General features: G+C 63.3%; 48 protein-coding genes. 26 read left to right on the top strand and 22 right to left on the bottom strand.

Going from position 1 to position 41,354, the window contains the following annotated elements:
* Positions 1–71 precede the first annotated feature (71 nt).
* Together NUV89_RS09000 and NUV89_RS08995 are read right to left on the bottom strand one after the other, a co-directional pair.
* Positions 72–818 (bottom strand): creatininase family protein, encoded by a 747-nt coding sequence (locus tag NUV89_RS09000; RefSeq protein WP_257781023.1) that lies wholly within the window; start codon positions 816–818, stop codon positions 72–74.
* Positions 819–848: 30 nt separating this feature from the next.
* The gene (locus NUV89_RS08995; RefSeq protein ID WP_257781022.1) at positions 849–1,562 is read right to left on the bottom strand and encodes a murein L,D-transpeptidase catalytic domain family protein; all 714 of its coding nucleotides are present in this window, start codon (positions 1,560–1,562) and stop codon (positions 849–851) included.
* 39 nt (positions 1,563–1,601) lie between these two features.
* Between NUV89_RS08995 and NUV89_RS08990 the strand changes: the two genes are divergently transcribed.
* Both NUV89_RS08990 and dapF read left to right on the top strand, forming a co-directional pair.
* Complete coding sequence (locus tag NUV89_RS08990; protein ID WP_257781021.1) at positions 1,602–3,179, top strand: murein L,D-transpeptidase; 1,578 nt, start codon at positions 1,602–1,604, stop codon at positions 3,177–3,179.
* Between the two features lie 38 nt (positions 3,180–3,217).
* Positions 3,218–4,024 (top strand): diaminopimelate epimerase, encoded by an 807-nt coding sequence (gene dapF / locus NUV89_RS08985; RefSeq protein WP_257781020.1) that lies wholly within the window; start codon positions 3,218–3,220, stop codon positions 4,022–4,024.
* Positions 4,025–4,348: 324 nt separating this feature from the next.
* Here dapF and NUV89_RS08980 read toward each other — a convergent pair whose 3' ends face one another.
* Both NUV89_RS08980 and NUV89_RS08975 read right to left on the bottom strand, forming a co-directional pair.
* A complete protein-coding gene (locus tag NUV89_RS08980) occupies positions 4,349–5,497 on the bottom strand; it encodes a PAS domain-containing sensor histidine kinase (RefSeq protein WP_257781019.1) in 1,149 nt (382 codons plus the stop codon).
* Positions 5,487–6,302: an alpha/beta fold hydrolase gene (locus NUV89_RS08975; protein WP_257781018.1), complete on the bottom strand. Its 816-nt coding sequence runs from the start codon at positions 6,300–6,302 to the stop codon at positions 5,487–5,489. Before NUV89_RS08975 ends, NUV89_RS08980 begins: the two co-directional genes overlap by 11 nt.
* Before the next feature lie 127 nt (positions 6,303–6,429).
* On the opposite strand from NUV89_RS08975, the gene NUV89_RS08970 reads away from it, so the two are divergent.
* The 3 genes from NUV89_RS08970 (at position 6,430) to NUV89_RS08960 (ending at position 9,229) form a co-directional block, all read left to right on the top strand.
* A complete protein-coding gene (locus tag NUV89_RS08970) occupies positions 6,430–7,626 on the top strand; it encodes a YgcG family protein (RefSeq protein ID WP_257781017.1) in 1,197 nt (398 codons plus the stop codon).
* A gap of 4 nt (positions 7,627–7,630) precedes the next feature.
* Positions 7,631–8,167, top strand: coding sequence for a GNAT family N-acetyltransferase (locus NUV89_RS08965; protein ID WP_257781016.1), 537 nt, complete (start codon positions 7,631–7,633; stop codon positions 8,165–8,167).
* Between the two features lie 81 nt (positions 8,168–8,248).
* Positions 8,249–9,229, top strand: coding sequence for an NAD-dependent epimerase/dehydratase family protein (locus NUV89_RS08960; protein ID WP_257781015.1), 981 nt, complete (start codon positions 8,249–8,251; stop codon positions 9,227–9,229).
* Here NUV89_RS08960 and NUV89_RS08955 read toward each other — a convergent pair.
* From NUV89_RS08955 to NUV89_RS08945, 3 genes are all read right to left on the bottom strand, one after another.
* Positions 9,147–9,575 carry a MerR family transcriptional regulator gene (locus NUV89_RS08955; protein ID WP_257781014.1) on the bottom strand — a complete coding sequence of 143 codons (429 nt, stop codon included), beginning with the start codon at positions 9,573–9,575 and terminating at the stop codon, positions 9,147–9,149. The two genes, NUV89_RS08960 and NUV89_RS08955, sit on opposite strands and share 83 nt — an antisense overlap.
* A 27-nt stretch (positions 9,576–9,602) precedes the next feature.
* Positions 9,603–10,094, bottom strand: a complete 492-nt coding sequence (locus NUV89_RS08950; RefSeq protein ID WP_257781013.1) for a GNAT family N-acetyltransferase — start codon at positions 10,092–10,094, stop codon at positions 9,603–9,605.
* An 84-nt stretch (positions 10,095–10,178) separates the two neighbouring features.
* Complete coding sequence (locus NUV89_RS08945) at positions 10,179–10,568, bottom strand: hypothetical protein (RefSeq protein WP_257781012.1); 390 nt, start codon at positions 10,566–10,568, stop codon at positions 10,179–10,181.
* A gap of 119 nt (positions 10,569–10,687) precedes the next feature.
* Here NUV89_RS08945 and NUV89_RS08940 point away from each other — a divergent pair, with 119 nt between their 5' ends.
* The 3 genes from NUV89_RS08940 to NUV89_RS08930 all read left to right on the top strand — a co-directional run bounded on the left by NUV89_RS08940 (position 10,688) and on the right by NUV89_RS08930 (position 12,132).
* A complete protein-coding gene (locus NUV89_RS08940) occupies positions 10,688–11,158 on the top strand; it encodes a GNAT family N-acetyltransferase (protein ID WP_257781011.1) in 471 nt (156 codons plus the stop codon).
* A 121-nt stretch (positions 11,159–11,279) separates the two neighbouring features.
* Entirely contained in the window at positions 11,280–11,657 is a 378-nt protein-coding gene (locus NUV89_RS08935) for a hypothetical protein (RefSeq protein WP_257781010.1), read from the top strand.
* A gap of 82 nt (positions 11,658–11,739) precedes the next feature.
* Positions 11,740–12,132 carry a hypothetical protein gene (locus tag NUV89_RS08930; protein WP_257781009.1) on the top strand — a complete coding sequence of 131 codons (393 nt, stop codon included), beginning with the start codon at positions 11,740–11,742 and terminating at the stop codon, positions 12,130–12,132.
* 103 nt (positions 12,133–12,235) lie between these two features.
* Here the strand turns inward: NUV89_RS08930 and NUV89_RS08925 are convergent, their stop codons facing one another.
* A complete protein-coding gene (locus NUV89_RS08925) occupies positions 12,236–12,703 on the bottom strand; it encodes a copper chaperone PCu(A)C (RefSeq protein ID WP_257781008.1) in 468 nt (155 codons plus the stop codon).
* A complete protein-coding gene (locus NUV89_RS08920; protein ID WP_016976099.1) occupies positions 12,703–13,311 on the bottom strand; it encodes an SCO family protein in 609 nt (202 codons plus the stop codon). Before NUV89_RS08920 ends, NUV89_RS08925 begins: the two co-directional genes overlap by 1 nt.
* 181 nt (positions 13,312–13,492) lie before the next feature.
* Here NUV89_RS08920 and NUV89_RS08915 point away from each other — a divergent pair, with 181 nt between their 5' ends.
* The 5 genes from NUV89_RS08915 to NUV89_RS08895 all read left to right on the top strand — a co-directional run bounded on the left by NUV89_RS08915 (position 13,493) and on the right by NUV89_RS08895 (position 17,378).
* Entirely contained in the window at positions 13,493–13,873 is a 381-nt protein-coding gene (locus tag NUV89_RS08915; protein WP_257781007.1) for a DUF2946 domain-containing protein, read from the top strand.
* A gap of 62 nt (positions 13,874–13,935) precedes the next feature.
* Entirely contained in the window at positions 13,936–14,481 is a 546-nt protein-coding gene (locus NUV89_RS08910) for a putative natural product biosynthesis protein (protein WP_257781006.1), read from the top strand.
* A 162-nt stretch (positions 14,482–14,643) separates the two neighbouring features.
* Positions 14,644–15,960, top strand: coding sequence for an OprD family porin (locus NUV89_RS08905; RefSeq protein ID WP_257781005.1), 1,317 nt, complete (start codon positions 14,644–14,646; stop codon positions 15,958–15,960).
* A gap of 75 nt (positions 15,961–16,035) precedes the next feature.
* A complete protein-coding gene (locus NUV89_RS08900; protein ID WP_257781004.1) occupies positions 16,036–16,479 on the top strand; it encodes a hypothetical protein in 444 nt (147 codons plus the stop codon).
* A gap of 74 nt (positions 16,480–16,553) precedes the next feature.
* Entirely contained in the window at positions 16,554–17,378 is an 825-nt protein-coding gene (locus tag NUV89_RS08895; RefSeq protein WP_257781003.1) for a hypothetical protein, read from the top strand.
* A gap of 13 nt (positions 17,379–17,391) precedes the next feature.
* Here NUV89_RS08895 and NUV89_RS08890 read toward each other — a convergent pair whose 3' ends face one another.
* From NUV89_RS08890 to NUV89_RS08840, 11 genes are read right to left on the bottom strand one after another with little or no spacing between them, the layout of a single operon-like run.
* Positions 17,392–18,846, bottom strand: coding sequence for a cytochrome D1 domain-containing protein (locus NUV89_RS08890; protein WP_257781002.1), 1,455 nt, complete (start codon positions 18,844–18,846; stop codon positions 17,392–17,394).
* On the bottom strand, positions 18,843–19,667 hold the full coding sequence (gene cobA / locus NUV89_RS08885; protein ID WP_257781001.1) for a uroporphyrinogen-III C-methyltransferase: 825 nt from the start codon (positions 19,665–19,667) through the stop codon (positions 18,843–18,845). The genes NUV89_RS08890 and cobA overlap by 4 nt, the downstream gene beginning before the upstream one ends.
* Before the next feature lie 43 nt (positions 19,668–19,710).
* Complete coding sequence (nirJ, locus tag NUV89_RS08880) at positions 19,711–20,889, bottom strand: heme d1 biosynthesis radical SAM protein NirJ (protein ID WP_257781000.1); 1,179 nt, start codon at positions 20,887–20,889, stop codon at positions 19,711–19,713.
* Between the two features lie 9 nt (positions 20,890–20,898).
* Positions 20,899–21,399: a nitrite reductase gene (locus tag NUV89_RS08875; RefSeq protein WP_257780999.1), complete on the bottom strand. Its 501-nt coding sequence runs from the start codon at positions 21,397–21,399 to the stop codon at positions 20,899–20,901.
* Complete coding sequence (locus NUV89_RS08870) at positions 21,374–21,817, bottom strand: Lrp/AsnC family transcriptional regulator (protein ID WP_257780998.1); 444 nt, start codon at positions 21,815–21,817, stop codon at positions 21,374–21,376. The genes NUV89_RS08875 and NUV89_RS08870 overlap by 26 nt, the downstream gene beginning before the upstream one ends.
* Positions 21,810–22,325, bottom strand: a complete 516-nt coding sequence (locus tag NUV89_RS08865; RefSeq protein ID WP_257780997.1) for an AsnC family protein — start codon at positions 22,323–22,325, stop codon at positions 21,810–21,812. Before NUV89_RS08865 ends, NUV89_RS08870 begins: the two co-directional genes overlap by 8 nt.
* The gene (locus NUV89_RS08860; RefSeq protein ID WP_257780996.1) at positions 22,322–22,780 is read right to left on the bottom strand and encodes an Lrp/AsnC family transcriptional regulator; all 459 of its coding nucleotides are present in this window, start codon (positions 22,778–22,780) and stop codon (positions 22,322–22,324) included. Before NUV89_RS08860 ends, NUV89_RS08865 begins: the two co-directional genes overlap by 4 nt.
* A gap of 1 nt (position 22,781) precedes the next feature.
* Positions 22,782–23,951, bottom strand: a complete 1,170-nt coding sequence (locus NUV89_RS08855; protein WP_257780995.1) for a cytochrome D1 domain-containing protein — start codon at positions 23,949–23,951, stop codon at positions 22,782–22,784.
* Positions 23,948–24,265 carry a cytochrome c gene (locus tag NUV89_RS08850; protein ID WP_308220190.1) on the bottom strand — a complete coding sequence of 106 codons (318 nt, stop codon included), beginning with the start codon at positions 24,263–24,265 and terminating at the stop codon, positions 23,948–23,950. The genes NUV89_RS08855 and NUV89_RS08850 overlap by 4 nt, the downstream gene beginning before the upstream one ends.
* Positions 24,266–24,281: 16 nt before the next feature.
* Positions 24,282–24,596: a c-type cytochrome gene (locus tag NUV89_RS08845; RefSeq protein WP_257780994.1), complete on the bottom strand. Its 315-nt coding sequence runs from the start codon at positions 24,594–24,596 to the stop codon at positions 24,282–24,284.
* Between the two features lie 24 nt (positions 24,597–24,620).
* On the bottom strand, positions 24,621–26,294 hold the full coding sequence (locus tag NUV89_RS08840; RefSeq protein WP_257780993.1) for a nitrite reductase: 1,674 nt from the start codon (positions 26,292–26,294) through the stop codon (positions 24,621–24,623).
* A gap of 193 nt (positions 26,295–26,487) precedes the next feature.
* On the opposite strand from NUV89_RS08840, the gene NUV89_RS08835 reads away from it, so the two are divergent.
* From NUV89_RS08835 to NUV89_RS08800, 8 genes are all read left to right on the top strand, one after another.
* Positions 26,488–27,264, top strand: coding sequence for a CbbQ/NirQ/NorQ/GpvN family protein (locus NUV89_RS08835; RefSeq protein WP_257780992.1), 777 nt, complete (start codon positions 26,488–26,490; stop codon positions 27,262–27,264).
* Positions 27,248–27,811: a cytochrome c oxidase subunit 3 gene (locus tag NUV89_RS08830; RefSeq protein ID WP_257780991.1), complete on the top strand. Its 564-nt coding sequence runs from the start codon at positions 27,248–27,250 to the stop codon at positions 27,809–27,811. The genes NUV89_RS08835 and NUV89_RS08830 overlap by 17 nt, the downstream gene beginning before the upstream one ends.
* Positions 27,812–27,818: 7 nt before the next feature.
* The gene (locus tag NUV89_RS08825; protein ID WP_257780990.1) at positions 27,819–28,052 is read left to right on the top strand and encodes a cytochrome C oxidase subunit IV family protein; all 234 of its coding nucleotides are present in this window, start codon (positions 27,819–27,821) and stop codon (positions 28,050–28,052) included.
* Between the two features lie 155 nt (positions 28,053–28,207).
* A complete protein-coding gene (locus NUV89_RS08820) occupies positions 28,208–29,188 on the top strand; it encodes a hypothetical protein (protein WP_257780989.1) in 981 nt (326 codons plus the stop codon).
* The gene (locus NUV89_RS08815) at positions 29,185–29,541 is read left to right on the top strand and encodes a hypothetical protein (RefSeq protein ID WP_257780988.1); all 357 of its coding nucleotides are present in this window, start codon (positions 29,185–29,187) and stop codon (positions 29,539–29,541) included. Before NUV89_RS08820 ends, NUV89_RS08815 begins: the two co-directional genes overlap by 4 nt.
* A 108-nt stretch (positions 29,542–29,649) precedes the next feature.
* A complete protein-coding gene (locus NUV89_RS08810; protein WP_257780987.1) occupies positions 29,650–30,090 on the top strand; it encodes a cytochrome c in 441 nt (146 codons plus the stop codon).
* A gap of 3 nt (positions 30,091–30,093) precedes the next feature.
* The gene (locus NUV89_RS08805; RefSeq protein WP_257780986.1) at positions 30,094–31,515 is read left to right on the top strand and encodes a cbb3-type cytochrome c oxidase subunit I; all 1,422 of its coding nucleotides are present in this window, start codon (positions 30,094–30,096) and stop codon (positions 31,513–31,515) included.
* Positions 31,516–31,580: 65 nt separating this feature from the next.
* A complete protein-coding gene (locus NUV89_RS08800; RefSeq protein WP_257780985.1) occupies positions 31,581–33,422 on the top strand; it encodes a nitric oxide reductase activation protein NorD in 1,842 nt (613 codons plus the stop codon).
* Here the strand turns inward: NUV89_RS08800 and NUV89_RS08795 are convergent.
* Positions 33,416–33,607, bottom strand: coding sequence for a protein DnrP (locus tag NUV89_RS08795; protein WP_257780984.1), 192 nt, complete (start codon positions 33,605–33,607; stop codon positions 33,416–33,418). The two genes, NUV89_RS08800 and NUV89_RS08795, sit on opposite strands and share 7 nt — an antisense overlap.
* Positions 33,604–34,287: a Crp/Fnr family transcriptional regulator gene (locus NUV89_RS08790; protein WP_257780983.1), complete on the bottom strand. Its 684-nt coding sequence runs from the start codon at positions 34,285–34,287 to the stop codon at positions 33,604–33,606. The genes NUV89_RS08795 and NUV89_RS08790 overlap by 4 nt, the downstream gene beginning before the upstream one ends.
* A gap of 134 nt (positions 34,288–34,421) precedes the next feature.
* Here NUV89_RS08790 and NUV89_RS08785 point away from each other — a divergent pair, with 134 nt between their 5' ends.
* From NUV89_RS08785 to NUV89_RS08765, 5 genes are all read left to right on the top strand, one after another.
* Positions 34,422–35,597: an NnrS family protein gene (locus NUV89_RS08785; protein ID WP_257780982.1), complete on the top strand. Its 1,176-nt coding sequence runs from the start codon at positions 34,422–34,424 to the stop codon at positions 35,595–35,597.
* 893 nt (positions 35,598–36,490) lie between these two features.
* A protein-coding gene (gene prfB / locus NUV89_RS08780) for a peptide chain release factor 2 (RefSeq protein ID WP_100215725.1) occupies positions 36,491–37,586 on the top strand; the annotation gives its coding sequence in 2 pieces (ribosomal slippage) (positions 36,491–36,562 and positions 36,564–37,586; 1,095 coding nt in all).
* A 32-nt stretch (positions 37,587–37,618) separates the two neighbouring features.
* Positions 37,619–39,121: a lysine--tRNA ligase gene (gene lysS, locus NUV89_RS08775; RefSeq protein WP_017738328.1), complete on the top strand. Its 1,503-nt coding sequence runs from the start codon at positions 37,619–37,621 to the stop codon at positions 39,119–39,121.
* A 106-nt stretch (positions 39,122–39,227) separates the two neighbouring features.
* Complete coding sequence (locus tag NUV89_RS08770) at positions 39,228–39,944, top strand: TetR/AcrR family transcriptional regulator (protein ID WP_026136994.1); 717 nt, start codon at positions 39,228–39,230, stop codon at positions 39,942–39,944.
* A gap of 43 nt (positions 39,945–39,987) precedes the next feature.
* Positions 39,988–41,265, top strand: a complete 1,278-nt coding sequence (locus NUV89_RS08765; protein WP_017738326.1) for a flavohemoglobin expression-modulating QEGLA motif protein — start codon at positions 39,988–39,990, stop codon at positions 41,263–41,265.
* Positions 41,266–41,354: the final 89 nt, after the last annotated feature.

Genomic DNA, 41,354 nt, shown 5'->3' with positions numbered 1-41,354 from the left:
TGACCCACCGCTTTCGCGAGCAAGCCCGCTCCCACACAAGCCCGCTCCCACATTTTTGATTTGTGTGTGGCCTAGGGCTTGGCTTCGTTGCTGAAGTTGCTGACCGTCGCGATCAACCCCTTCGCCGCCAACGCCACCAACTCACCCCCTTTTTCCACCGTCGCCAGCGCCGGGTCCGAGCCCATGCGCCCATCAGGGAAGCGTGCGCGGAAGTCCAGCGCTTCGCGGATCGGCCCGGTGTTGGCGATCTGCGGCGAGTACTCGGCCGATTTGATCGACGCCGGGTAGGCCCACTGCGTCACCGCAATCTCCGACGGCGTGGCGTGGCTGCCGTGGCCCACCGGGAATTGTTTGTGGGCCAGGTCGTTGACGCCTTCCAGGTCCCACCAGTTCACCAGCTTCAAGGCAAACCCGGCCGGGCGGCGGGCGAAGCTGGCTTCGGCGTACAGCTCGGAAAACGCGGCCTCAATGGTGGCGATGTTGCCGCCGTGGCCGTTCAGGAACAGGATCTTGTCGAAACCATGCCCGGCCAGCGAGCGCACCCAGTCGCCAATCGCGGCAATAAAGGTGGAAGGGCGCAGCGAAATGGTGCCGGGAAAACCCAGGTGATGCTGGGCCATGCCGATATTGAAGGTCGGGCCGATCAGGATGTCGGCGTTCTTCTGCGCCTCATGGGCGATGATCTCCGGGCACATCCAGTCGGTGCCCAGCAGGCCGGTCGGGCCGTGTTGTTCGTTGGAGCCGATGGGGATCACCACCGTACGGCTGCGCTCCAGGAACTGCCCGATTTCGATCCAGGTGGATTGGTGTAGAAGCATGGGTTGCTCTCTTTTATCTATGGGGACAGGCTATCCGCCACGGATTGTACGACTACTCGCCACCTGTTGGGGTTTGCAGTTGAGGTACGTCGAGGACTTCAACCAATGCTGGTCCGGGTACCAGGAAAACATGAACTGCCCATCCTTGAGCTTGTCCACCACCTGGCGCGCCACCTGCGGGCGCACGGCCGGGCAACCCTGGCTGCGGCCGATACGGCCTTCGCGCTTGCTCCACAGCGGGCTTACATAGTCGGCGGCGTGGATCACGATGGCGCGGTCGCGGGCCTGGTCGTTGAAGCCCGGTTCCAGGCCGTCCATGCGCAACGAATAACCGTGGGTGCCCAGGTAACTCTCCTGGGTGCGGAACAACCCCAGGCTGGACTGGTGGCTGCCCTCGCGATTGGAGAACTGGGTGGCGAAGTTTTCCCCGGACTTGGCACCGTGGGCCACCAGGTCGCGCAGCACCAGGGTCTTTTTGCGCAGGTCGAAGATCCACAGCCGACGGGCGGTCGAAGGCTGGGAGTAGTCAATCACGGCCAGGCGCTCGGAGCGTTCCTCGCCATTGTTGACCGCGCACTGCACCGCATTCAGGGCGCTTTTCAGTACAGTGGGATTGAGTTCTGGAGCCGAGCGCGCCAGGCTGCTATACAAGGTAGGAGGGTTGCCATTGGCGGCGAGGGCATTGGCGCCCAACGCGGCCAGGCTCACGGTAATCAAGCCGAGGCGGCACAAAAAAGTCAGCATCTACAGTACATCCCCCCGCTGTGGATTGGAGCAAAGCCATTGTTCAAAAAACACGCATGTTACTTGAGCATTTGCCTGCTCGTTGCACCATTGGTCGCGACAGCCGACGAGCTGCCGGTGGAACCTGTGCCAATTGTGTCCGCCAGTCCGCTGCAACAAGCGCTGGCGGCACTGCCTGCGGTGTGCCCCCATCTGGCACCGCATATCGATGCCGCCAGCCAATCGCGCCTGCAAGCGTTCTACCAGCAGCAGGGCGATGTCGCGCTGTGGTCCGCCGAGCGCCGGCAGGCATTGCAGGCCCAACTGCTGCTGCTCGCCGACGACGGCCTGGACCCCACCCACTATAGCCTGCCTGCGCCGGACGCCACGGCCAACGTGCTGTGCAGCGATATCGACAGCAGCCGCCAGTACCTGCAAGCCCTGCAGGATTTGCACTATGGTCGCCTGCAACAATCGCGCTTCGAACCGCTGTGGCACGCCCAGCCGCCGACCCGTGACCCGAATACCGAGGTGCTGGCCTTCGCCGCCACCGGCCTGCACGACATGCCCCAAGGGTTTGACCAGGCCCGCCCCAGCGCCGATTTATACCGTAGCCTGCGCAATACCTATGCCACCTTGCGCCTGCAACCGCTGCCGCACTGGGACCCGATCGCCAGCGGCGCGCTGCTGCGCCCCGGCACGGAGGACGCGCGCGTGCCGGACCTGGCGCGGCGCCTGGTCAGCGGCGGCTATCTGGCCAAGGCGCCGAGCGGCAAGCTCTATCGCGATGAGCTGGTCAAGGCGGTCAAGGCCTTCCAGCTCAGCCACTCCCTGCAAGCCGATGGCGTGATCGGCGCCGGCACGGTGACCGAGTTGAATATCAGCCCGGCGATCCGCCGCGAGCAGCTGCGCATCAACCTCGAACGCTTCCGCTGGCTGGCCCAGGACCTGGAGCCCGAGGGCGTGTTGGTCAACGTCGCCGCCGCGCAACTGAGCGTGTACCAGAGCGGCATCCCGGTGTGGCAAACCCGCCTGCAAGTCGGCCGCGCCGAACGCCAGACGCCGCTGCTCAAGTCGCGCATCACCCGGTTGACCCTCAACCCCACCTGGACCATCCCGCCCACGATCATGCGCGAGGACAAACTCCCGGCCATCCGCCTCAACCCCGAATACCTGCGCCAGCAAAACCTGCAAGTGCTCGACCCCGAAGGCCGCCCGCTGGCGCCCGAACAGATCGACTGGGCACGCCCCGGCAACATCCTGCTGCGCCAGCAAGCCGGCCCGCGCAACCCGTTGGGCAAGATCGTGATGCGCTTCCCCAACCCCTACTCGGTGTACCTGCACGACACCCCCAGCCAACCCCTGTTCAGCAAGGGCCCGCGGGCATTCAGCTCGGGCTGTGTGCGGGTCGAACAGCCCTTGATGTTGCGCGACCTGCTGGTGACCCCGGCCGAGCGCGCACGCACCGATGAGCTGTTGGCCACGGGCGTGACCCATGAATTCAGGTTGGCCAAGCCGGTGCCGGTGTTGCTGGGGTATTGGACGGTGGAAGTCGATCGTCAGGGTGGCTTGGTGTATGCGCCGGATATCTACTCGCGGGATCTGGTGCTGATGAAGGCGATGGGTGCGACGCTCTAGCTTTTTACTTTCCTTACCGGTCGATCACAGGACAAACCATGCCCTTGCCGTTCGTAAAAATGCACGCCCACGGCGACGACTTCATCATCATCGACCGCCGTGGCCAGGCCGACCCGATTACCGCGCAAATCGCGCGCCGCCTGGGTAACCGCCATACCGGTATCGGCTTCAACCAACTCGCCGTGGTGCTCGATTGCGACGATGCAGCGGCGCGGATCAAATTCTGGAACCCCAACGGCACGCCACTGCAAACTTGCGGCAGTGCCACCCGTGGCGTGGCGGATCGCTTGATGCAGGAAACCGGCAGCGACTCGATTGTGCTGCGCACCGACCGCGGCTTGCTGACCTGCGTGCGGGCGTCGGGGCGCCAGGTGTCAGTCAACATGGGCGAGCCGTCGCTGGACTGGGCCGCCGTGCCGCTGGCCGAGGCCATGGATACCCGCACCTTGCCGCTTGAAGGTGAGCCTGCGGCGTGCAGCATGGGCAATCCGCATTGCACGTTTTTTGTCGATGACATCACGGCTATCGACGTGGCGGCGGTGGGGCCGGCGCTGGAACAGCATCCATTGTTTCCGGCCAAGACCAATGTGCATTTCGTGCAGGTGCTGGACCGTGGGCACATCCGCCTGCGCATCTGGGAGCGCGGCGGGGGTGTGCCGCTGGGGTCGGGGTCGTGTTGTTGTGGGGCGGTGGTCAATGGCATCCGCCGTGGCTTGCTGGATGCCAGGGTTCAGGTGGAGTGCGATGGCGGCACGGTGACGGTGGAGTGGGCGGGCGAGGGTGGCGTGGTGTTGACGGGGAGTGTGGAGCCGGTGATGCAGGGCAATGTGTTTGGCATTGGCTGAAGGTCGGCCGTTGAAACTGTGGTGACTGGGCGGCCGTCTTCGCGGGCAAGCCCGCTCCCACAGGGGATCGGGTTTGCAGGTTTGGGCAGGTGTACACAGTTCAGGGATTGGGTTTGCAGTCCTGGGCAGGTGTACACAGCTCAAAATGTGGGAGCGGGCTTGCTCGCGAAGGCGGTCTGTCAGTTAACACAGATGCAGCTGACCCACCGCTATCGCAGGCAAGCCAGCTCCCACAGGGGATTGGGTTTGCAGATTGGGGCAGGTGTACACCGTTCAAAAATGTGGGAGCTGGCTTGCTTGCGATAGCGGTGGCACAGGCGACCGCTAAACCACGACAGGCACAAATCGCACGCTGAACAGCGTGCCATCCTCCACGGTTGAGCTCACGGCCACATCGCCGCCATGCACCCTGGCCAACTCCCGCACGATATACAACCCCAGGCCCACGCTACGCACGTCGCTGCCTTGGTCGGTGCCGCGGGTCATGGGTTCGAACAGCCCGTCCAGCAGCGTTTCGGGAATCACCGCGCCGTGGTTGTGCACGCAGACGGTGCAACCACCCTCGCCCAACTGCGACGTCACGGTGATGGGCTGTTGCAAGTCGCCATACGCCACGCTGTTGGCCACCAGGTTGCCGATGATCTGCTGTACGCGGTCGGCGTCCAGGCTGGCGTCGCCGCTGCCCACGGTGTGATGTTCCAGGATGGCCTTGGGGAAGGCCACGCGCAACTCATCCACGGCTTGGCGGGTTACGGCGTGCAGGTCCAGCGGCGCCACCTTGATGCTGATGCCGTGGCCGACACGGGCCTGGGTGAAGTCCAGCAGGTCGGCGATCATGCGCTGGGCGCGTTCGGACGACTGGCCGATATGCCCGAGCAACTGGCGCTCCTTGGCGTTGCGTTCGCCACGGCTGAGGAAGTCCGAGGCCATGCGGATGGCCGTGAGCGGGTTCTTCAAGTCATGGCTGACAATCGCCACCATCTGCTCGGCAAACTGTGCACGGCGCTGGGCGATGGCATAGGCCGCGCTCAGTTCGGCCTGGGCCTGTTTGAGGGCGAGTTCGGTGGCGGTTTTTTCCTGCAATAGCGCTTCGGCCAGGTTGCGGGCGTTGAGCAATTCGCGCTCGTACTTGTCGCGGTCGGTGGTGCCGAACAGGGCCAGGTCGTAGACCGTGCCATCTGCCTGCTCGCGCTTGAGGCCATTGAGCAGCACGGTCACCTTGTGCCCGTCGCGGTGCAGCAATTCCAGTTTGACTTCGGTCACGCTGCCGCGCATGCGCAACATCGGTGCCAGGTGGGTTTGGTGGAAAATCCGCCCGCCCATGGTCAGCAGGTCCTGGAAGCGGCGGCCGCACAGTTCGATGGCGCTGAGCCCCAGCCACTCACTGAATCGCGCGTTGGCTTGCAGGATCGTGCCATCTTCCGAGGTGACGGCCAGGGCACAGGCGGCGTTGTCGAACAGCTTAACCGGCATGGGGAGCGGCCCACGGCGCAAGGAAGGTGTGCATCGCGGCGGCACACGCCTGTGGTGCACTCATGTGCGGGCAATGGCCGACGTTGTCGATCAGGCAATAGGTGCTGTTGGGCAGCACGCTGTGCAGGTATTCACCGACGGCCACCGGTGCGATCAGGTCGTCGCTCGATTGCAGGATCAGTACCGGGGTGTCCAGGCCGGCGACGTCCTGGCGGTTGTCCGACATAAACGTTACCCGTGCAAATTGCTTGGCGATCTCCGGTTCCGTGCGGCAGAAACTGTCGGCCAGTTCGTCGCTCAACGCCGGTTGCCCAGGCGCGCCCATGATGACCGGCGCCATGGCGCTGGACCAGCCGAGGTAGTTGCTGTCGAGGGTGTCGAGCAGGTCGTCGATATCGCTGCGCTTGAAGCCGCCGACATAGCCGTCGGCATCGATATAGCGCGGCGATGGGCCGATCATCACATGGGCGGCGATACGCCCGGGGGCCTGGCGGTCGGCGAGGGTGGCAATCATCGCGCTGACGGAGTGGCTGACCAGAATCACCGGGCCCACCGCAAAGGCTTGGATGATCTCGTTCAAGTCGCGGGCATAGCCGTCCAACGTACTGTACTTGGTCGTTTCGTAGGCATCGAGGTCCGACAGGCCGGCGCCGACCAGGTCGTACATGACCACGCGAAAGCGTGCGCAAAACTGCGGTGCCAGGTAGTTCCACATGGCCTGGTTGCACCCGAACCCGTGGGAGAACACCAAGGTCGAGGTGCCACTGCCCATCACACTGACGTTGTTGCGGTGTCGTAGGTCCATGGGCTTCTCGGTTATGGCGCTTTGCTATACGTGGGCGGAGTTTAGATAGTCAACGGCGCGGGGTCACGCGTTATAGCGCTGATAGGGTAAAGTCGGCGCCTTCAGGAAGAAACTTCAGGTAACAAGTATGTGGGTGACTGTGCGGCAATCCGTTTTCAGCCTGCTGGCGCTGGTCTGTATTGGCCTGTCGAGCGCCGCCCAGGCTGACCCGTCGCCGATTGGCGTGGCCCTCGACCAGCGTGTGATCGACCTCACCAACACCCTGGACGCCGGCACCACCACCCGTCTGAAAGACCAGCTAGCCGCCCTCGAACAGCGCAAGGGCGCGCAGGTGGCCGTGCTGCTGGTGCCCAGCATCGGCGGTGCCAGCCTCGAAGACTATGCCAACCAACTGTTCCGTGCCTGGAAGCTGGGGCGCAAGGACATCAACGACGGCATCCTGCTGTTGGTGGCCAAGGATGATCGCAAGGTGCGCATTGAAGTGGGCTACGGCCTTGAAGGCACCGTTACCGACTTGCTGAGCCACCGCATCATCGAAGAACACCTCACCCCGGCGTTTCGCCAGGGCGACTACGTGGGTGGTGTGAGCCTGGCTGTCAACGACTTGATCGTGTTGGTGGACGGCGGTGACTTGCCAGAGGTGGCGGGGCCAGCGACCGGACCCCGGGCGATGGCGGTGTTGCTGGCGTTTGTATTGGGCGCCCTCGGTGGTGTGCTGCTCGCCGCTGGCAAGCTGCATTGGCGTCGTGCGTTGCTTGCCGTGGTAGCGGTCACGGCGTTGCTGACGATTTTTAGCGGTGGCCAGGACTGGCCGTTGTCCCTGCTGCTGATGCCGCTGACGATGCTGATCGGCGGCGCCACCTTTGGTGCGTTGTGGCTGGCGCGCACGGTGTTCTACTGCGTGCTGGGCTTGCTGGCCTACATCCTCGGGCTGGTGGTGGTTGACCAGCATTATGCCGACGTCAACTTCATCCACTGGCTGGCGTTTCCGTTGGCGGCGCTGGTGGTGCTGGGGCTGTACCTGATCCTGTTGGTGATTATGAAAGACGCCTGGAAGCAGAGCCGGGCAGGCTTTGTCGCGCGGTTGCTGGCGGCCGTGGCGGTGTATGGCGCGGCGGTGTATCTGCTGGACATGGGCCGTAACGGCTGGTTGTTCGCGTTCCCCATCGCCTCGTTTGCCGCGCTGTGTATCTTTGGCAAGGTCGGTACCGGGTCGGGGTCGAGCTCCGGCGGCGGATCGAGTTCGGGTTCCAGCAGCTCCAGCGGCAGTTCGTCGGGCGGTGGTGGTTCGAGTGGTGGTGGTGGCGCTTCGGGGAGTTGGTAAATCCATGACCAGAGAGATCATGATTCGCGCTGCAACGGCTGAGGACGCGCTGTGTATCGGCGTACTGGGCATGCAAGTGTTCCTCGACACCTACGCCACCGAAGGCATCCGCAATTCGATCGCCAATGAGGCCCTGCAAGCGTTTGCGCCGCAGGCCATCGCCCGGCTGTTGGCCGAGCCTGGCGTCGCGCTGCTGGTTGCCGAGTGCAACCAGCATCTCGTTGGATTTGCCCAGATCCAACTCAATGCCCGCCACTCGATGATCGATGCAGTGAACGTCGCAGAGTTGCAACGCCTGTATATCCAGGAGCGCTTCACCGGCTCGGGCCTTGGCTATCGACTGCTGCAAGCGGCAGAACACCGTGCCGCTCGGGATGGCGCCGCGTTGTTGTGGGCGACCGTGTGGGACGGCAATGCGCGCGCGTTGGCGTTCTACCCTCGGCGCGGGTATGCGCTGTTGGGCGCACCGACCTATACCTTCCAGGGCGAGACCCACGGCAATCGGCTGTTTGGCAAAACCTTGAGCCTTACGCCCGCTTGACTCTGCCCCACGGGACAGACTTTATGCTTTTTTTCGCTGCGCATACCGCAGGGTTTTCTACGCGAAAAAAGGACGATAGACATGCTGTGTCTGGTGACAGGTGCCAATGGGCATCTGGGCAATACGCTGGTCAGGGCGTTGCTCAAGCAAGGCCACACGGTTCGCGCCGGGGTGCGTGATATACACCAGCGGGCAGCGTTCGCGGGGCTCGAATGTGAGGTGGTCTACGCCGAGCTGCTGGATGAGGCCGCGCTGCTCAAGGCCCTCGACGGCGTGGAGGTGTTGTTTCAGGTGGCGGCGGTGTTCAAGCACTGGGCGAAGAACCCCGAGGCTGAGATCGTCGAGCCCAATGTGCAGGGCACGCGGTGTGTGTTGCAGGCCGCCAGCCGTGCGGGGGTCAAGCGCGTGGTGTATGTCAGCTCCGTGGCGGCGGTGGGGCATGACGGCAGCGCGCTGGATGAAACCCAGTGGTGCGAGGAAGCTGAAAATGCCTACTACCGTTCGAAAATCCTCAGTGAACGGCTGGCTTGGCAAACCGCGAATGCCTTGGGGTTGTGGATGGTCTCGGTATTGCCTTCGGCGATGATCGGCCCCAATGCCACGCGCTTGACCGACACCCTGGGTTTTTTGCAGGCGGTGAAAGACCGCAAGGTGCCATTGGACCCGGGGTTCCATTTCAATTTTGTCGATGTGCGCGATGTGGCCGACGGCATGCTGCGCGCCGCGCAGAAGGGCCGCCCAGGCCAGCGGTACATCCTCGCCAATGAGCACTCGTCGTCGCTGGCCGACCTGGCCGGCGTACTGTGTGTGCGTGCGCCACCGCCTGCGCCGCGCCGGTTGCTACTGGCCATCGCCTGGCTGCAAGAACGTTGGGCCCGTGTCACCGGTCAGCCGGCCCGGCTTATGCGCAGTCAGGTGCGTTTGTTCCATGGCGTGCGCCAGGAATACAACATCGACAAAGCCAAGGCCGAGTTGGGATTCAATCCGCGCCCGCCGCAGCAGGCGTTGCGCGAGGCGTTTGCGTATCTGGACAGGCGAGGGGGGCAGCCGTATGAGGGGTGAACATCTGATTCATCTGGCGCTTGAGCCCGGCGAGGTGAACGTCCAACGCCTGCAATTCGCTGATTCTGGCTTGCACATCCAGGCGCTTGGCATCGACCGCTGCGTTGGCCAAGTCCAACGGAAAGGCCTGTAGCGCATTTTTTGCGGCGATCAACGGGCCCATTTCTGCGAGTTTGAAACCCGCCACCTGGGCCTTGCGGATCAGTTGCACCATCTGCACATGGTGCGCGTTGTACACGCGATAGCGGCCACTGCGCTGGGGTTCGTTGATTAGCCCCAGCTGTTCGTACAGGCGGATGGCTTTTGGCGTGCAGTGGGTGAGTTGGGCGAGGCGTCCGATGAACATCGTGGTAGTCCTTTACCGGGTGGCAGATCAGAGATCCATGACCATCTCATGCCACGCCATCCCGCCGTGATCCGACGCTGACGGTTGTACATAGCGGTAGCCCATGCGCTGGTACAACGGCACATGGCGGTCTTTGCACATCAGGTGGATAGTCTTTTTTTCCAGCGCTTGCATGCGCTGCACAAACGCGTTCATCAGCGTCGTGGAATAGCCCTTGCCCTGGTGCGCCGGGTCAACCACCACCGACATGATTACCACATTCGGCGCCTCGGCCGAATGCCCGACCAGTTCCTTGAACGCCTCGTCCGACATCACCACGTCGTGGGCGCAGCCGCCGTTGATAAACCCCACCACCTCGGCATCGGCCTCCAGGATCAGAAAACCTTCCGGGTACAGCCTGATGCGCGTGGCGATCTTTTCCAGGGTCGCGGCTTCGTCGCCTTCGTAGGCGCCTGTTTCGATTGCAAAGCAGCGGGCGGCGTCGGTGGGGCGGGCGTTGCGCAGGGTGAGGATGGGCATGGACGTTCCAGGGGACAAAGCGAGAAGCGACATCATAGAGAAACATCGCCCCCACCTCCATTGCAGTGCCGACAAAGAGAGCGCTTACTCTTCAGGCGCGTAGTTCGTGATGCCTGCCTCGCGGAGTTTCTCCTGGAATTCGCGGTGGAAATCGCTGATCCTCATCTGCAAGGCTGGGCTGTAGGTGCCATCGGGGTTGTTGGGTTTAAAATTGAACTTGATCGTGTTGTACAGTCCTTCCCCCCCGCCGAAGTCGCTGACATCGTAGACATCGGACTCTTGCTTGACCTCGATGTCCTTTGACCTGGCGAGGTCATTGAAGATCTGCATCGTTTTGCGGTAGTCCTCAGTCTTGATCGTGAATTGGATACCTGTGACGTGACGGTTGGCCCCTGGGGCCGAAGTCGACGCTTCAGGTGCGGCGCTCAACGATTGAGGTGTGTAGGCGGACAGCGACGATTGAAGAGCTTGCATAGTAAATACCCACGGTTCTGTTGATGTATTGAACGTTTCACATTGTGGGGCGTGCCAAACACTTGGTTCCCCACGCAAGAGGGGCGAGTGAGTCCATTTGTTACGCCATGGAGGCTGAAATGCTCGAGATCAAACCCGCAACCCAGGAAGACGCCCAGGCGGCGTTCGACATCCGCCTGTTGGCGATCCGTAGCCACTGCATTGGCGCGTACACCCATGAGCAGATGATGGCGTGGACCCGAGGCAGCGCCGCAGACGGCTACAACGTGCTGATGGACAAGCCGTTTTACCTGGGCTGGGTGCAGGGCGAGCCGGTCGTCACCGGGATGCTTGACCTGGACAACAATGAAGTGGGGGCGCTCTTCGTACTCCCCGAATTTGCTGGGCGCGGGTATGGCAAGGCAATGCTCGATCACCTGGAACACCTGGCACGGCAACGGGCGATCGAAACGGTGGTGCTGGATGCGACGTTGAATGCTGCGAGTTTCTATCGGGCGTGTGGATACGTGGGGGATGAACAGGCGGTCTATCATTCGCCGTCTGGGTTGGTGTTGGCGTGTATACCGATGACCAAGCGATTGGCGGGTTGAGCGAGTGCTGGCGAGGCGGCGATGGAGGTAGGCCGGGGGGCAGAGGGTTGCCGGGAACCAAAAGAGTCTCTGTCACCACAGACGGATTGGTCAGTCCCGACCGTTGAAAATGGGTGTTTCCATGCAGAATCTTCAACTCAATGCGTCTGTGTTCAACCCGCTGACGCTTCAAGCGGCCACTCAAGAAGGCTCCAACAGGCGCGACGGGGTAAACCCTGACCTCGAATTCACGGTGAAACGCGACGACCATCCCAAGGCCCGGCAGTTGCTCAATGACCTCGCCCAGGCAAATGGCCTCAACCTCCAGTACAACTTCGGCGTACGCGGGCTTAAAGACTTCGGCGATGGCAATGCTCAGTACATCACCAGCAATTTCAGCGTTCTACCTGATCGACGCAACGGCAGCTACAGCCCTGAATTGCAGAAAAAGATCGGCGAGTTGCGTCAGGCGTTCCAAGCGAAGCTGCACGAGGCGGGCATTACCAACCACGCCCGATGAGGCTGATCGTGCGGCGTTTGTGCGCACACCATCAGGAAGGCCGCTGGCCTGTCACCGCACCCTCCCATCATGAGAACCGAGCATGTCCAGTATTAACTCTCTGTCGTTATCTGCGCAGCATTCGATCCATCAAACCCAGGCGCTCCATCCAACGTCGAGCTCAGGCTCGCCACCTGGAGAAAAAGCCCAGGTACTGGTAGCCGCGAGCAAGGTGGATAAGACCCTGGATATCGCCTTCAACATCGCCGAGACCCTCGGTTTACAGCCTCTGCAATCGGAAGTGGAGGGGCCGATGAAAGCCCCTTACCTTTCCTCGGAGAATGTATATCCAATCAAGTTCAGTTTTCCCCCCGACAACCCGGACGGCACCTACAGCGCGGAGCTTCAGCAGAAGATAAGCCGCTTCAGGGAGCAGCTCCCGCAGACGCTGCGTCACGAAGGCATCGAGGACTTCGGGCCGGACATGTTCACTTGATTGCGGCCATTTGAGTGCGCGGCCGGCGAGCCCGTGGCGCAAGGGCGATGTCTGTCTATCAGGTCGCCCTCGTTCCCCTCCAGGCGCCACTCAGCTCCCGCCCTTAGTGCATCTTGCTGTGGTCCATGCCGTCCATGCCGCGCGCCGGGGCCTTGACTTCAATCGTCTGTTTCTCGCCCTTGGCGTTCTCGACGGTCAGCGTCAGCGGCACCTGGTCGCCTTCCTTGATCTGCCCGGTCAGGCCCATCAGCATCACGTGGTAACCGTTGGGGTCGAGGGTGACGGCCTTGCCGGCCGGCAGCGCCACCGAGTCCACCGGGCCCATGTGCATCACGTCGTCCTTCATGCTCATCTCATGGATCTGCACGTCCTTGGCCGCAGGCGTCGCCACGCTCAGCAGCTTGCTGTCGCTGTCGGCGGTGACGGTCATGAACGCGCCGCTCGACGGCTGGCCCGGTACGGTGGCGCGCACCCAGGCGTCGGTGACTTGCACCTGGGCACTGGCGTGGGCCGCGAGGGTCAGCAGGGTGAGGCCGAATGTCAGGCGCTTGAGGTGTTGAACGGCAGTCATTAGCAGACCTCCATGACGGTGAGCAGGTCTTCTGCGCACTCTTTAGCGGTAAGGGATGCCTGCAGCCCCAGGCGCAGGTTGCCACGGGTGTCGAAGACAAAACTGGTGGCGGTGTGGGACAGGGTGTAGGTGTCGCCGGCGGGGATCTTTTCATAAAAGATCCCGAATTCCTTGGCGGCCACGGCGATTTCTTCCGGGGTGCCGTACAGCGCTTCGAAGCTGGGGTCGAAGGCCTTGACGTACTTGTCGAGGATCTCCGGTGTGTCGCGCTCGGGGTCGAGGGTGATGAACACCACTTGCATGATCTCGCCGTCGCGGCCCATCAGTTTCTTGGCCTGGGCCGCGCGGGCCAGGGTGGTCGGGCACACGGCCGGGCACTGGGTGAAACCGAAGAACACCACCGGCATCAGGCCACGGAACGAGCTCAGGGTAACGGTCTCGCCGTCGGTGTTCTTGAGCTTGAAGGTGCGGCCCATGATCTTGTCACTGAGGTCCTTGCCGTACTTGAAGTTCAGCTTGGGGCTGTAGTCACAGCCGCCCAGCAGGCTGCCCAGGCCCAACAGGCCCATGCCGGTCAGCACTTTGCGGCGGGTGAATAACGTACTCATCAACTGCGCATCCTGTGAAACGCCTGCATTGCTCTGGATCTACACATCAGGCTTTGAAAAGGAGTAAAGGAGGAGGGCGCCAAGTCTACCAACCCCAGCCGGCCCGCGTAATGTGCGACGTTCTGCCACAGGGGCGCGCCGTGCTTCATCTCGGTGCGCCTGTGGTGGTAGAGTCGCCGCCATGAAATTGCGCCCTCCCGACCGCTCGCTGATCGCCTGGACCCTGTACTTCTGCGTGCTGATGAACCTGTTCGTGTGCGGTTTGGGCCATGGGCAAATGATGGGCCAGGAACTCAACGGCATCGGTGGGCAGTTCTGTTCCGTCGAAGGCAACCAGCCGATTTCCGACAAAGGGTTGGGCAGCCCGGCTTCCAGCAACATCTCGAACTACTTTGCCTGCCCGGTGTGCAATGCTTTAACCGTCGCCCTGGTATTCCTGATCGGTCTGGCCTGGCTGTTGGGCCTGGGGCAAACCCCGCGTCCGGCCCATGAGCGGCGCAACAAGGCGCCGCCGCGCTATTCCTGGCCCTCGGCCAACCCTCGCGCTTCCCCCGCATTCTGACGTGTGCCTTGGGCCGCCTGTAATCAGGCGGCGTTCTATCGTCACGACTGTGAGTGCGTTTCATGAACCCTCTATTGCCTGCCGGCGCCAGCCGCCTGGTCAGCAAGGCGTCCCGGCGCCTGCGCCTGGAGCCGGCGCTGCCCGACTACCCGAGCAATTCCCGCTGCTTCGTGCACCTCGATGCCCGCCTGTTGCCCCATTGGCACACCTTGTTCGACATCTGCCCGGCGCTGCTCAAACTCGACCCGCCCGAGGGCTTGAACCTGTTCCGCAGCTTCATGACCTGGGCCTATCGCCACCGGCCGCCGCTGGACTGGACCTACCACGTCAACGTGTGCCGCTGGTTGCTGGGCTCGCCGTATCGGGCGCAGATTGACGATGAACCGATCGAAGCCTTCATGGCGGCTGCGGCGGCGTGCTGGATCAACGCCGACACCAGCCCGGCCAGCGGTGTGGTCCTGACCTGGCAAGGCAAGACCGTGTTCGACTGGAAGGACGCGCCCCGCTCGGACGTCGAACACCAGGCCTTGCCAGGCACCGAATGGGACTTCGCCTGGTGCCCGCTCAACGCGCAGGGAGCGTTCAGCCGTTGGCACTCAATGCCCTGAGATTGTTACGCAACCGGTAAAAGTGAATGACGGTTTCCCCGGCTGTTTCCCGCGCGGCCGAGGCTATACCGTGCGCGCTCCCGTTAAATGCAGCACCACCCGACTGGCAAAGAACAGGGCTGGGCTGCGACGGGATCGCCTCATTTATCTTACGGAGCCTTCATGAATCACAAGACTTGCCTGGCCCTCGCCGTTTCCCTGGGGGCCGCGCAACACGTTGCTGCGTCCGGTTTTATCGACGACAGCAAAGCCAGCCTCGACCTGCGCAATTTCTACTACAACCAGGACACCCGCAACGCCCGGGGCGCGTCGGACAAGGAGTGGGGCCAGGCGTTCATGTTCAACTACCAGTCCGGCTTCACCGAAGGCACCGTCGGCTTCGGCCTGGACCTGCAGCAGATGCTTGGCGTGCGCCTGGACGCCTCGGGCCGCGCCGGCAAGGCCGGTGCCGACAACACCCCCGGCAGCGTCTTCCCGCTGGACGATGGCAAGGCCGCCCATGACTTCAGCAAGACCGGCGTCACCGGCAAGCTGCGCATCGCCCAGACCCAACTCAAGGTCGGCAACCTGCAACCCAAGCTGCCGGTGCTGACCACCGAAGACGGCCGCCTGTTGCCCCAGACCTTTCGCGGTTACCAACTCGACTCGAAAGACTTCAAGGACTTCAACCTGATCGCCGGCAAGCTGGAGCAGGTCGTCGACCGCAACTCCAGCAACGGCCAGGGCCTGTCGATTGCCGGCGCCAACGACCCGATCAAGGGCAAGGCGAGCAACCAGTTCTACTATGGCGGCGTGGACTACGCGGTCAGCAAGCAACTGCAAGTGCAGTACTACTACGCCAACCTGGAGAACTTCTACCAGCAGCACTTCCTCGGCCTGGTGCACAACTGGCAACTGCCGGTGGGCCAGTTCAAAAGCGACCTGCGCTACTTCTACAGCAGCGCCGACGGCAAGAACGCCAGCGCGGCCGGACGTGATGAAGGCTACGTCAGCGCGGGCTACTACGGCCCTGGCGTCAATACCGGCAAGGTCGACAACCGCCTGTGGAGTGCGCTGTTTACCTACGCCCTGAGCGGGCATTCGGTCAGCCTTGGCTACCAGAAAACCAGCGGTGCAAGCGACTTCCCCCATATCAACCAGGGCCAGGGCCGCTCGCTCTACCTGATTACCAATTCGCAGTCGCTGAAATTCGTCAATGCCGGGGAGCAGGCGACGGTCGGCAGCTATGCCTATGACTTTGCCGGCCTCGGCGTACCGGGCCTGCGCTCCAGCGTCACCTATATCCACGGCAGCCACATCCGCACCGCAACTCGCGACAACAGTGAATGGGAGCGCGACCTGCGGGTGGATTACGTGATCCCCACCGGCACCCTCAAGGGCCTCGGCCTGACCTGGCGCAGCGCGGTCCTGCGCGGCAACGACACGGCGGACAAGGACGAGACGCGGTTGATCGTCAGCTACAGCATCCCGCTGCTGTAACGGCTTGACCGGCATCAAGGCGTGGCCGCGTGCAGGGCGCGACACTGGAGGCCCGGCGCGACCTGCGAGGCCTCCATGCTTTACCTGCTGTTTCTCCTGGCCCATCTGTTCGCCGCGCTGATCTTTATCGGCACGGTGTTTTTTGAAGTGCTGATCCTCGCCCACCTGCATCGGCACCTGCCGGCGCGGGTGATGGTGCAGGTCGAACAAGGCGTCGGCCAGCGCGCCCGGGCGTTGATGCCCTGGGTGTTGCTGGTGTTGTTCGGCGCGGGCATCGGCATGGTCTGGCTGCGTTATCGGCCGATACTGGCGGCGCCGCTGGCCAGCGCCTTCGGCATGTTGCTGGGCCTCAAGCTGATCCTCGCGGCCAGCGTGTTGCTGCACTTTGTGCTGACGATGCTGCGCATGCGCCGTGGGCGTGTGAGTGCGCGGTACCTGCGCTTTATCCACCTCAGCCTGTTCGCGCACATGGTTGCGATTGTGCTGTTGGCCAAGAGCATGTTTTACCTCAGTTGGTAAAGCCCTTGATGCATATCAAGGGGCGCCCTGGTGTCGCACCGGACAATGGCTCACCGTCCATGGAGGAGCCCGTCATGCGCAGCGTCATTTCTCTCGATGTGGTGCGTACCCTACGCAGCAGCCGCCAACGCCAGCGCCCCCTGGCGTTGACCTTGCATTGGCCGGCCGGCATGGCGAACGACGCGTGCCGGCGCAGCCTCAACGAGGAGGCGCAATGGATCGGCCGTCACCTTGACCAGCGCCAACCCGTGGCGCATTTCCAGTGGCGCGGCGCAGCGGCCGTCGCCGAGGTGCAGGCGATGATGGGCACCCTGCATGCACGCTTCAATTTCTTCGAGGGCGACCGCGGCGACTACGCCATTGACCTCGCTCCCCGGCACACCGATTGGGCGAGCGTCGGCTTGCTGCGCGAGCTGGGTTTCAACCACGTCTGCATCAGCGCGCCCGATGCCTGCACCGGGGTCGAATCCTCGCCGTTGTGCTACCGCAACCCCGCACCGATCCAGTCGTTGATCGATGCGGCGCGCACCTTCGATTTTCGTTCAGTGAGTGTCGACCTGGGCTACGGCGCCGCCTGGCAGACCCTGGCCAGCTTTGCGTCCAAGCTCGACAGCCTGATCGCCCTGGCGCCGGATCGATTGCACCTGTTCGACTACGCCCGTCCCCCTCGGCGGTACCGCGCGCAACCGACCCAAGCCCATAGCGGCAGCATGCATCAGCTGAGTTTTGAACGCCTGGTCGCGGCGGGCTACCACTACATCGGCCAGGGGCAGTTTGCCCGCAGTGACGATGACTTCACCCAGGCCCAGGAACGCGGCAACCTGCGCCGTACCGGCGAAGGGTTCACGGTGCACGGTGACTGTGACCACATCAGCCTGGGCGACACACTCCTGTGGTGAGCGGGCTTGCCACTCAGTGCGACGTACCTTCGGCAAACTCAATCTTGTTGCCCACGTTGTACTTGCCCGACGGCTTGTTCATCGGCAGGCGCTTGATCTCTTCAAGCGTCTGGCTGTCGTACACGATCAATGCGCCGTCGCTGGCCCAGATGCTCAGCAGCACATAGCGCCCATCGCGGGTGAATTCCACATGGGCGGCGGTCTTGCCCGGTACGGGGCGCAGGGTGTGGGCGATTTCCAGGGTCTGTTTGTCGATCAAGTGAATGGCATCGTTGTCCGGGCCGAAAAACACATCGCTCCACACATAACGCGAGTTGACATGGCTGCGCATGAAAAAGCCCGGGCCCAGGGTGGGGATCTGTTTGATCAACTTCCAGGTGACGGGGTCGAGCACGCTGATTTGCCCCTGGCTGATATTCGGCGTGGCGAACACCCACTGGCCGTTGCGCCGCCAGTAGGTGCCGGAGCCCAGGTGCGGCATGCCCGCCAGTGGGATGTCCGTGACCACGGCGCCGGAATCCAGGTCGATCACCTGGCCGCCACCGGCTTTGCGTGACGTGGCGAGCAACTGGCGGTAATCCGGGGTGAACGAGAAGTCATCCAGCACGTCGCGGGCCGCGATGCGCCGGGGCTCGAAGGTGGGGGTTTGGGCGGCATAGGACAGCTCCCACACCTCGTTCACGTCCTTGAGCGCCACGACAAAGCTGTCGCGCGGCGGTGCGGTGTATACCGCGCTGACCCGTGAGCCGGTGGGCAGTGTCTTGACCAGCGACAAATCCCGCGCATCGAGCACCACCAGGTTGCCCGGCAGGTAGTTGCCCACCAGCACCCAGCGCCCGTCCTTGCTCACCGCGAGGTTGCGGGTGTTGAGCCCGGCGCGGGTCTCGGCGATCAGCGTGAGGTTGTGCAGGTCGTACAGGCTGATCCAGCCGTCCCGCGAGGCGAAGTACACGAAGCGCCCGTCCGGCGAGAACTTGGGCCCGCCGTGCACGGCAAAGTGGCTGGCGAAGCGGTCCAGCACAGTGAAGCGATCACCGTCGAGGATGTCGATGTGATGGTCGCCGGACTCCACCACCACAAACAGGTTGAGCGGGTCGGCGTGGTGTTGCGGGGTGGTCGGCAACTGCGTCAGGTCGGCCAGCAGGCGATGGCTGTCGCGGATGTCTTGTGCCGCCCAGCTGACTGGCGTGACCGGCGGTTGCTGCAGGAAGTCCGCCAGGGCGTCGATTCGTGCCGCACTCAGTTGCGCTGCAAAGGCGGCCATCTGGCTGGCCGCGCGACCCTGTGCGATGACCTCTCGCACCTCGCGTGGCTTGATCCGCCCGAGGCTTTCCGGCAGCAGGGCCGGGCCGCTGGCGCCGATGCGATTGAGGCCATGGCAGCTCTCGCAATACTGCTGGTAGTCCTCGGCCGGCGTGCCATGGGCGGCGCTGGCCCACAGCAGCGGCAGCAGCCACAGGCGTTTCATGGCGCCACCGCTGCGCGGGGCGCCGACAGGCTGGCCGGGTAGTGCAGGGCGGCGTCGGCAAACAGGTCTACCACCGCGCCGATCACCGTCAGGGTCGGCACGCCGGGTTCGCAGCTGGCGGCCAGGGCCGGCAACTGGCGCAAGGTGCCACGGGCCACGTGCTGGTCGGCCCGCGCACCATTGCAGATCAGCGCCGCCGGCGTATCGCCCGGCAAGCCGGCGGCCACCAGGTGTTCGGCGATCAGCGCCAGGTTCGCCAGGCCCATGTAGAACACCAGGGTCTGGCTGGGCTCGGCGAGGCTGGCCCACGGCAGTTTCAGGGCGCCGTCGCGCTGCAAGTGCCCGGTGACAAAGCGGCAAGAGTTGACCAGGTCGCGGTGGGTCAACGGGATACCTGCATAGGCGCTGCACCCGGACGCGGCGGTGATGCCCGGCACCACCTGGCAGGGAATGTCGCGGGCGAGCAGGTATTCCAGCTCCTCGGCGCCGCGCCCGAAGATGAACGGGTCGCCGCCCTTGAGGCGCACCACGCGCTGACCCTGCTCGGCCAACTCCGCCAGCAGTGCGTTGAGTTGCGCCTGGGGCAGGCTGTGGTAGCCGCTGGCCTTGCCCACGTAGTGACGCGCGCAGCTGAGGGGGATCAGGCTCAGCAGTTCGGCGCTGATGAGGCGGTCGAACACCACCGCGTCGGCCTGCATCAACAGGCTCCAGGCGCGCAGCGTCAGCAGGCGTGGGTCGCCGGGGCCGGCGCCCACCAGCGCGACTTCGCCGGGGTGGAAGGGGCTGTGCAAACTGGCGGGTAAGGCGGTCGGAAGGTGCATGAGACGTCCTTGGTTCATCATCAGGATGGCGCCCGCGGTTGTGTCACCGGGTGGCGCACGGGATCAGGTCGAGGGGGTGGTGGGCAATTTCGGCGTCGCTCAGATAACAACCGGGGTCCGGGCCCCAGAGGTCGCCATCGGCCCAGGCGCGGGTCCGCGTGTTGCCGTTGCAGATCGCCAGCCAGCGGCACTCGGTACAGCGCCCGCCGATCTGTCGCGGGTGCTCGCGCAGGCGCAGCAGCAACGGGTCGGGCTGGTCCAGCCAGAGGTGGCGGAAGCGGGTGTTGCGCACGTTGCCCACCGAGTGTTGCCACCAGTAGGTGTCCGGGTGCACTTCGCCGGTGTTGTCGATGTTCGCGATGCCGCTGCCCGACGCATTGCCGCCCCAGCCATGCAGCAGGTGTTCCAGCTGCGGGTAGTGCTCGGGCAGGTGGCGGTGCACCCATTGCAGCAACAGGATGGCGTCGGCGTCGTTGTTGCCGCTGACGAAGTCGCTGGCCACGCCCTGTTCGATGTCCTGCCAGGCCTGCTGGAAAATCAGCGTCATGGCCTCGCGGCCCATCTGGCGGTGGGCGTCCAGCACGCGGCTGCGTTTGCCGCGCCCGCTGTAGTTGAGGTGCGACAGGTAGAACTTCTGCACGTCGTAGCTGCGCATCAGCGCCAGCAGTTGCGGTAACTGCGCGTGGTTTTCCTGGGTCAGCGTGGTGCGCAAGCCCACGCGAATGCCGGCTTCGCGGCACAGGCGGATGGCGTGCAGCGAGCGCCGGAAACTGCCGTGCATCTGCCGGAACGTGTCGTGGGTGGCCTCCAGCCCATCGATGCTGATGCCCACGTAGTCGTAGCGGGCGTCGGCGATCTGCTGGATGTTGTGCTCGTCGATCAGCGTGCCGTTGGTGGACAGCGCGACGAAAAAACCTTTTTGCCGGGCGTAGGCGCTGAGTTGGAAGAGGTCCTCGCGCAGCAAGGGTTCGCCGCCGGACAAGATCAGCACACGCACCCCGGCGGCGTGCAAATCGTCGATCACCCGCAGCGCCGTGGCGGTGTCCAACTCATCGCGAAACACGCTGTCGGCGCTGGTGGCGTAACAGTGTTTGCAAGTGAGGTTGCAGCGGCGCAACAGGTTCCAGATCACCACGGGCGGGCGATCACTGCCCGGCGTCGAGGTGCGGGGTGGCGGGCATTGGCCGGCCACTGTGCGCAAGTACTGACTGATCCGCAGCATGGCAACTCCTTAGTGCGAGGGGGGCAGGCGCAGGCCGGTTTTTTTCAGGATGCGGCTGCTCACCAGCATCTCGTCGGCGCGGCAGGCATCGCCCAGCAGGTAGCGCAGGTGTTCGCGGTAGCTGTCGATTTCTTCGCGGCTGCGCCCGTGCACCATGGCGAACAGGTTGTACGGCCAATCCGCGCGGCGCGGGCGGCGGTAGCAATGGCTGACAAAGGGCTGCGCGCCCAGCAGTTCACCCAAGCGCGGCAGCTGCGCGTCGGCCACGTCCCACACGGTCATACCGTTGTGCCGATAACCCAGGCGGTAATGATTGGGCACCGCGGCGATGCGGCGGATCGCACCTTCGGCTTGCAGGCGCTTGAGCAGGTCCAGGGTCGATTCGACGCTGATGCCCAGTTGCTCGGCGAGCCAGGCCCAGGGATCTTCCACCAGCGGCAGGCCGCTTTGGGTCAGGGCGATCAGGCGCAGGGCCAGGGCGTTGTCAGACCGGGAAATACAGACCGACATGGTAGGTGTGCTCCTTCGGCAGGTTGAGCACCGCCAGCCCCGTGAGGGCTTCGATGCGGGACAAGGCCTGTGCCAGCTCCGCGGCGCTGGCGCAGGCCAGCACGAACCACATGTTCCAGTGGTGCTCGCGGCGGTAGTTGTGGGCCACTTGCGGCAGCTCATTGAGTTGCGCCGCCACCGTCTCGAAGCGCGCTTCGGGGACGGCCAGGGCGGCGAGGGTAAAGGCGCCGCCGAGTTGTTCGATGTCAAACATCGGGCCGAATCGCGTCAATACGCCGTCTTCCAGCAAGTCATGCAGGCGGTCGAGTAGTTCGCCGGGACGGCTCGCCAACTCGTGCGCCAGTTGTTGCCAGGGGTGGCGCACCAGCGGCAGGCCGCATTGCAGGCGGTTGATGAGGCGGCGGTCGAGGTCATCCATGGGCCCATACCTGGGACGGTGGCGGCGCAAAACGGCCGCCGCATTGTTTGTAGGCACGGGTACTGAACAGCAGGTGGTGGGGCAGGTCACTCAGCTGTTGCTGCTCCAGCACCGCGCGGATATGCGCCACGACCTCCTCGCGTTCACGGCCATGCACCATGCAGAACAGGTTGTAGCGCCACAGCGGCAGGCGGCGCGGGCGCTGGTAACACAGGTTGATGCGCGGCGCGCGGCCCAGGCGCGTGCCCACTTCATCCACCAGCGCATCCGGCACATCGAGCACCAGCATGGCATTGGCGACAAAGCCCAGGGCACGGTGGTTGAGCACCAGGCCGACACGCCGGAACAGGCCTTGCTCCTGCCATTGCTGCATCTGCTGCAACACCTGGTCGTGATGGGCGCCGATGCGCTCGGCGAGGTCGTCATAGGGCCGCTTCACCACCGGCAAACCGCGCTCCAGGCACTGGCGCAGGTCGAGCATTTGTTCGTGGTTCAGGGGCGCGATCACGGATGCACTCCCAGGGAAAACCCGAGGTCGATGCGGTAGGCGGTGAGCATCGGCAAATCCAGGGGACGCAGGCCGGTGTCTTTCTCCAGCTCGCCCAGGACCTGTTCCAGGTGCTGGCGGTGCGGCCCGGTGAGCACGAACCACAGGTTGTAATGGTGCTCGCGGGCATAGTTGTGATTGACCTCCGGGTACTGGCTGACCCGCCGGGCCACCTGTTCCAGGCGTTCCAGCGGCACCGCCAGGGCGGCCAGGGTGCTGGCGCCGGCGCGGGTGTGCTCGAACACCGGGCCGATGCGCGAGAGGGCGCCGGCCAGTTCCAGGCGTTGCAGGCAAGCCATCACCTCGGCTTCGCGGCAGCCCAGCACCTTGGCCATTTCCCGATAGGGTTCGGCGCACAGCGGCATGCCGTGTTGGTAGCGTTCGATCAATTGTTGGCTGAGCAGGTCAAGGTCCATCTCAATACCCCATTTTTTGCGCGCGGCTGCTGAAGAAAACTCCACTGGGGCTCAAGGCCGGCAAGGTCTTGAGCAAGGTCAGGCGATACGGGTCCCAGACCTGCACCTGCTCACCGTCGCGTACCGACAGCCACAGCTGCTCGCCACGCCCGGTGAACTCCATGTGCAGCACGCCGGGACCGGGGCGCAGGTCGGCGACGATCTGGTGGGTTTGGCTGTCGAGCACCTGCACGCGGTCGTTGTCGGGGTAGGCGAAGTTGACCCACAGCTGGCGCCCGTCCGGCCGCGCGGTGACGAAGATCGGCTGGCCGGCCACGGCGATCGCCGCAGTCTGCTGCCAGCTGCGTGCGTCCATCACCAACACTTGGTGGCGGCCCACGGCGGGCACGAAGGCCTGGTGGTCGGCCACGGCCCAGCCTTCGAGGTGGGGCATTTTGTACACCGGCAGTTTGGCCTGGCCGCGGCCGTAGTCGGCGAGCACCCGCTTGACCCCTTGTTCCGGGTGCCACAGGTCGAGTTGGGCCATGCCGTCTTCACCGAACAGCCCGGCCATGTAGTAGCGGCCATCGGCGGTGATTAGCGCGTCGTAGGGTTGCTCGCCGATGTCGTTGAAGCGGCTGAGGGTGGGCGGGGTGCCGTGGCTGAAGTCCGCGCTCCAGATCTCGCCCGTGTCGAACAGGCTGAACACGAAGCGCTGGCCGGGCGCGTCCACCAGGCCCACCACCCGTGAACGTTTACCGTCGGGCAGCGCAGTGGCGGGGATGTCGGCGACCAAGGCCAGGGTGGCGGCATCAAACACCTTGACCCCGCCGGGCAGGTAATTGGACACGGCAATCAGGCGCCCATCCTGGCTGATCGCGCCGCCAATGCTGTTGCCGCCCTGGATGATGCGTTTTTCAATGCGCTGGCCCAACAGGTCAACTTTGGTCAGCCCGCCGTCGCGGCCAAACACGTAGGCGTAGCGCTGGTCGCGGGAAAACACCACCGAGGCGTGGGACAGGTCACCCAGGCCGTCGAGGCGTGCCAGGGCGGTCATGCCGCTGGTTTCAATGATTTGCACACTGGCGCTGGCGCGTTCGATCACCACGCCCAGGTCGCCGGTGCCGCGCAACGTGGGCTGGGTGCAGGCGCCGAGCAACAGGCACAGGGACAAACACAGGGGACGGATCATGGCGCGAGGCTTCCTTGCAAGAGACGGTCGACCAGCCAGGCGATCTCGCTGGCGCTGAGCAGCGGCGCCCAGCCAGGCATCGCGCGGGTCGGGCGGCCATGGGTCACGGTGGCGATCAGGCTGTCACGGCTGTGCCCGGCCAGGGCCTGGGGCGTCAGGGGCGGGCCAAGGCCGCCGGTCAGGTACAGGCCGTGGCAGGCGCCGCAGTCCTGGGTCAGCAGGTGCTCCAGGCGCCGGGCATCCACGGCCGCGTTGACGGGCGCGGGAATAAGTAGGAGCAGCGCCACGGCCGTAGCGATCATCGAAACTTGCATGGCGTGCTCCTTGGGGTTATTTCAAGGTCAGGATCCAGGTGGCCAACGTCTTCGCTTCGGCATCCGTCACCGGGTTCGGCGGCATCGGGATCGGTCCCCAGTTGCCCTGGGTGCCGTTCTTGATATGGCTGGCGAGGGTGGTGGCGGCGTCTTTCACCGCCGCGTTCCTGGCGGCGACCTCCTTGAGCGACGGCCCGACCACTGTGCTGTCGATGCTGTGGCAGGCCGCGCAAGGTTTGCTCTTGAACAGCGCCGGGCCGTCCTCGGCGAGGGCCGGTTGCAGGCCGATAAAGGCGGTGCTGGCGAGCAATGCGAGGAGCATATTTTTCATGGCGGGTTCTCTTGTTGATGCGGCTCAATAAATGTCGTGTTGGGTGTTGAACACGTTGAACTTGCCGGTCGGTGTAATCAGGCGCTTGTCCTTTATCACCTGCTTGAGCTTGAGGGTCTTGTCGTCGATCACCACCAGCGCCGACTCCTCGGTCTGGCCGTTCCACACCGAGAACCACACCTCGTCACCGGCCTTGTTGTATTCCGGTTGCACCACACGCAGTGCGCCTTGCTTGATGCCCGAGTACTCGGCGATCGGCAGCACGCTGTAGCCCTTGTCGAGCTGGTTGATGTCGAATACCGCCACCGACTGGCTGAGCTTGGCGTCGGGGTTGAGGGTGGTGTCGACGTAGAGGTGATGGGAGTTGGGGTGGGTCTTGATAAACAGCGAACCGCCACCCTGGCCGCTGAGCGATGCCACCTGTTTCCAGGCGTATTGCGCGTGCTTGATCGGGTCGGTGCCGATCAACGAGATGCCGCCATCGCCCAGGTGGCTGGTGGCCCACACCGGCCCGTATTGCGGGTGCACGAAGTTGGCGCCACGCCCGGGGTGTGGGGTCTTGCCGACGTCCACCAGGGCGGTGAGGGTGCGCTGCCTGGAGTCGATCACCGCGACCTTGTTCGAGTTGTTGGCCGCCGTGAGGAAGTAGCGATGGGTGCTGTCCCAACCGCCGTCATGCAGGAACGGCGCGGCGTCGATGGTGGTGATGGTGAGGTTCTTGATGTCCTGGTAATTGACCAGCATGACCTTGCCGGTTTCCTTGACGTTGACGATGAACTCCGGCCATTCGTGGGAGGCAATGATCGCCGCCACACGCGGTTCGGGGTGGTACTCCTGCTTGTCCACGGTCATGCCGCGGGTCGAGACGATCTGCCTGGGCTCCAGGGTTTCGCCGTCCATGATCGTGAACTGCGGCGGCCAGTAGGAGCCGGCGATGGTGTATTTGTCCTCGTAGCCCTTGAACTTGGAGGTCTCCACCGAGCGCGCTTCGATGCCGACCTTGATCTCGGCGACCTTGGTCGGCTCGGCGGGCCACAGGTCGATCATGTCGATCTTGGCATCGCGGCCGATCACCAGCAGGTAGCGGCCCGAGGCGGAAATCCGCGAGATGTGCACGGCGTAGCCGGTGTCGATCAGCTTGACGATCTGCTTGGTGTCGCCATCGATCAGGGCGATCTTGCCGTCGTCGCGCAGGGTTACGGAGAACAGGTTTTCCAGGTTGAGTTTATTCAGCTGGCGCTTGGGCCTGTCTGCTGGCTTGACCAGCACTTTCCAGGTCTTGAGCGTCTCGGCCATGCCCCATTCCGGCGGAGTGGGCGCGGTGTGCTGGATGAAGGTGGCCATGCTGCTGATCTGGGCTTTGGTCAGCGCATTGGAGGTGCCCCAGTTCGGCATGCCGGCGGGGGAACCGTAGGTAATCAGCGCTTCCAGATACGCCTGGCCACGGGACTGGGTGATGTCCGGGGTCAGCGGTTTGCCGGTGGCGCCCTTGCGCAGCACGCCGTGGCAGCCGGCGCAGCGCTCGAAGTAAAGCTGCTTGGAGGCGTCGAAGTCGGCCTGGCTGATGTCCGGCGCACCGGCGGTCTTCACCACGGCGGGCGTGGCGGCGGCATGGGCGCTCAGGGGCAGGGCGAGGGCCAGCGCGCAGCTCAGGCTGGCGAGGCTCAGGGTCAAGGTTTTTGTGTGGCGAGTCAGCATTCCATTTACTCCTCAGGCGAGACCTTTGCGGTGCCGCGCAACAGGGTGCGGGCGCAGGTTCTTAGTGCCTGGCCAGACTATGGCGAGGTGTTGGAATGCTCGCTTGACGGCGATCAAGTTTGCCTTGGGTAGCGCTTGCCAGGTTGTCGCAGGCGCCCTTAGCGTGGCCGCAAACCTGCTTTGGATGTGTGTGATGACCGAGCCGTTCTATCAACCCGTCGACAATGAATGCCTGCTGTTCGAACACGCCTGGCGCCACCGCATGCCGGTGCTGATAAAGGGCCCCACGGGCTGCGGCAAGACCCGCTTTGTGCAGCATATGGCGCACCGCCTGCAGTTGCCGCTGTACACCGTCGCCTGTCACGACGACCTCAGTGCCGCCGACCTGATTGGCCGCCACTTGATCGGCGCCCAGGGCACCTGGTGGCAGGACGGCCCGCTGACCCGCGCCGTGCGCGAAGGTGGCATCTGTTACCTGGATGAAGTGGTCGAGGCCCGCCAGGACACAGCGGTGGTGCTGCACCCGGTGGCCGACGACCGCCGCGAGTTGTACCTGGAACGCACGGGGGAAGTGGTCAAGGCGCCGCCGTCGTTCATGCTGGTGGTGTCGTATAACCCCGGTTACCAGAACCTGCTCAAGGGCATGAAACCCAGCACCCGCCAGCGCTTCGTGGCCATGCGCTTCGACTATCCGGCGGCGGCGGACGAAGCGCGCATCGTCGCCCAGGAGGCCCAGGTGGACAGTGCGCTGGCGGCTGAAGTGGTGCGCTTGGGCCAGGCGTTGCGCCGTCTCGATCAACACGACCTGGAGGAAGTCGCCTCCACGCGCCTGCTGATCTTCACCGCCCGCCTGATCGCCGCCGGCATGCCACCGCGCGAAGCCTGCCTGGCCTGCCTGGCCCAGGCCCTGAGCGACGACCCGCAAACCGTCGCGGCACTGATGGACGTGGTGGATGTGCACTTTGCCTGAATCACGCCGCCTGCCGGGTGACTTGGCGATGTGGTTTTTCATCCTTGCCGAGCTGACGGTGTTTGCGATTTTGATCCTGGCATTTGCGGTGACGCAGCGTCTTGAGCCTGAAGTGTTTGCGACCGGCCGCAGCCAGCTGGACAGCTCCACCGGGCTGGCGATGACGGTAAGCCTGCTGACCGCCGGCTTGCTGGCGGCGCTGGCAGTGCAACAGGTACGCGTGCAACGTTCACGGCGCGCCGCCGCCCTGTTGGTGGCGGCGCTGCTGGTGGCGCTGGTATACGTGGCGATCAAACTCGGCGAATACGCCCACCTGGCAGGTGTTGGGCTGGGCCTGGAGTACAGCCGGTTCTTTACCTTGTATTGGCTGCTCACGGGGTTTCATTTTTTGCATGTGCTGCTGGGCATGCTGATCCTCGGCTGGCTGGCCGTGGCTTGCTGGCGGGGCAGGGTGGCAGTCAGCGGGGTGGAATCGGGGGTGCTGTATTGGCACATGGTGGATTTGGTGTGGGTGGTGTTGTTTCCGGTGGTTTACGTGATGGGGTGAGTGGCCGATGAGTGCGTCGCAGGGGTTGCTGGTGTGTTGGGCGGTGCTGGTGTCGCTGAGTGCCGGAACGGTGCTGGCGGGCGCTGTGGGGGTGTGGTTGGTGGTGCTGTTGTTGGCGGTTTCCAAGGCGTGGCTGATTGCGGACGGGTTCATGGAGTTGCGGCATGCGCCCTGGGGGTGGCGCCTGATGCTGTTGGGATGGGCTGTGGTGCTGGTGCTGCTGATCGGTGTTAGCTGCTGATGTAGTTACAGCGTTAATCAGTGGTTCGTTCATGTAGGCAATTGCCTACTCATTTGTAGTTCACTTCCGAAACACAAGTTACGCCCCGGACACTGCCTTAGCCTCTCTGCAATGCCTTCCTATAGTCGTGCGCCACAGTCTTGGAGGTGCACGCGATGCAAGGACCCTACGCATTTATCAATGAACGACCGCAACCCTACCCATTGCTCAAGCTCAGCTTGTCGCTTGATCCGCATACACAGACAAAGTTCGACACCCTCAACCAACACATCCGCAACACCGTGGTGCTGCCTGGGCACCTGGTGATTATCGGCGATAGCCGTACAGCGTCTTGCACCCCTGAAGAAGCCAAGTTGATGCGCTCGGCACAGCATGTGAAACACGCGCTGCTGGCGCATTCTGCCGCCGATCACTTTCTGATAAAAAACTATGACCAGCTGCAGGCCATCATGACCCATGCGTCCCTCAGCATCGGCAGTGCCAGCGGCGCCTGGAGCAGGCACCTGGCGCAAGTCGAGCAGACCCTCAAGGACATCGACGTGTTGCATAAGCAGTACCTGCGCAAAGGCAGCATGGCTGCGAGGGATGAGTTCCTGCTCAAACGCCGGGCGTTGTTCACGCAACTGGATGGCCAGTTGTCCGGGCTGGCGCGTCTGGGAACGGGCCTGAAAAACGAAGGCTCCATCAAGAAAATGCTCGGAATCTCCAGTAAGAGCTATTGGCACCATGGTGAGATTCGGCGGTATGAAGAGACCGTCACACGTGTCGCCAAGGCCTCGCAAATGTTGAAAAAAGGCACGTATATCGGGATCGCACTGGATGTGGGCGTCACGGCGTTGGAGATCACCGAGGCCTGTTCGTTGGGGCGGGAGGAGGTGTGTACGAAGGCTAAATATGTCGAGGGTGGAAAGCTGGTGTTTGGGGTGGCTGGAGCAGCGCGTATTGGCTACCTAGGCGCATCGACAGCGGTAATCGCTTGTGCTGTGGTGTTCGGCATACCTACAGCGGGTGCTGGAGCTCTGGCTTGTGCAATTGTCGGAGGCACGGCCGGAGGGCTCTTAGGAGGTGCGCAGGGCAATAAGCTTGGAGAGCATGTGGGCACTTATCTCTATGAAAGCTCCCGGAGTGAACGATGAATCTTGAGTTCATAGGCATGGGCGCAGGAGTGGTCATGCTACTTAGCCTTCCTCTGCTCTATTACAGTATGTTCACCAAGCTTGAAGCCGCAGAAGGCTACTTGCCTCACAGCGTGTTCATCGTTTCCTGCAAGCACTTGTTTCGTAGCTGGCCTCTCGATGGGAGGCCTTTGCGGTTGAATCTGATGGCGTATGTGTTGGTGATGCCTAAAGTGTTTTACTGGCGTAGGCTCGTGGATCTTGATGAAGTTGCAAGCGTGCCGGGGCAATTAAAACGCTGGATCATCATCCCGTGTGCCATCACTCACCTCGCTGCGCTGATCATGACAGCAGCAGGATTGATGTTGACTTAATGTGGGAGGGCCAAGCCCTCCACAATCCCCACTTCTTGATCGCCATCAATCACTTTTCACCCCCCGCCTTCCTATCATGGCCCCCGCCAAGCCATGAGGAAGACGACCATGTCAGAGACCTTCACCAAGGGCATGGCCAGGAATATCTACTTCGGAGGGAGCGTGTTCTTCTTCCTGATTTTCCTGGCCCTGACCTACCACACCGAACAAACCTTTCCCGCCCGCAGCAACGTCGACCAGCTGACTGAATCGGTGGTGCGCGGCAAAGGGGTGTGGGAGCGCAACAACTGCGTTGGCTGCCACACCCTGTTGGGCGAGGGCGCCTACTTTGCGCCGGAGTTGGGCAATGTGTTCCAGCGCCGGGGCGGTGAGGAAGGGTTCAAGCCGTTCCTGCACGCCTGGATGAAGATGCAACCCCTGGGCGTGCCAGGGCGCCGGGCCATGCCGCAATTCAACCTCAGTGACCAGGAGGTGGACGATATGGCCGAGTTCCTCAAGTGGAGCTCGAAGATCGACACCAATAACTGGCCACCGAACAAGGAGGGCTGAGCCATGCGCAGCGCCAATCCCTATCTGAAATTCCAATCCCAGGCCGTGGCCAAACCCTACTTTGTGTTTGCCCTGATGCTGTTTGTCGGCCAGGTACTGTTCGGCCTGGTCATGGGCCTGCAATACGTGGTGGGCGACTTTCTGTTCCCGCTGATCCCGTTCAACGTGGCTCGGATGGTCCACACCAACCTGCTGATCGTCTGGCTGTTGTTCGGCTTCATGGGCGCCGCCTATTACCTGGTGCCCGAGGAGGCGGACCGCGAGCTGCACAGTCCGAAACTGGCGATCCTGTTGTTCTGGGTGTTTGCCGTGGCCGGGGTGCTGACCATCCTCGGCTACCTGCTGGTGCCCTATGCGGCGCTGGCCAAGCTCACCCACAACGAGCTGCTGCCCACCATGGGCCGCGAGTTCCTTGAACAGCCGACCATCACCAAGATGGGCATCGTGGTGGTCTGCCTGGGCTTTCTCTACAACATCGGCATGACCCTGCTCAAGGGCCGCAAGACCACGGTGAGCATGGTGATGATGACCGGGCTGATCGGCCTCGCCGTGTTCTTCCTGTTCTCCTTCTACAACCCCGGCAACCTGGCGCGGGACAAATTCTACTGGTGGTGGGTGGTGCACCTGTGGGTCGAAGGCGTGTGGGAATTGATCATGGGCTCGATGCTGGCGTTCGTGCTGATAAAGGTCACCGGTGTGGACCGCGAAGTGGTGGAGAAGTGGCTGTACGTGATTATCGCCATGGCGCTCATCACCGGGATCATCGGCACCGGGCACCACTTCTTCTGGATCGGCGCGCCGCAAGTGTGGCTGTGGGTTGGCTCGATCTTCTCGGCGCTGGAGCCGCTGCCGTTCCTGGCGATGGTGATGTTCGCCTTTACCATGGTCAAACGCCGGCGCCGCGAGCACCCCAACCGCGCCGCGACGTTGTGGGCCAAGGGCACCACGGTGACAGCGTTCTTCGGCGCCGGGGTCTGGGGCTTCCTGCACACCTTGGCACCGGTCAACTTCTACACCCACGGCACCCAGCTCACGGCGGCCCACGGGCACCTGGCGTTCTTCGGTGCCTACGCCATGATCGTGATGACCTTGATTAGCTACGCCATGCCGCGCCTGCGTGGCCTCGGTGAAGCGCCGGATGCACGCGCGCAGACCATTGAGGTCTGGGGCTTCTGGCTGATGGTGGTGTCGATGGTGATGATTACCCTGTTCCTCACCGCCGCCGGCGTGGTGCAGGTGTGGCTGCAGCGTTGGCCGGTGGACGGCGTGGCGCTGCCCTTCATGGCCACGGTGGAGCATCTGAACACGTTGTTCTGGGCGCGGTTGGCCAGCGGCGTGGTGTTCCTGCTGGGGCTGCTCTGCTACCTGTACAGCTTCCGGCACCGGCGCACGGTGGTCGGTGAACCGGTGCCGAGTGTGAACTGATCGTTAATCCCCAAGAGGGCGGCCCGGCGGGTACAGCGGGCCGTTTTACGTTTGGAGCAATGCCCATGGCCTTTACCCTGGAGCTGGAAGAGTGGGTCGGCAGTGCCTGGCACCGCTTTATCACCCGCCGTGCGAGCGTGGATTTCCCCGCCGCGCCGGTGGACCTGCGCGACCGCCAACGCAGCCTGGCGCTGCTGTTTCGCGCCCTCGGCGGCGCGGGCGGCATCGCCCTGGAGGCGGCGGGCGAACGCGACCTGCTGCTGCGCCGCAACCTGCTGATGCGCATCGCCGGCACCTGCAAACAGGCGCCGCTGGCTTGCTGCGACGGCAACCGCTTGCGCCTGCCGTCGCGCCTGGCGGTGTTCCCCCACGCCGCCCTCAACCAGGAGCTCTACCGCTGGCTGGCGCTGCTCGCCGCACAGTCCGGCCCGATGACCCATTGGGCGCGGGACAACCAGCGCTGGACCTGGCTGCTGCTGCAACGCTATCCCGCCATTGCCCCCAGCTACCGCCGCCTGGTCGATGCCCATCTCGCCCTGCGCCCCGACCCTGCCAGCCTGCGCCCCGCCGAAGCGGCGTTGGAAAAAGCCTTGCGCAAGGCCCTGCGCGAACCCGGCAGCGTGCGCCACTTGCCGCGCAGTGAACGTGCGCCCTGGCCGTTGCCGTTATGGCTGTACCCGCCGCTGCACCTGGACACGCCGCAAAGCGCCGACCTCTTTGATGAAGGCGACGACCTCGCCGCCCAGTCCGGTGAGCAACAGGGTGCGCCCAAACGCGCCTCGCGCCTGGACGACCAACGTCGCGACGGTGGCCTGCTGGTGGTCCGCCTGGAAAACCTGTTCAGCTGGACCGAACACGTCGACCTCGACCGCTGGACCGACGACGGCCACGACCCGGACGCCGCGCGCGTCGCCGAAGACCTCGACCAGTTGAGCCTGTCGCGCCAACGCGTGCGCAAGAGCGGCGGCCTGAAACTGCACCTCGACCTGCCGCCCGCCGACGTCGATGACATCCCCCTCGGCGAAGGCATCAAGCTGCCCGAATGGGACTATCGCCAACAGCGCCTGCAAGACGCCTTCGTCAACCTGCAACTGATGCAGCCACGCGACGCTGCACCGCAACCGCTGCCGCCACGCCTGCAAGCCCAGGCCCAGCGCCTGCGGCGCCAGTTCCAGTTGCTGCGCACCGACCGCCAATGGCAGCGCCAGCAACCCCAGGGCAGCGAACTCGACCTGCAAGCCTGGCTGGATTTTCATGTGCAGCGCCAGCACGCGGCCTGTGCCGAGCGCGGCCTGTTCATGGAGCAGCGTCACCGCCAGCGCGACCTCGCGTGCCTGCTGCTGGCGGACCTGTCGATGTCTACCGACGCCCATCTGAACGACACGCAAAAAGTCATCGACGTGATCCGTGACAGCCTGCTGCTGTTCGGTGAAAGCCTGGCCGGCGCCGGGGACCGGTTTGCGTTGTATGGGTTTTCGTCCCTGCGCCGGCATCAGGTGCGCTTGCAGGTGCTCAAGTCCTTCCAGCAACCCTACGACGACCGCATACGCGGCGCGATCCAGGGCCTCAAGCCGGGTTATTACACACGCATGGGCGCCGCGATCCGCCAGGCCACCCAGCTGTTGGGCGCCTGCCCGCAACGGCGCAAGCTGCTGTTGCTGCTCACCGATGGCAAGCCCAATGACCTGGACCTGTACGAGGGCCGCTATGGCGTCGAAGACACCCGCCAGGCGGTGCTGCAGGCGCGGCGCGCGGGCTTGATCCCGTTCTGCATCACCATCGACAAACAGGCCGGTGACTACCTGCCGTACATGTTTGGCGCGAATGGCTTCACCCTGATCCGCCAGCCGCAGCAGTTGCCGCAGCGCTTGCCGCAGCTGTACCGGCAGTTGACCGAAGGTCAGTAAATATCCCGGGGCAACCAGAAGAACATCGCGATGCAAAACAGCAGCAGCCCCAGGCAAAACCACTGGAAGCGGCTCAGCCGCCGGGCCTGCTTGCTGGCCTCGGACGCCGGCAGCGGCATGGCGCAGTGCTCGCAGGTGTCGCGCGCCACGGCATTGCGATGCTGGCAGTAGAGGCAGGTTTTCACTCGAATTGCTCCAGGCGCGAACGGTCGAGAATGGCGATATGGCGACCTTCCTGGGTGATGATTTTTTCATCGATCAGGCGCCGGATAATCCGCGAGAACGTCTCCGGCTGAATCGACAAGTGCCCGGCAATCAACTGCTTGGCCATGGGCAGTTCAAAGCGCGTCTCGGTGTTCTGCAGGCGCACCAGTTGCGTGAGCAGGTAGCGCACCACGCGGTGGGTGGCGTTTTTCAGCGACAACGTCTCGATCTCATTGACCCGCTGGTGCAGGCGTACGCACAGCGTGCCGAGCAAGGCAAAGGTCAGGCGGCTGTTGCTCTGCAACAGGCGCATATAGGTGGCGTTGGACAGGCGATACACCTGGGTCGGGCACACCGCTTCGGCGCACGCCACATAGTTGGGCGTGTCCATCAACATCATCGCTTCGGCAAAGGTCTGGCGTTCGCCGATCACCTCGAAGACTTTCTCCTGGCCGTCCGGCGTCAGGCGGTAGATTTTCACCGCACCGGCAATCACAAAGTAAAACGCATCGGCCGGTTCGCCCTGGCGAAACAGCGGCTCGCCCTTGTCGACATTGAGCAACTGGCTGTTGCTCATCAACTCACTCAGTTGGGCCTCGTCCATGGGCTCGAACAGGTGGTGACTGCGCAGGATCTGGTGATGGACACGATGGAGCACCATCAATACCTCGGGACACAAAGGGGAAGGGGGCTCAAGGCTAATCCGACTGCCCTTGGCGGGGCTTGATCTGCGACAAGGGCAAGACGCGGGCACAGGCGCACCATCGCCACAGAACTGAGTTGAGGAGCCGCAACATGCACGTACTGGATCGGCGCAAGGCATTGTCGATTACCCCGTTGTTTCGCCTGGCCTTCCGGCCATTTTTCCTCGGCGCGTGCCTGTTGGCGGCGCTGGCGATTCCCTTGTGGCTGCTGGCATTGGGCGGCATGACCGGCGGTTGGCAACCGGCGGGCGGGTGGCTGGCGTGGCATCGGCATGAGCTGTTGTTTGGTTTTGGAGTGGCGATCATCGCCGGCTTCCTGCTGACGGCGGTGCAGACCTGGACCGGCCGTCCCGGCCTTAGCGGTGCGCCCCTGGCTGCGCTGGCGGCGGTGTGGCTGGCGGCGCGCCTGGGTTGGTTGCTCAACGCGCCGTGGCCGGTGCTGGCGCCGCTGGAACTGAGCTTCCCGCTGGCCGTGGCCGGGGTGATGGGCTGGACGCTGTGGAAAGTGCGGCAACGGCGCAACTACCCGATTGTGCTGGTGTTGGTGCTGCTGGCGGTGGCGGATGGGCTGTCGCTGTATGACGCGGGCCTGCAACGGCAGGCCGTGCTCACCGGGTTGTGGCTGGTGGCGGCGATGATGGGCTTGATCGGCGGGCGGGTGATTCCATTTTTCACACAGCGTGGCCTGGGCCGGGTCGAGGCGGTCAAGCCATGGCCGTGGCTGGATCATCTGTTGCTCGGTGGGTCGATCCTGGTTGCGTTGTGCTACGCCACCGGGGTGGCGCTGTTCCCCAGCCTGTGGCTTGGCGCGCTGTTCGCCGTGCTGGGCCTGGGGCACCTGCTGCGTTTGGTGCGCTGGCAGGATCGTGGGCTGTGGCGGGTGCCATTGCTGTGGTCATTGCACCTGGCGTACGCCTGGCTTGCGCTAGCCTGCCTGGGCATGGCGCTGTGGCATTCCGGCGCGCCGTTGAATCCTAGTTTGGCGGTGCATGCGCTGACGGTGGGGGCCATGGGCGGCCTGATCCTGGCGATGATCGCCCGGGTCACCCTCGGCCATACCGGCCGGCCGTTGCAACCGCCACGGGGGATGGGGCTGGCTTTTGTGCTGCTGAATCTGGCCTGTGTGTGCCGGGTGTTGCTGGTGCTGGTGTGGCCGGTGGCGGCGTTGTGGTTGGCGGGGGTGTGTTGGTGTTGCGGGTTTGGGCTGTACTTGTGGCGGTATGGGCCGATGTTGTGGCGGGCGCGGGTGGATGGGCATCCGGGGTAAGTGTGGGAGCTGGCTTGCCTGCGATGGCGGTCGGTCGGTGTACATATCCGTTTCTTCGGTAACGGCTGCCTATGGTTCCGCCCTTACGGCGGGTCACTTTGGAAAAGCCCCAAAGTAACCAAAGGGCTCTTGCCCCAACACTCGGCACCTCGCCTAGGCTCGGTGTGCCCGAACGCAGGCTTGAATCCGTGGGCCGCCGCCACGCGCCATCCATGGCGCGGGGCGGCTAACCCGGCGTCCTGCCGGGTTGCCCACGGATTCAAGCCTGCGTTCGGCCAGCGTGTTTGACGGGGCAAGTAAGATCAAAAGCAAAAGCGCGGCGGCCTGAAAGCCGACCGGCATTTTTCCTGTCGATCTCGGTTAAAAATGTGGGAGCTGGCTTGCCTGCGATGCAGACACCTCGGTACATCAGGCAAACCCAGTTGATGCCATCGCAGGCAAGCCAGCTCCCACAGGGGGCCGCGCACGCTTCGTCGATCAGGTCGGCTACTAGGCCGCCTCGCTTTTGTTTTTGATCTTGGGCGCCCCGTTAAACACGCTGGCCGGAATTCGGCAGGGATTTGGGGGGTAAACCGGCAGGGATGCCGGTTTAGCCGCCCCGCGCCATGGATGGCGCGTGGCGGCGGCCCCCCAAATTCATGTCGGATTACGGGCATGCCGAGCCTAGGCGAGGCACCGAGTGTTGGGGCAAGAGCCCTTTGCTTACTTTGGGGCTTTTCCAAAGTGAGCCGCCGTAAGGGCGGAACCATAAGTAGCCGTTACCTAAATAACGGATATACACACCAACAAACCACCACCAACCCCGAGCCTTTTCGCCAAGCGGACTGCCGCTCCCCCCCGTTTGCCGTTATACTCGCCGGCTTTCAAAAGTTCGCCAACGAGTGCTGCCCGCCATGGAAATCAACCCGATCCTTAACACCATCAAGGACCTGTCCGAGCGCTCCGAAACTATTCGGGGGTATCTTTGACTACGATCAAAAGCATGAGCGTCTGACCGAAGTCAATCGCGAGCTTGAAGATCCTGCTGTCTGGAACAAACCTGAATACGCCCAGGAACTGGGCCGCGAGCGCGCTGCGCTGGCGCAGATCGTCGATACCCTCGACGAACTGAACACCGGTCTGGCCGATTGCCGTGACCTGCTGGACATGGCCGTCGAAGAAAACGACGAAGGCGCAGTGGGCGATGTCGTCGCCGAGCTGGCCCGTCTCGAGGAAAACCTCGCCAAACTCGAATTCCGCCGCATGTTCAGCCACGAGATGGACCCGAACAACGCCTACCTGGATATCCAGGCCGGTTCCGGTGGCACCGAGGCCCAGGACTGGGCCAACATCCTGCTGCGCATGTACCTGCGCTGGGCCGACAAGCGCGGTTTCGAAGCGACCATCATGGAACTGTCCGCCGGTGAAGTCGCCGGTATCAAGGGCGCGACCGTGCATATCAAGGGTGAATACGCCTTTGGCTGGTTGCGGACCGAGATCGGCGTGCACCGCCTGGTGCGCAAGAGCCCGTTCGACTCCGGCAACCGTCGCCACACCTCGTTCAGCGCGGTGTTCGTCTCGCCAGAGATCGACGACAAGGTCGAGATCGAGATCAACCCGGCCGACCTGCGCATCGACACCTACCGCTCCTCCGGTGCCGGTGGCCAGCACGTAAACACCACCGACTCGGCCGTACGTATCACCCACGTACCGACCAACACCGTGGTCAGCTGCCAGAACGAACGTTCCCAGCACGCCAACAAAGACACCGCCATGAAAATGCTGCGGGCCAAGTTGTACGAGCAGGAAATGCAGAAGCGCAACGCCGCTTCCCAGGCGCTGGAAGACACCAAGTCGGACATCGGCTGGGGTCACCAGATCCGTTCCTATGTGCTCGATGCGTCGCGGATCAAGGATCTGCGCACCAACATCGAACGCAGCGACTGCGACAAGGTGCTCGATGGCGACATCGACGAGTATCTGGAAGCGAGCCTGAAATCAGGCCTGTAACACCCTAATTCTGTGATGGAAGATTTAAAGACATGAGCGACCAACAACTCGACCCGCAAGCCCTGCAACAGGAAGAAAACTCCCTGATCGCCCTGCGCAAGGAAAAGCTTGCTGCCGAGCGCGCCAAGGGCAATGCCTTCCCCAACGACTTCCGTCGCGAAAACTACTGCGATGCGTTGCAGAAGCAATACGCCGACAAGACCAAGGAAGAGCTGGCAGAGGCTGCGATCCCGGTCAAGGTGGCAGGTCGCATCATGCTCAACCGTGGCTCCTTCATGGTGATCCAGGACATGACCGGGCGCATCCAGGTCTACGTCAACCGTAAAACCCTGTCGGAAGAAACCCTGGCCGCGGTGAAAACCTGGGACATGGGCGACATCATTGCTGCCGAAGGCACCCTGGCCCGTTCGGGCAAGGGCGACCTGTACGTTGAAATGACCAATGTGCGCCTGTTGACCAAGTCCCTGCGCCCACTGCCAGACAAGCACCACGGCCTGACCGACACCGAACAACGCTACCGCCAACGCTACGTTGACCTGATCGTCAACGAAGACGTGCGCCACACTTTCCGTGTGCGTTCGCAAGTGATCGCGCACATCCGCAGCTTCCTGATGGCGCGTGACTTCCTCGAAGTCGAAACGCCGATGCTGCAAACCATCCCCGGTGGTGCCGCGGCCAAGCCGTTCGAAACCCACCACAATGCGCTGGACATGGAAATGTTCCTGCGTATCGCGCCGGAGTTGTACCTCAAGCGCCTGGTGGTTGGCGGTTTCGAGAAAGTGTTCGAGATCAACCGCAACTTCCGTAACGAAGGCGTTTCGACCCGTCACAACCCAGAATTCACCATGTTGGAGTTCTACCAGGCCTACGCCGACTACGAAGACAACATGGACCTGACCGAAGAACTGTTCCGCGAGCTGGCGCAGCTGGTCCTGGGCAGCACCGACGTGCCGTACGGCGACAAGGTGTTCCACTTCGGCGAGCCGTTCGTGCGTCTGTCGGTGTTCGATTCGATCCTCAAGTACAACCCTGAGCTGACCGCTGACGACCTGACCGACATCGACAAGGCCCGCGCCATCGCCAAGAAAGCCGGGGCCAAGGTGCTCGGCTTCGAAGGCCTGGGCAAGCTGCAGGTGATGATTTTCGAAGAACTGGTGGAGCACAAGCTGGAACAGCCGCACTTCATTACCCAGTACCCGTTCGAAGTGTCGCCGCTGGCCCGTCGCAACGATGACAACCCGAACGTCACTGACCGTTTCGAGCTGTTCATCGGCGGCCGTGAAATCGCCAACGCCTACTCCGAGTTGAATGACGCGGAAGACCAGGCCGAGCGCTTCATGGCCCAGGTGGCCGACAAGGACGCCGGCGACGACGAAGCCATGCACTACGACGCCGACTTCGTTCGCGCCCTGGAGTACGGCATGCCGCCGACCGCTGGTGAAGGTATCGGCATCGACCGCCTGGTGATGTTGTTGACCAACTCGCCGTCGATCCGCGATGTGATCTTGTTCCCGCACATGCGGCCACAAGCGTAAGCGAAGCGAAATCCGAAGCCGCCTTTTATAAGGCGGCTTTTTTATGTGGCGTATTTAAGCGTCAAGCAAATAGCGCCAGGTTTTGATCTATTCAAGGATGTATGTGGTGAACCGCGTTATGGCTCAAGAAGGCGCCGCCGGCATTGCTGCTGCCGTGGCGGAAAGTGTCCAGTACCAGGGCCGCAAGGCCAGTCGCCGGGGCAGCGAGCAGCGTCGGCAAGACATTCTCGATGCGGCCATGCGCATCGTCGTGCGTGATGGCGTACGTGGCGTTCGCCATCGCGCCGTGGCGGCGGAGGCCGGCGTGCCGCTGTCGGCCACCACCTACTATTTCAAGGATATCGATGACCTGCTCACCGATACCTTCGCCCAATACGTCGAACGCAGCGCGGCGTTCATGGGCAAGCTGTGGGTGCGCAACGAAGGCTTGCTGCGGGAGATGGTCGCTTATGGCGATGGCAGCCCGCAGTCGCGCTCGCAACTGGCCGATGACATCGCCCGGCTGACGGCCGACTACGTGATGCGCCAACTGACCAACCGTCGTGAACACTTGATGGCCGAGCAGGCGTTTCGCCAGGAAGCCCTGCTGAACCCGCGCCTGGCCGAGTTGGTGCGCTCCCACCAGCAGATCCTGTTGCAGGGCACCGGGCAGTTTTTCCAGGTCTTGGGTTCGCGCGAGCCGCAGCAGGATGCCAAGGTGTTGACGGCTATCATCGGTCGGATGGAGTATCAGGGCCTGCTCGGCAGCGCAGACAGCCTGACCGGTGAAGAGATGCTTGAGATCCTCAAACGCTACATGCATTTGGTGTTGGCGTCGGTCTGACGTAGGCTGCTGGGGCACATAACGTTTATAGAGGAAGTTCCAGGTGGACGATTACCAGCAGACGATACGCACCTTGTCTGATCGCATTGTGCTGGCGCAAACACCGATTCGCGTCCTCGACGCCGTGAAGTGGGACGACAGCATTCGCCAGGGGTTCCTCAAGGCCAAGGGCAAGGAAATGCCGGCCGTCAGCCGTGACTATTACCTCAACCGGCCACTGTCGTTCGATTCCAGCGCGGTGAAACTGGAGTTCCAGAACATCGAGCGCGACATCACCCGTCGCCTCGGCCAGTTCAGCCCGGTGGGGCAGATCATGCGCCGCATGTGCCGCGAATACCGCATGGTGGTGCGCATGCTCGAAGCGCGTGGCACCGAAGACTTCGGCCTGATCTCCCAGGAACTCTACGGCGCCGCCTCCGATGCGTTCCACGCCGGTGACCCGACCCTGGCCGACCTCGGCCTGATGCTCTCCGACTACCTGAACAATATCGACGGCCGTGGCGACTTGAAGGATGAGGCCAAGACCCTCACCGCCAAGGACGCCGTCGCCCTGCTGCAAACCCGGCTGAACAAGGTGTTTGGCGAGGCCGAGGAAACCATCCGCGTGTTCGAGTCCGACGGCATCGTCGCCGACGCGGCGGCGGGCGCCGACTACATCAAGATCCGCGCCGACGCGATGTTCAACGACCGCGACGTGCGCGCCCTGGAAGTGCATGAAGGCCTGGTGCACGTCGGCACCACCCTCAACGGCCAGAACCAGCCGATCTGCACCTTCCTGTCCAAGGGCCCGCCGTCGTCCACCGTGACCCAGGAAGGCCTGGCGATCCTGATGGAGATCATCACCTTCGCCTCCTACCCCAGCCGCCTGCGCAAGTTGACCAACCGCACGCGCGCCATCCACATGGTGGAGGAGGGCGCCGACTTTTTGCAGGTGTTCGAGTTCTTCCGTGAGCAAGGCTTTGAAATGGCCGAAAGCTACGGCAACGCCAGTCGCGTATTCCGTGGCTCGGTGCCGACGGGTCTGCCGTTTACCAAGGATCTGTCCTACCTCAAGGGCTTTATCATGGTCTACAACTACATCCAGCTGGCCGTGCGCAAAGGCAAGCTGGAACAAGTGCCGCTGCTGTTTTGCGGCAAGACCACCCTGGAAGACATGCGCACCCTGCGCCAATTGGTCGATGAAGGCCTGGTGGTGCCGCCGAAGTATTTGCCGGAGCAGTTCCGCGACATGAACGCGCTGGCGGCGTGGATGTGCTTCTCCAACTTCCTCAACCACTTGAGCCTGGATCGGATCGAGGCGGATTACTCGAATATCTTGTAGAGCATGTAACTGACGAAACCGGATCAAAAATGTGGGAGCGGGCTTGCTCGCGAAAGCGGTGTATCAGGCACGGATATCTTGACTGACCC

Origin of the sequence: Pseudomonas sp. 18.1.10, assembly GCF_024655625.1 — a bacterium.
GTDB lineage: Bacteria > Pseudomonadota > Gammaproteobacteria > Pseudomonadales > Pseudomonadaceae > Aquipseudomonas.
The sequence above is the reverse complement of the archived record's forward strand: the minus strand, read 5'-3'. Positions and strand labels throughout refer to the sequence as shown.

What these genes read in the sequence shown, in the direction of transcription:
- NUV89_RS08790 (WP_257780983.1), bottom strand. Translation starts at nt 34,287, where the DNA reads ATGGTGCTCCATCGTGTCCATCACCAGATCCTGCGCAGTCACCACCTG.
- nirJ (WP_257781000.1), bottom strand. Translation starts at nt 20,889, where the DNA reads ATGCTGCGGATCAGTCAGTACTTGCGCACAGTGGCCGGCCAATGCCCG.
- NUV89_RS08870 (WP_257780998.1), bottom strand. Translation starts at nt 21,817, where the DNA reads ATGGATGACCTCGACCGCCGCCTCATCAACCGCCTGCAATGCGGCCTG.
- NUV89_RS08820 (WP_257780989.1), top strand. Translation starts at nt 28,208, where the DNA reads ATGCAAGGACCCTACGCATTTATCAATGAACGACCGCAACCCTACCCA.
- NUV89_RS08815 (WP_257780988.1), top strand. Translation starts at nt 29,185, where the DNA reads ATGAATCTTGAGTTCATAGGCATGGGCGCAGGAGTGGTCATGCTACTT.
- NUV89_RS08845 (WP_257780994.1), bottom strand. Translation starts at nt 24,596, where the DNA reads ATGAAAAATATGCTCCTCGCATTGCTCGCCAGCACCGCCTTTATCGGC.
- lysS (WP_017738328.1), top strand. Translation starts at nt 37,619, where the DNA reads ATGAGCGACCAACAACTCGACCCGCAAGCCCTGCAACAGGAAGAAAAC.
- NUV89_RS08910 (WP_257781006.1), top strand. Translation starts at nt 13,936, where the DNA reads ATGAACCCTCTATTGCCTGCCGGCGCCAGCCGCCTGGTCAGCAAGGCG.
- NUV89_RS08925 (WP_257781008.1), bottom strand. Translation starts at nt 12,703, where the DNA reads ATGACTGCCGTTCAACACCTCAAGCGCCTGACATTCGGCCTCACCCTG.
- NUV89_RS08785 (WP_257780982.1), top strand. Translation starts at nt 34,422, where the DNA reads ATGCACGTACTGGATCGGCGCAAGGCATTGTCGATTACCCCGTTGTTT.
- NUV89_RS08975 (WP_257781018.1), bottom strand. Translation starts at nt 6,302, where the DNA reads ATGGACCTACGACACCGCAACAACGTCAGTGTGATGGGCAGTGGCACC.
- NUV89_RS08920 (WP_016976099.1), bottom strand. Translation starts at nt 13,311, where the DNA reads ATGAGTACGTTATTCACCCGCCGCAAAGTGCTGACCGGCATGGGCCTG.
- NUV89_RS08955 (WP_257781014.1), bottom strand. Translation starts at nt 9,575, where the DNA reads ATGTTCATCGGACGCCTCGCCCAACTCACCCACTGCACGCCAAAAGCC.
- NUV89_RS08875 (WP_257780999.1), bottom strand. Translation starts at nt 21,399, where the DNA reads ATGTCGGTCTGTATTTCCCGGTCTGACAACGCCCTGGCCCTGCGCCTG.
- NUV89_RS08835 (WP_257780992.1), top strand. Translation starts at nt 26,488, where the DNA reads ATGACCGAGCCGTTCTATCAACCCGTCGACAATGAATGCCTGCTGTTC.
- NUV89_RS08855 (WP_257780995.1), bottom strand. Translation starts at nt 23,951, where the DNA reads ATGATCCGTCCCCTGTGTTTGTCCCTGTGCCTGTTGCTCGGCGCCTGC.
- NUV89_RS09000 (WP_257781023.1), bottom strand. Translation starts at nt 818, where the DNA reads ATGCTTCTACACCAATCCACCTGGATCGAAATCGGGCAGTTCCTGGAG.
- NUV89_RS08930 (WP_257781009.1), top strand. Translation starts at nt 11,740, where the DNA reads ATGTCCAGTATTAACTCTCTGTCGTTATCTGCGCAGCATTCGATCCAT.
- NUV89_RS08840 (WP_257780993.1), bottom strand. Translation starts at nt 26,294, where the DNA reads ATGCTGACTCGCCACACAAAAACCTTGACCCTGAGCCTCGCCAGCCTG.
- NUV89_RS08965 (WP_257781016.1), top strand. Translation starts at nt 7,631, where the DNA reads ATGACCAGAGAGATCATGATTCGCGCTGCAACGGCTGAGGACGCGCTG.
- NUV89_RS08810 (WP_257780987.1), top strand. Translation starts at nt 29,650, where the DNA reads ATGTCAGAGACCTTCACCAAGGGCATGGCCAGGAATATCTACTTCGGA.
- NUV89_RS08980 (WP_257781019.1), bottom strand. Translation starts at nt 5,497, where the DNA reads ATGCCGGTTAAGCTGTTCGACAACGCCGCCTGTGCCCTGGCCGTCACC.
- NUV89_RS08895 (WP_257781003.1), top strand. Translation starts at nt 16,554, where the DNA reads ATGCGCAGCGTCATTTCTCTCGATGTGGTGCGTACCCTACGCAGCAGC.
- NUV89_RS08905 (WP_257781005.1), top strand. Translation starts at nt 14,644, where the DNA reads ATGAATCACAAGACTTGCCTGGCCCTCGCCGTTTCCCTGGGGGCCGCG.
- NUV89_RS08945 (WP_257781012.1), bottom strand. Translation starts at nt 10,568, where the DNA reads ATGCAAGCTCTTCAATCGTCGCTGTCCGCCTACACACCTCAATCGTTG.
- NUV89_RS08935 (WP_257781010.1), top strand. Translation starts at nt 11,280, where the DNA reads ATGCAGAATCTTCAACTCAATGCGTCTGTGTTCAACCCGCTGACGCTT.
- cobA (WP_257781001.1), bottom strand. Translation starts at nt 19,667, where the DNA reads ATGCACCTTCCGACCGCCTTACCCGCCAGTTTGCACAGCCCCTTCCAC.
- NUV89_RS08805 (WP_257780986.1), top strand. Translation starts at nt 30,094, where the DNA reads ATGCGCAGCGCCAATCCCTATCTGAAATTCCAATCCCAGGCCGTGGCC.
- NUV89_RS08960 (WP_257781015.1), top strand. Translation starts at nt 8,249, where the DNA reads ATGCTGTGTCTGGTGACAGGTGCCAATGGGCATCTGGGCAATACGCTG.
- NUV89_RS08860 (WP_257780996.1), bottom strand. Translation starts at nt 22,780, where the DNA reads ATGGACCTTGACCTGCTCAGCCAACAATTGATCGAACGCTACCAACAC.
- NUV89_RS08970 (WP_257781017.1), top strand. Translation starts at nt 6,430, where the DNA reads ATGTGGGTGACTGTGCGGCAATCCGTTTTCAGCCTGCTGGCGCTGGTC.
- NUV89_RS08850 (WP_308220190.1), bottom strand. Translation starts at nt 24,265, where the DNA reads ATGCAAGTTTCGATGATCGCTACGGCCGTGGCGCTGCTCCTACTTATT.
- NUV89_RS08800 (WP_257780985.1), top strand. Translation starts at nt 31,581, where the DNA reads ATGGCCTTTACCCTGGAGCTGGAAGAGTGGGTCGGCAGTGCCTGGCAC.
- NUV89_RS08830 (WP_257780991.1), top strand. Translation starts at nt 27,248, where the DNA reads ATGTGCACTTTGCCTGAATCACGCCGCCTGCCGGGTGACTTGGCGATG.
- NUV89_RS08950 (WP_257781013.1), bottom strand. Translation starts at nt 10,094, where the DNA reads ATGCCCATCCTCACCCTGCGCAACGCCCGCCCCACCGACGCCGCCCGC.
- NUV89_RS08900 (WP_257781004.1), top strand. Translation starts at nt 16,036, where the DNA reads ATGCTTTACCTGCTGTTTCTCCTGGCCCATCTGTTCGCCGCGCTGATC.
- NUV89_RS08940 (WP_257781011.1), top strand. Translation starts at nt 10,688, where the DNA reads ATGCTCGAGATCAAACCCGCAACCCAGGAAGACGCCCAGGCGGCGTTC.
- NUV89_RS08825 (WP_257780990.1), top strand. Translation starts at nt 27,819, where the DNA reads ATGAGTGCGTCGCAGGGGTTGCTGGTGTGTTGGGCGGTGCTGGTGTCG.
- NUV89_RS08890 (WP_257781002.1), bottom strand. Translation starts at nt 18,846, where the DNA reads ATGAAACGCCTGTGGCTGCTGCCGCTGCTGTGGGCCAGCGCCGCCCAT.
- NUV89_RS08995 (WP_257781022.1), bottom strand. Translation starts at nt 1,562, where the DNA reads ATGCTGACTTTTTTGTGCCGCCTCGGCTTGATTACCGTGAGCCTGGCC.
- NUV89_RS08915 (WP_257781007.1), top strand. Translation starts at nt 13,493, where the DNA reads ATGAAATTGCGCCCTCCCGACCGCTCGCTGATCGCCTGGACCCTGTAC.
- dapF (WP_257781020.1), top strand. Translation starts at nt 3,218, where the DNA reads ATGCCCTTGCCGTTCGTAAAAATGCACGCCCACGGCGACGACTTCATC.